General features: G+C 40.2%; 49 protein-coding genes and 1 tRNA gene (1 of these 50 running past the window's edge). 27 read left to right on the plus strand and 23 right to left on the minus strand.

Features of this window, described 5'->3' with window-relative positions; genetic code table 11:
- The 6 genes from ACI2IW_RS11410 to ACI2IW_RS11435 form a co-directional block, all read left to right on the plus strand.
- Positions 1–1794 carry the 3' portion of a copper-transporting P-type ATPase gene (locus tag ACI2IW_RS11410; RefSeq protein ID WP_404693712.1) on the plus strand. Its footprint begins 825 nt before the window's first position, so only the last 1794 of its 2619 coding nucleotides appear in the window; its start codon lies beyond the left edge, outside the window; its stop codon occupies positions 1792–1794.
- Positions 1795–1874: 80 nt separating this feature from the next.
- Complete coding sequence (gene tatA / locus ACI2IW_RS11415) at positions 1875–2159, plus strand: Sec-independent protein translocase subunit TatA (RefSeq protein ID WP_011959992.1); 285 nt, start codon at positions 1875–1877, stop codon at positions 2157–2159.
- Between the two features lie 55 nt (positions 2160–2214).
- Positions 2215–2601, plus strand: a complete 387-nt coding sequence (gene tatB, locus ACI2IW_RS11420; protein WP_036599454.1) for a Sec-independent protein translocase protein TatB — start codon at positions 2215–2217, stop codon at positions 2599–2601.
- The gene (tatC, locus tag ACI2IW_RS11425) at positions 2598–3467 is read left to right on the plus strand and encodes a twin-arginine translocase subunit TatC (protein WP_068037325.1); all 870 of its coding nucleotides are present in this window, start codon (positions 2598–2600) and stop codon (positions 3465–3467) included. Before tatB ends, tatC begins: the two co-directional genes overlap by 4 nt.
- 90 nt (positions 3468–3557) lie before the next feature.
- A complete protein-coding gene (locus ACI2IW_RS11430; RefSeq protein ID WP_404693713.1) occupies positions 3558–4847 on the plus strand; it encodes a hypothetical protein in 1290 nt (429 codons plus the stop codon).
- Positions 4848–5189: 342 nt separating this feature from the next.
- Positions 5190–5612, plus strand: coding sequence for an ion channel (locus ACI2IW_RS11435; protein WP_371532716.1), 423 nt, complete (start codon positions 5190–5192; stop codon positions 5610–5612).
- A 120-nt stretch (positions 5613–5732) separates the two neighbouring features.
- On the opposite strand, the gene ACI2IW_RS11440 is transcribed toward ACI2IW_RS11435, so the two are convergent.
- Complete coding sequence (locus ACI2IW_RS11440; RefSeq protein WP_290176787.1) at positions 5733–6230, minus strand: hypothetical protein; 498 nt, start codon at positions 6228–6230, stop codon at positions 5733–5735.
- A gap of 264 nt (positions 6231–6494) precedes the next feature.
- Here ACI2IW_RS11440 and ACI2IW_RS11445 point away from each other — a divergent pair, with 264 nt between their 5' ends.
- Complete coding sequence (locus ACI2IW_RS11445; protein ID WP_290176786.1) at positions 6495–6884, plus strand: DUF6122 family protein; 390 nt, start codon at positions 6495–6497, stop codon at positions 6882–6884.
- A gap of 209 nt (positions 6885–7093) precedes the next feature.
- Here ACI2IW_RS11445 and ACI2IW_RS11450 read toward each other — a convergent pair whose 3' ends face one another.
- The 5 genes from ACI2IW_RS11450 to ACI2IW_RS11470 all read right to left on the minus strand — a co-directional run bounded on the left by ACI2IW_RS11450 (position 7094) and on the right by ACI2IW_RS11470 (position 14798).
- Positions 7094–7687 (minus strand): hypothetical protein, encoded by a 594-nt coding sequence (locus ACI2IW_RS11450; protein WP_057758583.1) that lies wholly within the window; start codon positions 7685–7687, stop codon positions 7094–7096.
- Positions 7684–10749, minus strand: a complete 3066-nt coding sequence (locus ACI2IW_RS11455; protein WP_102078716.1) for a site-specific integrase — start codon at positions 10747–10749, stop codon at positions 7684–7686. Before ACI2IW_RS11455 ends, ACI2IW_RS11450 begins: the two co-directional genes overlap by 4 nt.
- Positions 10749–13286: a hypothetical protein gene (locus tag ACI2IW_RS11460; RefSeq protein ID WP_057758587.1), complete on the minus strand. Its 2538-nt coding sequence runs from the start codon at positions 13284–13286 to the stop codon at positions 10749–10751. The genes ACI2IW_RS11455 and ACI2IW_RS11460 overlap by 1 nt, the downstream gene beginning before the upstream one ends.
- Before the next feature lie 118 nt (positions 13287–13404).
- Positions 13405–14580, minus strand: coding sequence for a site-specific integrase (locus ACI2IW_RS11465; RefSeq protein WP_057758589.1), 1176 nt, complete (start codon positions 14578–14580; stop codon positions 13405–13407).
- A 2-nt stretch (positions 14581–14582) separates the two neighbouring features.
- Complete coding sequence (locus ACI2IW_RS11470) at positions 14583–14798, minus strand: hypothetical protein (protein ID WP_021813684.1); 216 nt, start codon at positions 14796–14798, stop codon at positions 14583–14585.
- 136 nt (positions 14799–14934) lie between these two features.
- Between ACI2IW_RS11470 and ACI2IW_RS11475 the strand changes: the two genes are divergently transcribed.
- Positions 14935–15144, plus strand: a complete 210-nt coding sequence (locus ACI2IW_RS11475) for a helix-turn-helix transcriptional regulator (RefSeq protein WP_057762347.1) — start codon at positions 14935–14937, stop codon at positions 15142–15144.
- A 225-nt stretch (positions 15145–15369) separates the two neighbouring features.
- A complete protein-coding gene (locus ACI2IW_RS11480) occupies positions 15370–15648 on the plus strand; it encodes a hypothetical protein (protein ID WP_057758591.1) in 279 nt (92 codons plus the stop codon).
- 447 nt (positions 15649–16095) lie between these two features.
- Here ACI2IW_RS11480 and ACI2IW_RS11485 read toward each other — a convergent pair whose 3' ends face one another.
- Both ACI2IW_RS11485 and ACI2IW_RS11490 read right to left on the minus strand, forming a co-directional pair.
- Positions 16096–18204, minus strand: a complete 2109-nt coding sequence (locus ACI2IW_RS11485) for a hypothetical protein (RefSeq protein WP_404693714.1) — start codon at positions 18202–18204, stop codon at positions 16096–16098.
- Positions 18205–18467: 263 nt separating this feature from the next.
- On the minus strand, positions 18468–19382 hold the full coding sequence (locus ACI2IW_RS11490; RefSeq protein WP_404693715.1) for a hypothetical protein: 915 nt from the start codon (positions 19380–19382) through the stop codon (positions 18468–18470).
- Positions 19383–19913: 531 nt separating this feature from the next.
- Between ACI2IW_RS11490 and ACI2IW_RS11495 the strand changes: the two genes are divergently transcribed.
- The 5 genes from ACI2IW_RS11495 to ACI2IW_RS11515 are packed head-to-tail and all read left to right on the plus strand — an operon-like array spanning position 19914 to position 26612.
- Positions 19914–21218 (plus strand): phosphorylase, encoded by a 1305-nt coding sequence (locus ACI2IW_RS11495; protein WP_102078719.1) that lies wholly within the window; start codon positions 19914–19916, stop codon positions 21216–21218.
- A 17-nt stretch (positions 21219–21235) separates the two neighbouring features.
- The gene (locus ACI2IW_RS11500; RefSeq protein WP_102078720.1) at positions 21236–22366 is read left to right on the plus strand and encodes a GTPase-associated system all-helical protein GASH; all 1131 of its coding nucleotides are present in this window, start codon (positions 21236–21238) and stop codon (positions 22364–22366) included.
- A 2-nt stretch (positions 22367–22368) separates the two neighbouring features.
- On the plus strand, positions 22369–23346 hold the full coding sequence (locus tag ACI2IW_RS11505; protein WP_102083184.1) for a hypothetical protein: 978 nt from the start codon (positions 22369–22371) through the stop codon (positions 23344–23346).
- Positions 23339–24184 (plus strand): hypothetical protein, encoded by an 846-nt coding sequence (locus tag ACI2IW_RS11510; protein ID WP_102078927.1) that lies wholly within the window; start codon positions 23339–23341, stop codon positions 24182–24184. Before ACI2IW_RS11505 ends, ACI2IW_RS11510 begins: the two co-directional genes overlap by 8 nt.
- Positions 24177–26612 carry an effector-associated domain EAD1-containing protein gene (locus ACI2IW_RS11515; protein ID WP_102083185.1) on the plus strand — a complete coding sequence of 812 codons (2436 nt, stop codon included), beginning with the start codon at positions 24177–24179 and terminating at the stop codon, positions 26610–26612. Before ACI2IW_RS11510 ends, ACI2IW_RS11515 begins: the two co-directional genes overlap by 8 nt.
- A 407-nt stretch (positions 26613–27019) precedes the next feature.
- Here ACI2IW_RS11515 and ACI2IW_RS11520 read toward each other — a convergent pair whose 3' ends face one another.
- The 11 genes from ACI2IW_RS11520 to ACI2IW_RS11570 all read right to left on the minus strand — a co-directional run bounded on the left by ACI2IW_RS11520 (position 27020) and on the right by ACI2IW_RS11570 (position 34550).
- Complete coding sequence (locus ACI2IW_RS11520; protein WP_404693716.1) at positions 27020–27838, minus strand: tyrosine-type recombinase/integrase; 819 nt, start codon at positions 27836–27838, stop codon at positions 27020–27022.
- Between the two features lie 39 nt (positions 27839–27877).
- Positions 27878–28915 carry a zonular occludens toxin domain-containing protein gene (locus tag ACI2IW_RS11525; protein WP_404693717.1) on the minus strand — a complete coding sequence of 346 codons (1038 nt, stop codon included), beginning with the start codon at positions 28913–28915 and terminating at the stop codon, positions 27878–27880.
- 1 nt (position 28916) lies between these two features.
- Positions 28917–29201 (minus strand): DUF2523 family protein, encoded by a 285-nt coding sequence (locus ACI2IW_RS11530; protein ID WP_404693718.1) that lies wholly within the window; start codon positions 29199–29201, stop codon positions 28917–28919.
- Between the two features lie 136 nt (positions 29202–29337).
- Complete coding sequence (locus tag ACI2IW_RS11535) at positions 29338–30519, minus strand: virulence factor TspB C-terminal domain-related protein (RefSeq protein ID WP_404693719.1); 1182 nt, start codon at positions 30517–30519, stop codon at positions 29338–29340.
- Between the two features lie 150 nt (positions 30520–30669).
- On the minus strand, positions 30670–30906 hold the full coding sequence (locus tag ACI2IW_RS11540; RefSeq protein ID WP_404693720.1) for a major capsid protein: 237 nt from the start codon (positions 30904–30906) through the stop codon (positions 30670–30672).
- A 10-nt stretch (positions 30907–30916) separates the two neighbouring features.
- Entirely contained in the window at positions 30917–31099 is a 183-nt protein-coding gene (locus ACI2IW_RS11545) for a hypothetical protein (RefSeq protein WP_404693721.1), read from the minus strand.
- A gap of 11 nt (positions 31100–31110) precedes the next feature.
- Complete coding sequence (locus ACI2IW_RS11550; protein ID WP_404693722.1) at positions 31111–31395, minus strand: hypothetical protein; 285 nt, start codon at positions 31393–31395, stop codon at positions 31111–31113.
- An 11-nt stretch (positions 31396–31406) separates the two neighbouring features.
- Positions 31407–32585 carry a replication initiation factor domain-containing protein gene (locus ACI2IW_RS11555; RefSeq protein WP_404693723.1) on the minus strand — a complete coding sequence of 393 codons (1179 nt, stop codon included), beginning with the start codon at positions 32583–32585 and terminating at the stop codon, positions 31407–31409.
- A 755-nt stretch (positions 32586–33340) separates the two neighbouring features.
- Entirely contained in the window at positions 33341–33583 is a 243-nt protein-coding gene (locus ACI2IW_RS11560) for a hypothetical protein (RefSeq protein WP_404693724.1), read from the minus strand.
- Between the two features lie 83 nt (positions 33584–33666).
- Positions 33667–33888: a hypothetical protein gene (locus tag ACI2IW_RS11565; RefSeq protein WP_404693725.1), complete on the minus strand. Its 222-nt coding sequence runs from the start codon at positions 33886–33888 to the stop codon at positions 33667–33669.
- A gap of 585 nt (positions 33889–34473) precedes the next feature.
- Positions 34474–34550, minus strand: a tRNA-Arg gene (locus tag ACI2IW_RS11570).
- A 348-nt stretch (positions 34551–34898) separates the two neighbouring features.
- Between ACI2IW_RS11570 and ACI2IW_RS11575 the strand changes: the two genes are divergently transcribed.
- The 4 genes from ACI2IW_RS11575 to queF all read left to right on the plus strand — a co-directional run bounded on the left by ACI2IW_RS11575 (position 34899) and on the right by queF (position 38594).
- Positions 34899–35555, plus strand: coding sequence for a cytochrome c5 family protein (locus ACI2IW_RS11575; RefSeq protein ID WP_101204943.1), 657 nt, complete (start codon positions 34899–34901; stop codon positions 35553–35555).
- Between the two features lie 317 nt (positions 35556–35872).
- Positions 35873–36835, plus strand: coding sequence for an ABC transporter ATP-binding protein (locus ACI2IW_RS11580; protein WP_404693726.1), 963 nt, complete (start codon positions 35873–35875; stop codon positions 36833–36835).
- Between the two features lie 29 nt (positions 36836–36864).
- Entirely contained in the window at positions 36865–37638 is a 774-nt protein-coding gene (locus ACI2IW_RS11585) for an ABC transporter permease (RefSeq protein ID WP_404693737.1), read from the plus strand.
- A gap of 68 nt (positions 37639–37706) precedes the next feature.
- Positions 37707–38594 carry an NADPH-dependent 7-cyano-7-deazaguanine reductase QueF gene (gene queF, locus ACI2IW_RS11590; RefSeq protein ID WP_404693727.1) on the plus strand — a complete coding sequence of 296 codons (888 nt, stop codon included), beginning with the start codon at positions 37707–37709 and terminating at the stop codon, positions 38592–38594.
- 106 nt (positions 38595–38700) lie between these two features.
- On the opposite strand, the gene ACI2IW_RS11595 is transcribed toward queF, so the two are convergent.
- Positions 38701–40419, minus strand: a complete 1719-nt coding sequence (locus tag ACI2IW_RS11595) for a proline--tRNA ligase (RefSeq protein WP_102093514.1) — start codon at positions 40417–40419, stop codon at positions 38701–38703.
- A 593-nt stretch (positions 40420–41012) separates the two neighbouring features.
- Between ACI2IW_RS11595 and ACI2IW_RS11600 the strand changes: the two genes are divergently transcribed.
- Entirely contained in the window at positions 41013–41753 is a 741-nt protein-coding gene (locus ACI2IW_RS11600) for a DUF4230 domain-containing protein (protein WP_404693728.1), read from the plus strand.
- 21 nt (positions 41754–41774) lie between these two features.
- Here the strand turns inward: ACI2IW_RS11600 and ACI2IW_RS11605 are convergent, their stop codons facing one another.
- Entirely contained in the window at positions 41775–43403 is a 1629-nt protein-coding gene (locus ACI2IW_RS11605; protein ID WP_404693729.1) for a cryptochrome/photolyase family protein, read from the minus strand.
- Between the two features lie 171 nt (positions 43404–43574).
- On the opposite strand from ACI2IW_RS11605, the gene ACI2IW_RS11610 reads away from it, so the two are divergent.
- From ACI2IW_RS11610 to ACI2IW_RS11645, 8 genes are all read left to right on the plus strand, one after another.
- Entirely contained in the window at positions 43575–44276 is a 702-nt protein-coding gene (locus ACI2IW_RS11610) for a phosphoribosylanthranilate isomerase (RefSeq protein WP_404693738.1), read from the plus strand.
- Between the two features lie 150 nt (positions 44277–44426).
- Positions 44427–45701 (plus strand): tryptophan synthase subunit beta, encoded by a 1275-nt coding sequence (gene trpB, locus ACI2IW_RS11615; RefSeq protein ID WP_404693730.1) that lies wholly within the window; start codon positions 44427–44429, stop codon positions 45699–45701.
- A 159-nt stretch (positions 45702–45860) separates the two neighbouring features.
- Entirely contained in the window at positions 45861–46619 is a 759-nt protein-coding gene (locus tag ACI2IW_RS11620) for a hypothetical protein (RefSeq protein ID WP_404693731.1), read from the plus strand.
- Between the two features lie 56 nt (positions 46620–46675).
- Positions 46676–47500, plus strand: a complete 825-nt coding sequence (gene trpA / locus ACI2IW_RS11625) for a tryptophan synthase subunit alpha (RefSeq protein WP_290178717.1) — start codon at positions 46676–46678, stop codon at positions 47498–47500.
- A gap of 398 nt (positions 47501–47898) precedes the next feature.
- On the plus strand, positions 47899–48846 hold the full coding sequence (gene accD, locus ACI2IW_RS11630; protein ID WP_185156610.1) for an acetyl-CoA carboxylase, carboxyltransferase subunit beta: 948 nt from the start codon (positions 47899–47901) through the stop codon (positions 48844–48846).
- Positions 48847–49046: 200 nt separating this feature from the next.
- Positions 49047–50405, plus strand: a complete 1359-nt coding sequence (locus ACI2IW_RS11635; protein WP_404693732.1) for a bifunctional folylpolyglutamate synthase/dihydrofolate synthase — start codon at positions 49047–49049, stop codon at positions 50403–50405.
- A 258-nt stretch (positions 50406–50663) separates the two neighbouring features.
- Entirely contained in the window at positions 50664–51869 is a 1206-nt protein-coding gene (locus ACI2IW_RS11640; protein ID WP_404693733.1) for a LysM peptidoglycan-binding domain-containing protein, read from the plus strand.
- A gap of 251 nt (positions 51870–52120) precedes the next feature.
- Positions 52121–52702 (plus strand): DUF2726 domain-containing protein, encoded by a 582-nt coding sequence (locus ACI2IW_RS11645; RefSeq protein WP_404693734.1) that lies wholly within the window; start codon positions 52121–52123, stop codon positions 52700–52702.
- 135 nt (positions 52703–52837) lie between these two features.
- Here the strand turns inward: ACI2IW_RS11645 and ACI2IW_RS11650 are convergent, their stop codons facing one another.
- Positions 52838–53815: a DUF1853 family protein gene (locus tag ACI2IW_RS11650; protein WP_404693735.1), complete on the minus strand. Its 978-nt coding sequence runs from the start codon at positions 53813–53815 to the stop codon at positions 52838–52840.
- A 102-nt stretch (positions 53816–53917) separates the two neighbouring features.
- Positions 53918–54085 (minus strand): hypothetical protein, encoded by a 168-nt coding sequence (locus ACI2IW_RS11655; protein WP_404693736.1) that lies wholly within the window; start codon positions 54083–54085, stop codon positions 53918–53920.
- Positions 54086–54439: the final 354 nt, after the last annotated feature.

Genomic DNA, 54439 nt, shown 5'->3' on the forward strand with positions numbered 1-54439 from the left:
ATAAAAAGCCGCAATCTAAATATGTTTACCTTGATTGCGATAGGCGTAGGCGCTGCTTATATTTTTAGTATTGTCGCGACCTTTTTTCCCGATATTTTCCCAGACAGTTTCAGAGATGCCTCTGGTCAAGTCGGAGTCTACTATGAAGCGGCAGCGGTCATTGTGACCTTGGTGCTACTGGGTCAAGTATTAGAGCTCAAAGCTAGAAGTCAAACTTCAGGTGCGATTAGAGCTTTGCTTGAGCTCGCACCACCAACCGCAAGACGTGTCGATGAAAACGGTGAAGAAGTCGAAGTCTCGCTTGATGAGGTCGTCACTGGCGATAAGCTACGGGTTAAACCAGGTGAGAAACTACCCGTAGATGGTACAGTGATCGATGGTAATAGTAGTGTTGATGAATCAATGGTGACGGGTGAGCCAATCCCTGTATCAAAAGTAGCAGGAGATACAGTGACTGGTGGTACGGTAAATGGCACCGGAACGCTATTAGTCGAAGCGGTCAATGTTGGAGCAGATTCAGTATTATCTAAAATTGTACAAATGGTTGCTGAAGCCCAGCGTAGCCGCGCGCCTATCCAGCGCTTGGTAGATCAAGTGGCGGGTTGGTTCGTACCTATTGTTATTGTCACCTCTATCATAACCTTTATTGTCTGGGCGATATTCGGCCCTGAGCCCGCTATGACCTATGCTTTGGTTAACGCGATTGCGGTACTGATTATTGCTTGTCCTTGTGCCCTTGGTCTAGCGACGCCGATGTCCATTATGGTTGGTACCGGCAAAGGCGCGCAAAACGGCGTCCTCATCAAAAATGCTGAAGCGTTAGAGAGTATGGAAAAAGTCGATACCATTGTCGTCGACAAGACCGGAACACTGACCGCTGGTAAGCCCGAGCTTACCGCAATTGATGCGCAGGTAGGTCAAGATGAAGACGAGTTCCTCGCATTGGTAGCCTCAGTAGAAAGCGCTAGCGAGCATCCTTTAGCAGAAGCTATCGTTAGAGCAGCTCAAGAAAGATCACTCATTATTCCTAAAGCTACTGACTTTAATTCGACTACTGGCGAAGGCGTACAAGCCGTGGTCGATGGTAAGAAAGTCGCTATTGGTAACTCTAAGCTTATGGAAAGCCTAAATAGTTTTGATAATGAGCTGTCCACTAAAGCTGATGTCCGTAGAAAAGACGGTGAAACGGTAATGTTTGTGGCTATAGACGGTAAAGCTGCTGGTATTATTTCAGTTGCTGACCCTATTAAACCAAGCACTAAAGAGGCTATTTCACTGCTTCATGACGCAGGTTTAAAAGTTGTGATGCTAACCGGTGACAACGAAAAAACCGCGCAGGCAGTCGCCAATAAACTAGGTATTGATGAAGTTCATGCGGATGTCTCACCAGAGGATAAAAACCGTATCGTCAAAGAAATGCAAGACAGCGGTAAATTGGTCGCTATGGCGGGTGATGGTATCAACGACGCACCAGCGCTAGCGCAAGCTAATGTTGGTATCGCTATGGGAACCGGTACCGATGTGGCGATGGAGAGTGCGGGCATTACCCTGCTAAAAGGTGATTTAATGGGCATTGCCAAAGCTTATAAGCTTAGCCGCGCCACCATGCGCAATATCAGACAGAATCTGTTTTTTGCCTTTATCTACAATGCACTTGGTGTTCCTATTGCCGCAGGTGTGCTCTATCCCATATTTGGGCTTCTGCTCAGTCCGATGATAGCAGCGGCAGCGATGAGCTTGTCGTCATTCTCGGTGATTGCTAACGCGCTGCGATTGCGCCGTTTGAAACTATAATTCTGGTACGGTAAAAAGTGTTCTAAAGCACACTGACACATACTGGTCTAAACAAGATCACAAAATATAAGGATACCGTTATGGGCAGCTTTTCTATTACACATTGGCTGATTTTATTGGTCGTAGTGGTGGTCGTATTTGGTACTGCCAAGCTTAAAAATGCAGGTAAAGATTTAGGCGGTGCGGTGAAGGGTTTTAAAGAAGCGGTCAAAGATGAAGAACCCGAGAATGCTCGCAAAAATCATGTGCTTAGCCATGAAAATAGTACGCCAGCTGCAAGTAATGATTTAAATACGCGTGTAGGTAATCAGGCTGATGATATGGAAATCAGCCCTATTTCCACTGATGACCAGCCTAAAGTATGAAGCGCGCCGCTTATAAATAGCGGCACTAAGTAGTCTATTAATATATGTGACTGTTATGTTTGATATTGGGTTTTCCGAATTACTCTTGTTTGGCGTCATTGCTTTAATCGTATTGGGCCCAGAAAAACTGCCGCAAGCCGCACGTACCGCTGGGCAATGGTATGCCAAACTGCGCCGTACAGTATCCACTCTACAATCTGAAATAGAAGCTGAGCTTGATCTAGCTGAAACACGTCAACAAATGCAAAATGAACTTGCGAAAATCCGTCAGACCGAGTCGGATATGAAGCGCGAATTAGCAGAAATGCGTGGCAGTATGCAAAAGTTTGAGCAGTCACAGAACCAAAGCCTAGACGCTTCACATCAGTCAATCACCCCTTATGATAAAGACCATCAACAGAATACTACCTCCTCGTTCATTAAACAGGAGGCGGATCAGTGAGCCTATTTAAACGGCAAAAAAGTCGACAAGAAAAAATAACAGATATAGAGTTTGAGGCGCCAACAGATACAACACAGAATAGTGAGTCTGGAGATACGTTAGGTACGCTTGGCGATATGCCTATTACCGGACATTTAATCGAGCTGCGTACGCACTTAATAAGAATATGCGTGGTCGTCTTAATTATATTCTTAGTATTGGTGGGATTTTCACGCGAGCTTTATAATCTTTTATCAGACCCATTAGTGGCGCAGTTACCCATCAATTCGACCATGATTGCCACTGATATAACGTCAAACTTTATGGCACCCATTCGCTTAACGATATTCGTCGCCGCATTTTTAGCAATGCCTTATATCCTGTATCAAATTTGGTCATTTGTAGCTTCCGGCTTATATAAAAAAGAGAAGAAAATTGCCATTCCTGTACTGCTATCTTCGATATTTCTATTTTATGCTGGTGTTGCTTTTTCCTACTTTGTGGTACTCAAAGGGGTATTGAAATTTTTTATTATGTTCGCTCCGCAGAACGTTATACCAATGACCGATATTGACAGTTATCTGAGCTTTGCCCTCAAGCTATTTATGGTGTTTGGACTGACTTTTGAGATTCCAGTGGTTACCTTATTGCTGATAATGGCCGGAATCGTTTCTACTCAAAGTTTAGAAGATAAGCGTCGTTATATCATAGTCGGCTGTTTTGGGATCGCCGCGGTAGTGACACCGCCTGATGGTGTATCAATGCTGTTGTTGGCGATTCCTATGTGGCTATTATTTGAGCTGGGTTTACTCTTAGCAAAGATATTAATTAAAAATGAACGAAATAATGATTTAGTCTCAGGGAATGAAACATTAGAAAGTAGCTAGCACTACTTAAACACGCCAAGAACCTTTTTTACTTTTTACTTTTTACTAGAGTATGTCAGCGTGAGTACTCTACTTAGCGACGGACTCTAAATGGAACACCCAACTAATAACAACGAAAAAAATGACGGTCTTGCAAATCGACTTAACCAAGAGTGCTACTGCATTACCCTTGATCGTAAAGCGCTTAATACAAGCCTTCAAGATCAATTGGTAGAAACTAGAAACAATCCAATAGGAGCGAACGAGCTTAATAAGCTTTTTTCAGCAACACCCGTGTTCGTTCCCAAAACAGAGATAGAGGCGATGGAGCGAATCGTCAGGGCTATCGAGTCAGCTGCCGAACTGCCATTGTATCAAGAGCAAGTGCTGTCGTGGGCACCAGAAATAGCTGCTTTCGATCCAGGGCCAATAGGAGCCTTTATGGGTTATGACTTTCACTTAGGTAGCGATAGCCCTCAACTTATTGAGATCAATACTAACGCTGGAGGCGCATTTTTAAACGTAGCACTTGCCCGCGCACAAAAACAATGCTGCCACCCTTCCGAGCAAAGTGCTGATACTACTAAAATGCTTGATGGCTTTGAAGAAGCCGTCACTAACATGTTCATACAAGAGTGGCAGCGACAATCGGCTACTGCCATGCCTAATCGCATAGCTATTATCGATAATGATCCCAAAAGTCAGTTCATGTATTTAGAGTTTCAGCTGGCTTGCCGACTACTTCAAGCTAAGGGCATTGATACCGTTATACTTGATCCGTCTGAAATTAACTATGTTGATGGCAAGCTGACAGCGCATGGTAAGCCCATTGATATGATCTATAATCGGTTGGTCGACTTTGCATTTGAAAACCCTAACCACGCCGTGCTTAAAAGTGCCTATCTAGAGGGTGCGGTAGTAGTAACGCCTAATCCTCATGTCCATGCTATATTTGCGAATAAGCGCAACTTAGCCTTACTATCCGATCCGCAAACTTTGCAGTCGTGGGGACTAGATAATGATGATGCAAAATGTCTAGAAAGGGCAGTGCCAACTACCAAAATGGTTATAAAAGAGGATGCAGCAGAGTTATGGCGTACTCGGGGACAATTGTTTTTTAAGCCAGTTGCTGGATATGGAAGCAAAGGCGTCTATCGCGGTAGCAAGCTCACTCGACGCGTTTTTGAGAACATTCTGGATGAGGATTATATTGCACAGACCTTTATACCTGCTACAGAGCGATCAATAAAAATCGATGATGTTGTGACGACCAAAAAAGTAGATATACGTCTTTATACCTATGCAGGACAGCTGTTACTAACTGCTGGGCGTATCTATCAAGGTCAAGCGACTAATTTTCGCACACCAGGGGGTGGATTTGCGCCTGTTTTCCAAGTGTGATCATTTGGGTTTGGCTTTTAAGCAGTGTTTACTATTTGGATTATTCTAAGTACTAATGCAATAATCAAAATATCATGCTGAACTGGAAAAATGATGATTCAACTCTTTATTCATTACTTTCTGCATCAAAATAATTGGCTTAGGATTACTATATCCGATACTGAATAAAAGGGATACGTTATCTTATGAGGCGAAACGGGCATAAGTTTTTCTGGCTTATTGTGCTTACACCGATAGGAAGAAACAACTACAGTTGATAGATAGAGCGTGGTAATCTGTGCCGTTCCTTCGACTATAACATGACTTTCTTGAAGAGGGTAAAAAGTGGTTCTGGCAATCATAATGGCAGCGATTCTGATCGCTGTCTGCACGACAATACATTACGGCGCGTTAAAGTTCTCGTCACAGTTTGTGACGCCGTCTCGCCGTCTAGGACACTGTCTTGGGGTCGCAGTCGGCTCAATCGTACTTGCCCATACGTTCGAGGCGTTGCTCTACGCTGCTGGCTTCTGGTTTGCTGTGCACGACCTTGAGGTCGGTAACCTCGTATCGTCCTCATCTAGCGATGGTAGCTCTCTTAATTTTATGGACTACTTTTACTTTTCGCTAGTCAACTTCACAACGCTTGGGCGAGGCGATCTCATGCCCAACGGACATCTACGATTCATGACTGCTATGGAGGCTTTCCACGGTTTCCTATTGATTACAGTATCCGGAACCTTTGTTCTTCAGATCATGAGTGGTAAAAAACCCCTTTCAAATTAGCTAAACGCCCTCTCAACGATATATCGAGCAGAGTTTCATACCTCAGGTCAGGTCAGGTCAGGACATGGATGTTGACTGTTCCGGAAGCGCTTTGAGAGAATGTGGTTGTCTTTACTCGATCTACTCGCGTTCGGTACGCTTCGAAACCAGCCACCCAAGGAACATCCATTTGACAGCGTAGATTAATATTATCGGAATGACCATCCACTGAAAGAGCGGCAACGCACCTATGCTTAGTAACGGAACATCAGGCATCAGACCACTATAATTCCACCTTTGGCCAGCTCCAGTTGCCCAGTATTCAAAGAGTATTGTCACAATCAGGCCAACGCCAAGGTATATCGATAAAGTCGACAGAAGCCACTGCTTTGAAATCCAGAACCAGTCTTTTACAAACAACGCCCCAAGCACGTAGGCGCCAAAGGCAATATTGGCATCACCGAAGGTCGCACGTGTACAAAGCCAGACCACCTCCCAGTGGCTCGCTTCTGCCATGCCTGAGAAGAACGGTACCTGTGCCATCTCCCAAAAAAAATGGAGAAAGAAACTTACGCTCCACACCATCAGGGCAAGCACAGCTAACGCTGCTGCTCGGCACGATTGGTTTACAAGAGTCATAATTCCTCCAAAAATAGCCATAGCAATAAATACAGTTGCATGTTTACTCGTTCCTCATTACCAGACCGAGTTACCGTTTACTGGCGTCTCTCAACGGTAGATTAGCATGTTACCTGCTGCGCGTGTTTATCACGGTCAGATGACCAACTTCCGTATGCCAGGTGGTGGATTCGCGCCTGTCTTTCAGGTGTGAAGGTATACCTCAGATCGTGTATGATACTCTTAGAACACTTTCTAAAACACCCTCTTAAATCGGAAAAAGCGATGACTCAAACCGTTATCCATTATTTTCTACACTTTGGTATGCCGTTTATCATCGCCTATATGTTTTTTCGTAGTGACTATAAGCGAGTTTATTTGATCCTATTAGCAACCATGCTAGTTGATTTAGATCATCTGCTAGCGACACCTATCTTTTCGCCCAATCGTTGTAGTATTAATTTCCATCCGCTACATACTTATTATGCGATGGCAGTATATGCGGGCATGTTGTTTTTACCAAAGCCCTATAAGGTAATTGGTTTAGGGTTATTACTACATATGTTGACTGATTTAAATGACTGCATAATGACCTATATTAATTGTCCACAGTGTTTGAGTCAGGCTCCTGCCCGTGAGTTGGTAGCGTGGTTAGGCAGAGCTATTAAGTTTTAATACGGTTGTGACTACATCCCTTTGTATCTCTCTCATAAATCATCTCTTTAATGACTCCTAGAAGTAGATATATCGCTATCCAATCCTGAATAAGTCCTCGCATTAGATCGCTTGTGTTCCAATTCGAGGATTAAGGTTGTCTAGCTTGTTACTCTAAGCTTAGTGAGATAGCTCTGTTTCTAATCAGGCATAGCGGAAAGAATTAACCGCTACTTCTTTAGTTTAGTATGACTATTCAATGTGCCACGTGTTGTATCAAGCAGATCGGCGACGTTATTTAATAAAATGTAATCTTTTGGGGTTTTTGATTCCCTATTGAATATTTCACTCCATATCTGACTTTTATACTCTTGCATTATTGTTTTAAGGCTTGGATACATAAGCCCAGGTTTAGCTAACGAGAGTATTGATATTGCTCGGATAAAGTCCATGTATATAAAGTCAATCACATCCTGATCAAATTCTTTCTTAACTTGTTTCTTATGCTCAGGCTTAGAGTCTTTTTTAGAGGTTTTATAACTTAAGAAAATAGTATTGTTGTTATTAATATCTTTGAGGTTAAATACAGGTGAAAAACAACCACCAATGAGTAAATACTCATTCACATCCTTATTTACTAACGATACATTATGAATAGGTAAACTGTTATAACAATCAAACTTAGTCTGCATAGATTTAATATAGGCTTCTTGACCACCACTTAAGTAGGCTTTCACTATTAGCTTAGTTAGTTGGCTAGCCAACGGATGAAGACTAATTTTAGTGCTACTATTAATGCTGATAGACTTTGCTGACAGATTCATGGCTTGTGATCTCCTAAATTAATTCTTTGCCCTATCATAATGAAAGCGTAATGACAGAAAATTTGTAAAGTTCTAACGGTCCATTGCTTGATTGGGAGATTTGATTTCTCTCTATTATTAAGCCTAGTCTGCTCAGTTTGGCTAGATAGTGATAATTCAGCACGGATCTGCTTTTTGTATATCTTGCCGTTTAATTTATCAGCTACATTGCACTTTTTTATTTGAGATGAGGCAAGTAATTTCATCACAGGCTTCCATTGCTCTTTATCATCATCGCTAGCTTGTGCATAATGGTATATTTTTAAATTAATATTTTTTTTAAAGACTAGTTGTCCTAATACTTGTATATAGCTATATAGATCTAATGCTTGATCAAAACTAATATGATTTTTATGGTATTGGGAGTTCATAAGCGTATGCGCTATAAACTGAAGCATAGATTCTCGTCTTTTTTCTATCTTATATAAGTCACGAAATTTATTGGTCATCTGCATGAGTATGTTGTTATCTTCGACATACCTGTCGAATACCGGTAATAAGCTCATATTATCATCAGGCGCGAATAATCTTGAATTACCATGTATGGTTTTAAAAGAAGGGTGATCTTGCAACTGCTGAGCGTTATTAAGCCATATTTCAAAAGTATTTTGATCAAGCTTATAAATATCCATTTTTTCCTTGAAATCTTCTTCCTTATCATGTACCTCAAGAGTCTGACGGACTTCATCGAATGAATATCTTTTTGGCTTTGTAGATGTTTTATCTTCTGTCTTTAGTAGTTCACTATGTTTTGGTTTAGGCAGTGGTTTAAGTTTGAGCTTGTTAAGCAAATAATAATTAATTGCAGTAGGTGTAGCACCTAACAGCTTTTCCCTACGTCTCGGAACGCTTAGTAATTTATAGTGTTTAGCCGTCAACTGGTAATCCATGTGCCAAAGTAGCAATCCAATCTGAATGTCAGTCAAATGCACATAAGAGTCAAAAGTAGTGCTAGGACTGGCATGTCCAGCTACTCCAGCTAAGGCATATATTTTTTTGTATTGTAGGGATGTCTCAATATAAGCCAATATTTTACAAGACTTGTCTTCGTCATAAGGTAATAAGTCTTTTAAAGTTTGAGAGCATTGATGCCCATTAAAAGCATTAGCTTTATCATACAAAAATGACATTAATTGAAAATTAGTTAAGAAGCTATGTCTTAAATGATGGGTCGTGAGATGAGAAAGTCCTGTTGTAGTTTTAATTAACTGAGATATGGTTTTTGATAAATCACTGGCACGATAAGCCATACCAGCTTGATTAGCGATTAAGGTATCCCCTTTACTTTTACTACGCCTAAGCTCGACTCTCTTGAAAAACGACATTTCTGAATTTGTTAAAAGTTGTTCTAACAATGTCCGTCTTAAGGCAGAACCCGTTTTATTATTACCATATTTATTATTACGCACTTCTAGATAAGCTGAAGTTATAGCCACATCTTTTAATCTAATCTTAACTATTTCACCTATCCTGAGTCCACAGCGCTGCCCTAAAATCAAAGCGAGCTTCACCGCTTCTATTTCATCCTTAGTCATTTCAAGATTGTCAGCATTATTAAGAATAGCCTGAAACATGGTTTCTGAAAGATAGCCTGTCCTATGATGCGCTCGCTTGGTAGATGAAAAAGGTGCAATAGGTTCAATGCCATGATGATTAACTAAATATGCATGTATCTCATCAATATTAGTGGCAATAGCATTTTGAGCGTCTTTAGACTTACCAAGTTCGATAAGTTCGCTATAAAGTTGAATATAATCCTCTTCAGTATGATCCTCAAATGCAACACCTTGAGTTAATGATAACCAGCGATTCGTAATACCACCGCTATGAGTCCGCATGCTGCTTACCTTTTTACTAGTCACTGTTTTCGTCAGTAACCAACCTACGATTGCAAGCTCACTCAAAGGAGCGTTGTTCGTTAATAAACGTTCATATAGCTGCTTGAGACCAATTGTGAATCTAGCCATTGAGGTTTTTCCATCTTTAGTCGTTTTCAATAGCTTTGCAATCTCAACGGTAATGGTAGGATTGCCTTTTTTAGGTTCCACTGCGACATCTTTGTGACACTCAATGTTAATAGCTATCTTAGTAGTGGGCTTATGAGATATGCTAAAGATTAAAGACTGCCAGTTAGCTATTGACAGGCCATATGTCGTCTCCAAACCAAGTAGTAGATACCAAGTATGTTCTGGCAGATCTAAAAATAGATAATCTTCTAAAACATAGACCGCACCTATCAAAAACTCTTCTAAAGTCATAGATAGGTGATTTTGGCTAAGAGATTTTGTCATCTTTAACATTTGATAAAGATTTTGAACATCAGTACTAGACTTTAATTTTCTAGTTTCATTCCCTTTGACATAGAGCTTGATCAAATAGCTCGTTAATGGCGATAAAAAGACTTTTACCTCATGCACCGCTTTTGAATTGCTATAAGTATTAGTATGATAGCTATCGTCGTCAATAATGAGAGTTACTACAGGCAGTTCAAATATGCTTTCTATAGTTAATGATTTGTCACTGATGCAAGATATAATCGTTTGCAATACTGGCTTTCTCAATATAGCACTGTGGAAAATCAGTGATAGCATCAAATCTGTGATAGTAATCTCGTAAGCTTTGCTAGCTATACTATCCATCCAATATAAATAAAAATCTAATATTTGCTTTTTTTCAGAAAAGGTCACTTTATTTCTAAAGGACTTTGGACGGTATGAGGTAACGATAAGCTTTGGAAAGCCAATAGCAATGTCCTTATCTTCAATATAGTTTTGACAGCAGTTTACTGCTTCGTTATATCCTTCTACATAACTAAGATAGCCCTGAAAGTGTTTGTTTTCTGATAATCTCTTATCAAGCTGCTCCCACATAGCATTAAATATTGTTTGAGGATCACTTGAGGCAATAATTTGGTCAAAATCTATAGACTCTTTGACCAGTCGTTTGGATAAGTTTTTACGCTTCGAGGTTTCCTTATGTCTATTTTCTGAACGCTGGTCAATAGCTGATTTACGCTGAGCCATTATCTAGTCTCCAAACTTATGACTTTAAAGCCGTTATATTTAATTATTCCATTAAGCTCATCAGAGAATCGGCGCAACTCGCTCCTTCTAAGTCCACTGTGCTTATCGTAGTAGTCAAAACCAAGCTCATCAGCGTGACCCATCCAAGCGCCAATTACATCGTGACCGAAGCTATTAGATAATGATGAGTTAGGCTTAGCAGAAAAGATTCCAACTTCTAGGCTTTTATAAGATCGTATAAAGTGACGATGCCAGTTTGATGGGAGATCTAAAATTTTAGACAGTCTTCCGTGAATAAATGTTTTGGTAAGACTAACTTCAGTAATAGTGTTAGTTTTTTCATCCAGCTTTAGATAAGTAATAAGGCCAATATTACTGTCAAGAATATCTGAGTAAATATCACCTAGACTATTACCCAGACTATTTAAAATAAAGGCATTACTCTTTAAATACTTGATGTACTGCTCAATCTGTTGATTTGCTATATCAGGTAGATAAATATATCTGCCTCGAGTATGTTGACGGTTTTCCTTGTCGCTAATAAAATATTTTTTAGTTCTAACATCTATATCTACAAGCCTACCAAAAGGTTCACGTACGGGACGATAACCGCTTGAGACCGAGAGCAGAACATATAAATAATCAGTAAAAATATTATGTAGGTCAACTATAGATCTAGGATTGAGAGTTTTTTTATCCCAAAGGGCAGAATTGATCTGAGTGATTAAATCGCTAACTATAGATGTTAAGCGGCTTTCTCTTATGGCTAAAACACTACCTATTTGTTTATCCCAATATCCTGTAACTCTTTCGTCAGGTAATTCAAAAAATTGATATTCTTCATTACATTTGGATTCATCGCTGACTGTATTAAATGCTATATCATACAAATGATCATTAAAATCATATTGGCATAAGAATAAATCTAGCTGGCTAACATTAAAGTAAGGAAGTGCTGAAGAATGGTGTATTGGTTTGCTAATTAGAACATTAACTAAAGCTTGATCTCGACCACTCTGTATGAGGTAGTGTTCTAAATAGTTCTTAACTTTATTAAAAGTTAATCTAGTTTTGCTCTTCTTATTTATAGCCTTTAGAGCCTCACTGGCCTTTTGTTTGACCTCCTCCAAAACCTTTGTGCTTATGTTACGTAAAAGATGAGAATATATATTGCCAACTGCAATAGGGTAGAAAAGATTGAGAGTAGATGTATTATCTGCGCATAGTTTAGAATCCCAGTTTTCTTGAACTTTACTACGAGTAGGTGCAAACTCTAGTGGATACCGATAGCATAAATAACTCTCCCTCAAATCTTCTGAGATAAGTAGTTCAGATCTACCTGTCAATAAAATTATTAGTAGATATAAAGAAGTTTGATGGTCTAGATCATATTCAATGTTTAAAGTACCTTGTTCATCATTGTTGTCAGCATTTATACTTCTGATATCTAAACTCATCAGACTATTGAGTAAATATGTGACTAAAATCTGTACTTCATCAGCATGTGCAACATTTACATCAGTTACCTGACTTAAAGTCCGTTGATGTCTACAGTTAACTTGTTGTTCAGCTCTGATTTTATCTAGATAGTAGTTTGTAGGTTGCTCGAAATTAACCTGCTCAAACGATTGCTCTTCATCGTCTTGGCGTTCTTGGTCTTCAAATCCATTTGCTTCGCTAGCATTTTCTGATATGTAGGTGAGATCGCTAACAGTATTGCCAGTGATATCATCTTTATCCTGTAAGATACTTATAATCTTATGAGTCTCAGTCGTCACGCGAGTAATGCCGGAGTCATTTTTGAAATAGTTTTCGATTGGTAAGATATATTCGTAAAGGTATTTAGCTATACGTTCATTGATTTCAAATTGAGCTTCAACAGATGATAGAGATGTCTCTTTACTTAATAATCTATTCTTGTACTTCTGTATTTCAAAATCAAAAGTTAGGGGCCGCTCATCAAGCCATCTAGTGTAGCTATCGTTTTGTTGAGCATTAATAAGAAACTCCTCAATATCCTTTAGGCTTTTCAATTCTGTTACATCAGGTAAAAACGGAACTAAAAATTCACGAGTTTTGTTCGTTAAAAATCTGCATTCATCGAGCGTAGTTTCAATTCGACTATCATAGTCAGTTAACTCAACCATCCTTAAACATAGAAAAAAGTAGACAGCACGGATAGTATTTATTTTAGACGAGTCTGCTCGATGGATTAAAAAGGTAATTAGATAGAGATCTTTTAAATGCAGATGAGGCTTTCTAATATTTTCTAAAAATACTTTATGAGCAATTCCATTTTCGTATATCTGTAATTCATGCGTCTTCGTCAAATTACTATTCACATCTAATGTTTTTATCCATTCAGACAATGTTCGATACTCATCTTTCAATTCTGATCTAAATTGCTCAGGTAAGGTATCTTTTAAAAATTTTAGCTCGATAAGTAATATTTCAAGATCATTGCCATTAGCGAAATCAAGGAGATTTAGCTTCAACCAATCCTTAATATTTGTAGAGTTACTATCTTTATTAGCCATTATGCTGCTACCGTTACAAGTCATTCAAATAACTGTAGCTTCATTAATGTAAAGCATCCAGCATTAAAATCGAAAAAAGACATCTATTTGGATGTCTTTTTGTTAAACATAGGTATTTTCATGGATTTTGTATTATACCTCGCTCTATCAGTAGCTTATCTAAAGCACTCCCATCCTGACGAGTTAGATTGGGCACATAACGTGAATACACTGTGAATAACATTGTAGTGCTGCTATGACCCATTTGCGCAGCAATCCATTCAGGAGACTCGCCTGCAGCAAGCCAAAGAGTGGCAGCCGTATGTCTACTTTGATAGGGATTACGTATATCAAGCTCCAGATATCGCAATAACGGATACCAAACTCTCTTTGTCACATTGCGATGACTCAAAGGAGTACCTGCTTTTGTACTAAACACAAACTCACTTCGATGTTTAGTGAAGCTCTGCTGCTCAATCAATGCATCGTAAACCAGTTGATTCATGTGGATAATACGATTAGAGCCGGAAGTTTTAGTGTCACCTATAACACCTCCAACAATTGCTTGATCAATAACGATTTGTCTACGTTCAAAGTCAATATTTTTCCACGGTAAACCGTCAATTTCACCTGTACGCATGCCTGTAAAAAACCGTACTGTGAAATATGGCTTATAGTCTACTCTGACGTTGTCAATGATGAGCATGACTTCCTCTAAGGTAAAAGGACTAACATTACTTTTAGGTACACTTAGTGGCTTTATATTCTTCCAAGGGTTCTCAAAATCAAAACGCTCAGATGCTTCGGTAATCACCATACGTAATGGCGTCATAATGTGGTTGATTCGAGATGCTGATAAAAGTCGTCCACTATTTCCTTCCTTGACTAGATTACCCCGAAAAGCCATTATTTTAGCTTTGTTTATGGTATTTAGTGGCACATTGCCAAAATGGGGAAGTAGATAAATCTTAAGTATGTTTTCTACATTAGTTATCTGAGAGCACCGCCATTCCGGTTTTTTTTCCTCTAACCAAACTCTGCTAAAGCAATCAAATCCTGAGCTTGAGTCCTTATGGCTATTCGTTGATCTCATGAGCTCTAAGCTTTGAAACTGCTCAAGCTTTTTACTCTGTGGAAAATAGTTTTCATATCGAAAACTACCTAATTGAATCTCTGCTTGCATTTTACTAACGAAATTTTCTAGACGCTTTCGATTAGGCTTAGTGTCTGCCAGTAAGGTTTGCTCTCTACAACGTTGGCCTATGTATCGAAAATCTACATATAGGTTGCCATTACGGCTATTGATACTCGCCATGATTACGCTCCCGCTGCAAATGGAATGTTATCGTCGTAGCCTGTCAGCATTAACTCTTCAATCTTTTGCCATATGAAAAGAATTTTTCTACCTCCAAATGGTTTGATGTAATGAACGCCCTCAATGAATACCGCATCCTTAAGTTGATTGCGTATTGTCTTGCTGTCATATTTAATACGTTGTGACAGCTCTTCGGTTGTTAAATAGGTATAACTCATAGTAAAATCCTTACTAAAGATTAAAGTGTTATTATCTAATAGCTTTATGACCTGCTATAGAACATAATTTACACTAAAAATCATCTTTTGCAAGACATTTTTATCTACAGTAGGTTATTTTATTATGGGGGAGGTTATGGTGAAATGTAATTTATCTAGAATTATGGGCGAAAAAAGACTTAAGATTGCCGATGTGTCTAGAGATACAGATGTCAACAGAGGCACAATCACACGTATGTATAACGAAGAAGCGACCAGAGTGGATCTAGAGGTAGTAGAAAAGCTATGCTTATATTTAGATATTGAAGTGGGCGACCTTTATGAGCTAGTTAAGGAAGAAGAATAAACTTTCCTCCTTTTAAAATTCAAGATAGTGCTGCGCTTATCAGTTATTACACCAAATAATACGCAGCAATATAGTTTCTCAAATGAGTTAAATGTTCTATTAAGTAATAAAAAGCTCTATAGAAGGTCATTTTGATTTGCATCAGCTCAAAATGTATGTATAATTCAATCTGTAGGAAGTCATTACGACTAACAGAAAGAAATATTAATCTACAGGAGGTTATACATGAACACATTTATTAAGTCACCGCATGCTTCAATCTGGTTAAGCGCCGAAGCGATATCGCTATCTACCAAGCTTATGGTAAACCTGCAAATACAACAGGGCTCGCAGTTAGCAAGAATGCTAGGCGTTAACCCCCTTTTCTACAATGATGAAGCGGTTAGGATATGGGTTCAACGTGAGCTCAATGAGGGGTTAGCGCTAAATCATTATGCATTAACGAATCTTGAGACCAAATTTTTGGACATTATGAATCACTACGATATTCCTTATTCGTTGTGATCAACGTTAACTATTTGGTTTGGAGATAACCATGAGCTTAAAACTTATTTTTAGCGCCAATGCAGATCAGTCCGACATACAACTATGTGAAGACTATTGGGCATACGGGCATAATGGACGGTATGTAGAGCATATAGAAACGCTCTGTAGACAGTATAGTGTTGATTATCATATTTTGTTTGGTGTATTAGCGGAGTGCCAAGCTTACTTAGATGATGTGCACTGTGAGTACTGTGGACGGCCTTATCAACTTGATGTACCAGCGGATATACCTTATATCAGAAAACAATCATCTTGGTTCTGCGAATCATGTATTAGTTTTTCTGGCGGGCAGCTTACAGTTGGTAGGTGAGATTTAAGAGCAGTAATAATAACCAAATAGTCTATCGGTTATTTGGTTATTATTATGTCATAAGATAAAGAAGTTTCTATTTAGAGCGATCTAGCTTATTTTGACTCTAATACCTTCTGAAAAGGTGGATTAACTATACCTTCTGGTACTAGAATATTATCTTCAGGGTGTATAGCTATTTTTTCAATATCATTAATACCGATTTCCCAAGCTTGCTTGACATGAATTTCTTTTATACTGATAGCGGAATCAAACTCAACTTCTGGATATTGATTTCCTTTGATCATATAGGCTGGCGCTAATCTAAAGCTTTTGAACTTATTGTACGATTCTTCAAACTGCATCCAACTTGAGTCATTATTAGGTTCCATTGTTTGGATTCTAGCTATCATAGTAAATAACTTTGCATTACTTCCTGTTTTAATATTTTCTGATAAAACTACACGGTAGTGAGCAGGGTTTTCTCTATCAATTCCCCTTATAACTGATACACGAAATCTTTTACCTATGTCTACATGTGTCAATTGTTTCAGTAAGTGCTCAAATATACTCAAGCCCTTCTTTTTATCTTTAAAGAGTAGGAACATGTAAGGGGGTTCATCAGGTGATCCCATGTAACCAACTCCCTCCCATCTTGTTGAGTCCCACAAGTCTGATCTGATTAGCTTTGTTACTACAATGTCTTTATGAGTATGTTTCTCCATATCGAATACAGGTATGTTTTCATGATCACCTAGCTCTATGGGTTCAATATCTATACTATCTTGTTTGGGTGCATCAACATCCCACGAGATGTTTCTCAGCAGTGGGAAATGTGTACCTTGAGTCAATTTTTTAAGTAAATCGTTATGTGAATTCTTACCTAGAATATTATAAATAGCTCCTAAACAGGTTTCAAACATCATTGATCGCGCAAAAATTTTATCTTCTGTAATTAGCTTCTCAAGAGTCATTTTAGAGTCTTTGATTAAAAAACAGCTATCAACAAAATCTGCAATAAAGAACATAAACCATTCACCTATAATAGGTTTGTTATTTTGGTTTAGATCTTCCCATAAGAAAGGGTGGCACAATATTTCGAATACTGTTCCTCTATCATTAACAATATATTCATGAGAAATTAAGTTTTCAGAATCTTCAAAAGAGACTATATCAATATTTACGATAGGTATTTTTGCAATAATATTATCTATCAGAGCAGTAGCTAAGAAGCTTTCAAGACTAGTTAAAATCGCCTCTGTCAATTCAATAAACGGTGTCTTATTAGGGAAGGATAATTTAATTTCACAACCTAATATTTTGGTACTATAAGTATTGTATTGAGGTAATGAAGGTAGCACTTTTGAAGTAGGGTGTTCTGTATCGTAATTTCTAAGGTCCAGCATTAACTTCAGTACACCTTCATCGTTACTACTTTCTAAAAGTTCCCGTACTTTATCTTTATATCCCAAAGTATATAATAAGGTTATCTGCGAATAAAATAGACCTAGCTCTTCTAAATTATCAACTAAATACTCGAACTCTTGAATTTCTTTTAAGTTACAACTAAGTATTAAATTAGCCATGCAGCCATCAAAATTAATAATCTTATCTTCATCTATAAACCTATCATTAATAACTTGCGAGCTCCATAATCCAGTTTTTAACCATGTTAATGATTGAGCAATACGGCCAAGAGTAAGTTCGTTCCAAGCTAGTGAGAAGTATGCTTCTATAGCCAATGGAAGAATAACTTTATTTTTATGAAAGTAGTTTGTCAACAACGAAGCTGCGTTTAAAAGAGTTCCTCTTGCTGCCCAATGCAAATCGACTTGTGAATATATATCCGATAATGCCATATTGGCGTAAGTCATCTCTTCAAGTGCTTCTTCTTTATTTAAGCCTACTAAAGTCTTTCCAATCAATTGAATAGCTCTATAGTAGTTACCTCTCTCTGCCTGCTTAATACCACGCTCAAGAGCTATTTTACTAGTCTTTAAGTCACCATTACGTTTGATAGATTGTTCAGTTAGGTAGTCTTGTAGCGCCTGATAATTTGGGTAAGTATGAAATATATCGTCTAACTGATCAATATACCCATAAATATTTTCAAATGAAAAACCTATTAGATATTCACCTTGTTGGCATACTTTCTGGATTCTTTGAAAGATTTCTTCCATTTTATCTTTACTATCAAAGTTCAGAATAAGCTGTAGCTGAGTCAAAGCTATTTCTGCTTGTAAAGCGTTACTAGGTCGGCTTTTATCCAGAATGATTTCATTTAACTGAGAAACAGTATTGTTTGTAACATTATCAACTGCATAAGTACCTTGTCCTTCATGTCTATATCGATGACTAATCTGAATAACTAATAAAGTAACAAAGTCTGCCCAGAGAATAGAGTTACTGGATTCAGTGATTGTTTCGTACGCGCTCTTAAAGTTACTTTCGAAACTTTTAAAATCTTCATACTACTGGCATGAAGATTTTAAAAGTTACTTTCGAAACTTTTAAAATCTTCATGCCAGTAGTATGAAGCTCTAGCATAGTTGTAATAGGCATAAAATATTTGGTTTGTTGTACCATACCTTTGAGCTATTTTGACAGCTCGGTCATACAAACCTTGTGTCTCAAACACTGGATTTTCAAGTTGCTTACTCAACTCAGCAATATCTAAGAAAATATTAACTTGATTAAAAGTAATTTCATTAGGATTAATGTCACTATTGATTTGAAAAGTAAGTTTCTCAAGCCTTTGCTTCTTGCCATAGTCCTCAGGACTGAGGATAATTTCTCGTTTGAAATTAGTTGGAACCTGTAAAGTATCAATAGCAATATACTCAAGTTTATTTTTATAAGTCTCATCCAATAACCAGTTAATATCTAAGATGCAGACTTGAATACTGTATTGGTTTGAAAGCTCGTCTTCAAGCTTGCTTCTTTGATCAGCTTTAGCAAGCTGATTTGTAATACAAAAAACTTTAGTATAGCCTCGATTAGTTTCAACTATTTTCTCAACATCTTTTTTACATTTTGTTTTCCATGACTTTTGAGTGCTGACTGCGAATGCCCAACGTTCATTATTAGCATTACTATTTACACCTACATACCAAAGTAGTTTGTTCTGCTCTGAGACTGGAAAAGTCTGTGTGTCCGTTTTGCCATCGCCACCTGCTACAGGGCCAGTTTGCTCAAGCAAGTTTGGGCAAATAGTTTTTTGGCATATTTCTTTGACAAATGTTTCAAATGCGAGCTCTTTGCTCTTAGCATTTAGGTTAGATAAGTAGGTTTCAAGGTGTACTCTGTCAAGCTGACTACTAATCATTTTTTCAGAAGAAGAGAATTGTTCGGGACGTCTGTTTTTGAGAAACTGCTTCGGAGTAGGTAAGGCTTTAATATCCATATGATTTTTCCTGAAGACGATGAATACGTTATACGACTATTTGTGAATCTATATGATAGCAACTGCAATAGGCAAGCCAAGCGGTCACAAGCTATATTGAACACCTGCTATTCACTAAATCTGTTCAATATAGGTGTATCGACTAACTTACTTCTTTGTTTTCAGCCATAGATGGCTGACATGTTAAGTACTTAAGATGCTGAATGGTAATTTGTCATATGAAAGGCTCACTCTCTCCAGATATCGACTGATAATGCAATGTCTTATTAATTTGCTCTGGTAGAGCTACTTTAAGCTACTTCAGATATTTTTCAGCGTTGATTTGGCTAGTTGCGATATTACCTGTCATATACAAATGCTCTGTAACTATCAATTTTTGTGAAGTATTGGTATATTCCATAAATATAAATATTTGATTAGTATGACTGCTGCTGTCAAACCGCCTTCTCATGTTGATGCGGACAAACACACTACCGTATTTTGAAGTAGTGTTAAACTATAAAAATTTGAAAGTTACAATTAGGATCTAAAATGTACTCAACTCCCTCTAATACCGATATTTTGATAATGTGTGCATTAAAAGATGAATATGACCAACTCATTGAGGTAAATAGTGGAATATCTAAAAACTGGCAAGAATTTAATGTCAGTGATAGAAACGCTTCTAAAGCTGAATTTGTAACCGATTCGGGCACTACTATTACTATTGTTGCAACATGGGTAGCATCTATGGGAAGAGAAAGTGTACAAGCTGTTGTTGGACGCTTAATAAGTGAGTTAAACCCTAAATGTCTTGCTATGAGTGGTATATGTGCTGGCAGAAGAGGTAAAACTCAACTTGGAGATGTTATCTTTGCAGATCGTTTATGGTCTTATGATGTTGGTAAGCGAGTTGTAGAGAATGGTATCGAAGTCTTTCAAGGCGATACGTTGCAGTACAAACCAAGTGAAACAATAGTTCAAAACATGCAACGTACAAGTACGTTATATAAAAATCAGAGTATGGCATGGATGGAATTAAAGCCTCAGTATTCTTTAGAAGCGCAAGAAAACTGGGTATTGAGTCAATTAATAGATAATAAGAAACCAGTTGAACAAGATAATTTTGATGAAAAGTGTCCAGATTGGAGCGATGTTATCTTGAGACTTAGAAAAAGAGGTTATATCGAGAAACCAGTTAAGTTAACCGAAGCGGGTATAGAATATATTCAAGATTTATTATTACTCAACCCGAGAGGACTACCAGCAGAACCAGAGTTTTCTGTCCATGTTGCACCTATCGCAACAGGAGCAACTGTTACTGAAGATGAGCAAATATATAATAAGCTTTCAAGTTATATGAGAAAAGTGCTAGGACTAGACATGGAAGGAAGTGGGTTAGCTGCATCAGCTGATAGCTACGATATGCCATTTATATTTGCAAAAGGAGTATCAGATTTTGCAGATCCTTATAAAGATGATCGTTACCGTACTTTTGCAGCACGTGCTTCAGCTGAGTTGCTTATTCTCTTATTAAGGAATAGTGAGTCTTTATTTACTCGTAAAGAAGATAAGTTACCAGAAATTGAAAGCGATAATATGGACAGTGATGACATAGTGCGTCTGCTTGCAGAGTTGTATCCAGACTTTGACGAAACTCAAGTCTTATGGGAAAGAGCAGGAGGTAAGCTGAGTGATTTAGAAAATAAGTCACGCCCATATACCCGCTGGCATACCATATGGAAAAAAGTAAACCAAGGCTCAGAAGTAACACCGAAAGCGCTTTTACAAATCATTCAAAAAGATAATCCTCAATGCATAGCTATAAAATCTTTATTAAAAGCTTACCACTCATAAAATTTGGAGTACAGTAAATGTCAAGAGTATTGGATGGAGTCAATAGTTTAGGTTTAATTGAAAAGCTAGATGGCGATGATAGGCGTTTTGATAATATGGTTGAGGCAACTACCTTACTAGTAGAAAGGTTGAAAGAAGATGAGCCATTGCTTACCTCATTTGTATTAACCAGTATAAACCAAACGCCTAATAGCGATGATATAGCAATAAAAATTGCAGATGAATGTTTTACAGAAGTATGGAGGTCGGCCAGGTCAATCTACATAGACACCCCATTCTTACTTTATCGCTCTATGCTTCTAGATGCTTGTCAACAATTAGCATTAGATAATCAAAGGTATGCTTATATACTGTGGAATACAATTGCTGATATGCTACCCTTCAAACGGTTCGCAGAAGAAAAAGAAGTCTTTGAAAGTATATTTTCACAATGGTCTAAAGAAAGTGAGGAATATTCAAGTTTCGATCTTCTAGAGAACGGAAAAGGGAATAAAATACCATTTCCAAGAAAGCTTCCTACATTTGAACTAAGTACTGAGCTTGAAGGCATCCAGGACTTTCAAACCATGTATACTAAATTATCTGAAGATTTTACGACCCGAGAAAGTCTTTATCAAAGCCAGTATCAAAAATTTGAACAATACAGAAATAGTATAAATGAAAATATTAGGTCTAATGAAAATTTAAAGTTAGACACCATTTGGTGGAGTAAGGCTTTATACTCTCCTTCCTTAAATCAAAGCTATAGAGAGTTTGAAGGTAAAATTGCCTTAATAGTCATGGTGAGTGATTTACTGTCTCTAATGGAAAATGCGCCACCAGCAAGTATTTCTTATTTAATCTTTGAAACAGTTGCCGACTTACCTAATATAGATATTGAAGAAAAGTTTTCTTTAGAAAAGATATGGGAATTTTATTCAAAAAATAAAGATAGTGTCCCGAAAGAGACTATTCGGCAACTAACAATTGGTTATAAAGACAATTGGTCACTGAAGGACTTTGTTAGTTACGCTTTTTCTGATGATTCTTTCGATACAGATACCGCTATATCTAAACTGAGTATCTCCAAAGATACAGAAATTAGTCTTCCTAAATTGGCTCAAGCTATTTTTCGAGAACAATCTGCTGAAAATCAAGTAGAGACATGAGTATGAGTGATAGTGAAATAACCGTAGGTGGTGTTTGTTCTAGAGAGGGAAAAGATTGTTATGTCGGTGATGGCGGAGCTTGTAGTGAGGGTAAGGATTATCCTAATGAATGCCAATATTTTGAAGTTAAATTAAAAGAAACTACAGAAAATCCTGAATTAAAGCAATATAGGATATGGTGGTCGGGTAATAACTTAGGAATACAAGACTTAAGCCAAATTCGGGCACGAGGCGAAAGCCGTTTTATTGGTGTGTTTGGTTCGCATGACACGGGAAAAACCACATTCTTACTGATTGCTTATCTAAATTATATACGCCAAGGACTTAAATTAAGTTATAAATTTGCTGGTTCTAAAAGCTTGGTAGCATGGGAGAACCTGTCATCTTATTCAAGACTCGATACAACTAAGTCCACTTTCCCACCTCATACTTCTCGACAATCAGAGAGGGTTCCAGGGTTACTACACCTGGCATTAAGAGATAATGAAAGCAATTTGATCGACTTGTTACTTACTGATGCTCCTGGCGAATGGTTCACTACATGGTCATTAAACTCAGATGATCCTAATGCGGGTGGTGCGCAATGGATGGCTACGAACTCAGACATGTTTATCATAACAGCTGATTGTAATAAGTTTGCAGGAGAAAATAGAGGAAAGGCACGAAAAGAGTTATTTATGTTATTTGAAAGACTCATTCCATTTACCAAAAAAAAACCTACAGCTTTAATTTGGACTAAGTCCGATGAGTTAGTAGAAAACCCGATTTCAGACAGAATGAAAAAACAAATTACTGATAAGCTTTTATTTAATATTCCACATGCCAAACAATATAAAGTAACCATAGAAAACCCAGATTCAGTTACTAATGTTATACATGATTTATTACTAGAGAATGAGTCATTCAGACAACCGATAATAGTTTCTGACCCTATTGTGAGCAACTCACCTTTTATGTGCTACCGAGGAAGTCATGTCTAAGAAAAATATATTGGTTATTGGTCGAGCTAACAGTGGTAAAACACACTTTTTTGGACAACTTTATGGTCGTCTTAAAGAGCCTCGAAGCTCACTAAATATCAATGGAACACCAGCAAATTTAGAAATGCTTGGTGAGGTTTTTGAAGCACTAAGCGAAGGTAAAGCTTCTGCTCATACTGTGGCTGAGACTTGGAATAGCCTAAAAATACCATTAATAGATGAAAATGGTAAAGAGTTTGATATAAATTGGCCTGAATACGCAGGTGAGCAATGGGATACTATTTTCTCTACACGCTCGTTAGATGAGAAATGGAAAAGCCAATTAGATGATAGTGATAAATGGCTTATCGTGATTAGGGTGGAAAGCGAACCTACATTCCCAGATTTCCTTGAAAAATTGGCCAATAATGAAAAACCAGAAAAGAAGCATGAATCACCTAATTCCACAAATTGGGACGCAAATCCTTACTGGGTAGAAAAGTTACAGATACTATTACAATTATCAAAAACGCAAATAGCTAACAAAGTTCAAAGCCCTAAGGTAGCCGTTTTGCTTTCCTGTTACGATGAAGTAAATACTGAAAATGCCACTCCACATATGATTTTAGAGCAACGACTACCAATGTTAGCTTCGTATTTGGTCTCTAACTGGGACGAGGATAAATTAAGTATATGGGGGCTTTCTGCATTAGGAAAGGAATTAACAGAAGCGTCAAAAGATGAAGATTTTATTGATGAAGGTCCAGAGAACCAGGGCTGGGTTATATCGCCAAATGAGACTATTGAGCAGAAAAATATCGACCTAACTTTACCTATTAAATGGTTGCTTAATGACTGACTCTGATTTAGCTTTTCCTATTTATGCCACCTATGGTGATAAAGACAATAAGCATCAACTTATCCATACTACTAATTCCGAAGTAGAGCTTCCAAGTCAACTGCTATCTATTACTGATAAACCAGCAGGTTATTTGCCAGCGAATGTAGTTTGGTATCCAGTTCTTGGATGTGAGGTCTTTAACGATTATTGGTGCTTATGGTGTACGTATCCTGATTTTGGAGCTTTTAGAGGAGGAATGGTTAGAAGTAAGGTTGCCTTGTTACCTGTTAATCAAGCGATAGAATTAAACGATTTGACAGATATTTTAATATCAATTATGAATTCTGAAAAATTACCAGAAATTACTAATGAGCAGTTAAAAAACGTATTTGACTCATTAGTAATAGCAACTCACCCTGTCTTAATCTTAGAAAATCTAGCTTCTTTTGCCACTATCATTATGGAGCTTTGGAGAAGTTTATGGCCAAAAGCTAGGAAAAGGCTAATATGTAACGTGAAATGGAGTCCTTCTCAAATCTTAGCCGATGAGAGCGAATTCAATATTGTCGCATCTATAGCATCTAATAAGCTTCGATGGATTGAACCTTATACTGCTATTAGTAGTACTGGCAACAACAATGAGGTTAGCGATACTAGAGCGGTAAAATTTCTTTTAGACCATCAGGATACTATTCTTGAAAATCTCTTAGAGAACACATCATTAGCCATAGAAAAACCTCCGTTACAAAGACTGAGAAAGTTATCAAGAACTGTGGAGTTGATAGACACGTTTAATACAGAACCTTCAGCGTCTCTTGCAATTAACCTTATTAGAAATAGCTTATCATTTGAAGATACTGAAGGTGACTTAGATATATATGTAAACAAAGCACTCATATATCTTGCAGAGAACCTAACAAGTTTAAGCTTTATGGAAGTAGAAAAAATACAAAATATCGTATTTAAAAAGAATCACAACTATAACTTACTATGTCTTTCGTTAGCGAGTTACATCGAAAATAAATTTACTTTATTGAAAGATGAAGATAAAAATAGGTTGATAGCCGACAGTATAAGGAAGAATAGGTGGTGGTATATAGCCCTAAAGAAAGGTATTAGTCAGGGGGTTGATACATTGACGCCTAGTTGGCTTCAACAAGCTAAACAGCTGATTATAGATGAAGAATTGTTTGCCATAGCGAGTGATGTTATTTCAGACTCAAAAGATATTGAAAAGGGCATCTTAGAATTGACTCTTGAAAATGAGCCTAATGATAATGATATCGAAAGGCTAAAGGAATTTGCTAGGTCAAAAAACTGGGCAAAACTATATGCCTGGTGCTTATTTAGATTAGATCAACCTATAATGGCTCTGAATAAAATCTTAGATTTTGAGCATCCTGAGGTAGTTGGCTTTGATTACTTGATTGAGTTATATAACGAAAATGAACTATTAAGTACTTTTAGGGTCATCGATGATACGAGAGTAATTACAAACATTGAGAATACAGATACACTCGTTGAAAATTTACTACCCTATCTAGAACTAGATAAGAAGTTTGATAGATATTTGCTTTCACAGGGCTATCGCAGTAAGTTATCAATACCATCCAAAATTATCATCAACGATGGAATAGACAGTATTTTACGTAGTGCTACTAATGGTCATGAAACATATGGATTGATTGAAATACTAGCAGAGAAAAGCTTTGAAGAAAATCTTGCTGAGCGAGCACTGTTGCAGTTAACTGAAGGTTTTTCTTGGGATAAATTAAGTAAATCGGATACGCAGGTACTGATTAATACGGTAAGTAAATATGTCGTTGAAAACGGCATCAGTAACGTAACTGATAAAATCATTCAAGAAAATATAAAGGAGAAGTTCCTAAAATCAGAGATAGCGCCTAAGGTAATGGATTTATTAATAGGATGGAATGTTCATGTGAATGAATCTGAAGTAATTAATATTTTAGGTCAATATACTGACAACAACTGGAGACAGTATGGTAAAAATTTAGGAGAGTTCATAAACTCAAGTAAATGGATATCAATAACTAAGGCTTTATATACATTGTATGGAAATAAGAAGGTTGTTAATAATGCGCTGAAATATTGCTACAGTCTATTACCAAAAAAACAAAAGTGGGCCTATTCATTTAAATCTAAGATAAACCTTGATGAATTGCCAGATGATTATCTTATTAGTAGATTAGTTGACGAAGCCAGTTCCTTATATAGTTCAGAAGAATTAGAATTCCTGTGGGAGAAAGCAGGTGGCAAACTCAAAGATTTAAACTCCAATGGAAACCTTGGCAAACAATGGACTAAAGCGATTAAAAAAGCAAAAAAAGGTAACATAGAAGGAGGCGTGCTTACTTTGATTGATATCATGCTAGAAAGGTATCCATATAATACTGAATTAAATGAGCTGAAGACCTTTTTTTAAGCAAAAGTTATATGAGTTGTTTTATCAAATCATCGTTTCTATCGTTGGAGTGATAGAAGTTCCTGTGTTTCTCAACCTTGGTCACAAAATGGTCACCGTTTGGTCACTGATAACTTGGTCACTGATTTTTAAGAGAGAGAATGTATGTACGCAAACTTATAGCTAATACAGGATTAAAGAGAATGTGACTTCATGAGAGTTTAGAAAGATAAAATAGCCAGGCATTGTGAATAAAGGGCTTGATCTAAAATTCAGACACAAAAAAACCCCAAACAATCTAATGCCTGAGGCGAAATTTGAACAAAGCTTAAGCTATAAATAGTGGTGCGCTCGGCGGGAATCGAACCCACGACCCTCGGCTTCGGAGGTCGTGAGAATTGCAAAAATAATTTGTAACTTTATGTTAATTATTCTATCAATGAAACAGCGTCAATATACTGAGCGTAATCTAAATGTGCATAACGCATGGTCGATTCAATATCACCATGACCCAGTAAATCTTTAATGGTATAGATACCTACTCCTTTCTGAATGAGCCATGACGCATAAGTATGGCGCAAATCATACATAGTACAATTCACATTAGCCCTTTTTTTACACCTTGCAAATGATTTTGTAAAAGTGGTGTATGGCTTACCTGTTTTTGAATTCATAAATACAAAGTCACCTTGTCGCTGCTTACTCTCCAATAGGGCGTAAGCAGTATCATTAAGATATTTATACAAAGTTTTTTTGCTTTTGCTGTAGTGATTACGGACTATGAATTGTCTTTTTTCAAGATGGACGTTAGACCATTCTAGGGTTAATAATTCAATGGGACGGCAGCCAGTCATTGTTAATAAGACAATGAAGTCATGCAATTCATGATGACCAGTAATTAAGGTTGCAGACAAAAGCCGTTCATATTCTGAACGGCTTAAATAGTTTGGTATGTGATCAGATTCTGTGAACTTCACTTTCTCAAAAGGGTTATTCAATGTTATTTCATAATCTGACATAACACAGTTAATTGCAGCACGAGCAAATGATAATTCTCTATTGATGGTCGCATTGGAGACATGGACACGCCTTGACTTTGCATATTGTTTAACATGGATTTTACGAAGCTCTTTAAGATGGAAGGCATCAAAATAGCCTAAGCTATCTGCTCTATACTGATAACGATGCTTACCAGTGAGGCCATAATCTTGATAATAGGAAATCACTTCGGATAGTTTATAAAACATAATTTTCACTCTTTTCAGGCGAAATTGCCCGAGTGAAATTTAGTTGACTTTTGAGAGCATACCCGCATTGTTTAGAAGGTACATACAGTCATTATTTGATACAGAGTTCAAGCGATTACCATTCATATTGAAGGCAACGCAAGCGTTGCCTTTCATCATGGCATTGACAGGCGCAAGCAAGGGATTTTCATAAAAACCACCAGTGACAGGATTAAAGATAGGGCTATCATTTTTACTGCTACCGTTAACGGTAACAGGTTTTACATTGTCGCTATTGGAGGATTGAGTGGGCGTTAATGTTGTGGGGGTTTGCTGATTGCCACCGACAACAACAGGTGTTACATTGTCCGATATTATGCCTTTTTTGGGTGTACCAAGTTTTTCATCAATCTTGGCTTGTTGTTCAGCAGCAGCCTTTTCAGGGTTAATGAATTTATCTGTTTCTGATGACATGGCAAATTTCATTATTAAACCGATAATAACGATCAGTGCGCCCACCATGATAAACAGTTTTTTAGGTAGCTTTAACTTAACGGTATGCTCGACAGCAGAGTTATAGTATTTATATAAGTCTTTGCGATAGTTAAAGATATAGTTATTTTCTGCTCTATCTTTTGCGGTACGTCCGTCAGGTGTTTTTTCAACTTGTCGCCAAAAGTAACAGCTGGCCAAATTTGCCCCATAAGGGCGTACAAGGTGTATATGCTCATTGGTTACGTCTAAAACGTCATTATGAAGCAGTCTAGGCATCTGAGTAATAAACCATATATCACGGTTGCCGTGTCTGTGAATGGTCAAGTCTCTTACAATCTGTTCTTTAGAAGCCCCACGATTGGCAGCAAAGACATTACGAAGCTGGGCTTCGTCATAAATTATGGTACTACCTTCTGGCGTGTCTCTCCAGTCGTCAGGACTAGGCAATACGCCATCAATTTTTAAGCCGTTAATGTCAGAGTAGAAATTGCGCTTTTTATCAATGTCTTTTTCTTTTTCGCTTGCTTCAATAGCTGCGACTAAATCAGAGACGGCTTTCAATGTCTTACCAGTTCCAGGCCGACCAGTATAGAGACGGATCACTTTAAACCCCTTTTTTAATCAGTGAGAGTTTCATGCTGTTCATAGTGACGCGAGCTATTAATGCTCCAATGACAACAGATAGCGCAATATCAAAACCTGATAAGTGCAAGAAAGAAGCAACCACAGCATCAAAACCTTGCATTTGCTGTAATGCCTGATTGATGTATCTTTCCAATACGGTTTTCATGACAACAGCAGAAGCAAGACCAAGACCAGCACCTAAAAGGGCAGTTTTAACAGAGCCTTGAAGTAAGAAACCACCTACTATGTATAATAGTTTGCCCATCGTTATAACTCCTATTTAAAGGGCTTCATGCTGCGCGTACGTCCGTCCGTGGGGCGGGCGTCGCGCATCACAAAGCCCTTTTAATATTATTATTCGTTTAAGGTACTTTAAAAAATCAGTGCATAAAAACAAAGGCCTAGCCATTAGTGCCACGACTATAACCAGCAATAATATAAGCAGCAGTTAAGTAACCAGCCCCGACTATAAAAGGCTTTAGTGCAGCCATAACAGTACAAATAGGGGCATAATCGAAAGAGAAAGGCACTGTATTACCCATGATAGACAACGATGCGCTATAGTTTGGAGGGCAAGAACCAGAAAACGTTATATAGTTTTTATCTGTTTCAAAGTCATCAATAGGGGCATCAACAACAACGTCAGTCGATTCGGTTGGCGTTTCAGGAGAAGATTGAACAAAGTCAGATAGTCCAGTTATAGAGCTCATGATTCCAGCAAGCATAGCTTTCAATGCGTTAATAGCTGCAATGATAGAACTGGGATCAAAAGGAACGGCTGGATCAGTGGGCGAAGGTGGATTTTCAGGATCAGTAGTATCAGGTGGATTTTCTGTACCAACATCAGGCTCGGAAGCAGCATCAAGGGCGGCGTCATGTTCACCAGCAGCAAAACCCTCTAAAGCGGTAGCTTTTACAGCGTCTTGACTAGCAGGTTCACCACTAGCAGCATTACTGATTACTTGCGCGGCAACCGTGTCTATGGGGAGAAAACCATCACCGTCATCATCATAAGGGGCACTAGGGTCTTTAGAATCAATAATAACTACACCCGTATAATTAGACGCACCAGCAGAATCTTTGCAATAAACAGCTTGACTAGGAGCAACATAATCTAAGGTATAACCGCTACTAGAGCATAGAACATTTGCGGCAGCAATAGCAGTAGAAAAATTGCCAAGATAAGATGCACTAGCAACTTGCCATGACTCGTTAGGGGAAGGAACAGGAAAACCGCCAGCATCAGAAGGGGAATTATAGGAAATACCATTATTGGCAGGGTCAAGAACCCAATCAACACCCTCACCAAGCAACTGAGGAACAGCGATTAAGAGAGCAGCAGCACCACCGCCTTTAATAAGAAATTTACCGACTTTTGAGGCACTAGGAGCAACAGTAACAGCGGATTTTAAAGCACCATTTGCACCGTTTTTAATAGCGTTAATTGTAGTAGTAGCACCTGCAATTACTGTATCAGTAGCAGTCCAACCGCCCAAGGAGGTGGTAGCGTAAGCAGCAGCAGGAGCAATGACTAATATTGCAGATAAGCCAAAGATGAAGAAACGCTTAATATATGCTTTCATTTTAGAATCAGCCAACAAGCAGCAACAAAGACCAAAGCAGGAATAATATTAACTAACATAATCTTTACACCCCTAAATCATTTTAGTTAATAGAATGGGAGCGAGTAACCGCCCCCACTGGTACAAATGGTAAAACTAGATAGTGATTGCTTACACAACACCGCGAATGACTTTCCAGCCACGGATAGCAACACGTACGCCAAGATAGGCAGCACCAACAACACCAACGGGAACAATTAGACCAGTAAGAGACGCTGCAACGTCTGTTACGTCAATGGCTAAAGGTTCAGCAAATGAAGCAGCAGAGAGAGCCATAACACCAGCAGCAGTGGCAATTTTCGCTACGAAACCAACTTTCTTTTCTTTTACAGCAGGTAAATTAGTCATAATGACACCTTTATTTAATTAAGCCTGAAATGGCTCTAAAACCCCACGCAGTTGCAATGATTAGCACAACGATGACAGCTAAACTATTCCATTCATCTATTGTGAAATCGGGCAGTATAGGCGCAGGAGAATCTATAACTACCCATTCCATGCACGTTTGGCTTGCTTCGTCTAAAGTTTGACAAGCGTACATAGGAAATCCTTTTATTTGTTAACGATTGGCTGAACGTCAGTAACGATCATTTTTGTGTTTTTGCCTGATGTAACAATCTCCATTTCAATGTTTGCTTGAATTGGAAATTTAAGCATTTTGATTTTTTCAAAATTGTCAGACAGACCCCAATTGTATTCAGCACCAGCAAAGCCGACCATTTCGCCTGAATCAGAGTTCATTTTTGTTTGAACATAGATTTTGGTACTGTCATAGGGACGGCCTTCCATTTCGCCTTTTGAGCGTTTAGCACCAGTGATAATGACTTGTTGTAACATGGGTTATACTCCTAGAATGGTATAGCGCACTTTTGATGATTGTCCGACCACGGCGCATAACTTGGCGGATTTTTGATAAACTTTTCATGGACTCTTAAACGTTTTGGATAGAAGTCCTTTTTGTCTGTTTGGAGAAGGTCAAGAATCATGCTGTCATCACTTACTATGTTGCCGTTGCTGTCTTTTTTAACGAACAGTTCACGATATGCAGCAATATAACGACCAGCTTGACGCTTCCATATTTCTATAGATTTATTAAGGCTTATTTCGGCTTCCTTTTGTGTGCAAGGGATACGGCTAACAGTGTCAAATATGTCGCCTTTTGCGTGTTCGACAAGCTCCAAGCAGTAAGGATATGCACCAGCGAAATATTGAGTAGGGCTGATTAGCATTTCAAAGGGCAGGTGTCTGCCAGCAGTGCCAAATTCGACTTCACTTCTAAACCAAGGACTATCAACATCACCGAACTTTTTGCCTTTTTCATAGCCACGGTATAATTTGCCGTTTTCGCGTTTGCCTATTTGGAGAGTGCGACCAGCACCAGTGGGGCGCTTCCAGTCTCCTAAATGCTGAACAGTTGGCAGCTTGTTGGTAAGGGCAAACATGCCTTGACTGTCAGCAGTGTCGGCTATTTCAGGCGATGAGTAAGAGCCTTCAAAGTCGTCATGAGCTAAGTCAATCCGTGTTAATTTTGGGTTGATAGTGTTTGGATCTCTTAAAAAGTTATATAGGTTATGTTCCCAATAGTTATCAGCGTATTGGCAGCCCACACCAGTGACCATGATTAGCACTGTGTTAGATTGCCCACCAATGCCAATAGTTCCGAGCTTTGCATCATTGCTTCCAATGGTGAAGCCGTATTTATAAAAGTGAATGCCTTTACCGTTATAGGTGACGTTTGAGAAGTCAGAGCCGAAAATGTCAGATAGGACAGTTGATATCTCAAAGATAAATTCTTTGATTAATTCCAGTTTTTCAGATTCTGGCATTTCTGTATCATTAAGAACGCCTTCCATTTCGCCGTAGGTTTCAACGTGAGTGACGAAGTTGACAGCATCAATGATTACTTGTTCTTGGCCTACTGGCATACGTATAGGGATTAATTCAACGCCCTTAGAGGTGCGAACAGTAAGTTCTTGCTTAGATGCAATGGCAGAAATCTGTTTTCTATAATCAAGTGTCGTTTTCATGTCAAATATCCGTCTCGTTACCCCCGTGTTACAAATGGGGGTTTTTTCGTTCCCACGATTTATACGTCTAGTGTTGCACAGTGGTTTCCCTCATCGCTCCGCCACTGCCTTCAATCGACTCTCCGGTATTTCTGCCAGTTTGCAATACACTACCAGTCACTACGTCAAGTCGCCTTTCATTCCTTGCTTGTTGGTTGCGCTACCAGTCTGGTGATAACCGTGTTGATAACCGTGGTGATAACCGTGTTGATAACTGTACTTAAAAGCCTTCAACAACAAGCCTTCCTTTGTCTTTCTTTTGGTTCTACTGCTAAAGTCTCGCTACACTACATTGCGCCACTTAATGTGACTGCTTCGCGGTTGCTTGCCTCACTGCGTCATCAATTGGCGCGCGCTCCTTTCCACAAGTTCCAATACGCGCGCGCCTTCATTCTTCCTTGCTTGCCTTCGTTCCCTTGTCACTGTCAGCATTGGCGCTTTACTCATTTCTTTTCACATCAACGTTTCTTGTCTCACGTCAGTGCAGAGTCGGAACACTTGCCAGAATACGTTACGTCCAGTTATCAACAAGGTGTATCAACAAGGTATATCAACAAGGTGTATCAACAGGCTGGAGACTTACCAAGTCGCTGCGTCATACGGTCTTGTTTCCTTCGTTCCTTATCGTTCCTTTTAACTTCTAGAAAAACCCTCAATTCTCATTACGTTGTGTGCTCACGCTTTCGGGGAACAGGCTAATAATGAATACACGATTTTCATTTATCGAAAAAAGTTCTGATGCTTTCGTTTTCAGTGCGGATAATGTCTAAATATGCTGAAATCATGACAGCAGATAATTTATTATCAGCAGCAACATATTCGAGATACTCCAAACTTTCCTCTCCAATGTCGGCAACATTACCAGTGGCAATAACAGAGCTTGCACGCTCAGAGATTAAACGAGCGGTAAAGTTGATAGCTGCTTGTTGAAACTCTATTTCAGTTGGATAAAAAATCATGAGCTACCGCCCTTCGGTTGCTGGGTCAATCATTAATAAGTGATAACGAAAAAGACTGTTATCACTGATTAATAATTCGACCTTTAAAGTAAAGCCTTAACGTTGCTATTGGAGGAAGCAACACGACGATGACGACGAATTAAAATAAAGCGAGCAATTACAGAGAAAATAAAGTAGTGAAGGAACATTAAAAGGTAGAAGGTAAAGAGAGCAAAGATAATTAGTGATAGCTGATTTTCTTGTATGGCTCGAACCATTGGATCAGAAACCAAGATATTCATGTCATAGAAATGTTGATAGTTCATAACAAAGACTCCCTAAAACGACATATCTGATTTAAAACCACAATGGCTACAGATGAAGTCACCAATAACCCAAGGTTGGCCACATTGACATTTTGGTTCAGAAAAAAAGGAGTCCCCGTCCACTTCTGCCTTATCCGTATCAGGGATATGCTCGGAAGTTTCTGGAGGACAGGGACAAAGGGTTAAGACCTCAACAGGACTATCAGAGATAGGCTGGACGGACTCAGAAAGACTTTTATATAATTGATACATAGTTGACACTCCAGAATAGTGTAAGATTGAATTAACAAATATATGATTAATTGGAACAACTCAGATAATATTGGAATTATTCAGATTAAGCAAGCATAGGAGAACACCATGAAATTAGAAATACTCATAGCACGAGCTAAATTTTATGAGAAAACACAAAAGGCAATAGCTAAAAAATTAGCTATATCTGAAACTAAATTTAGCGACTGGAAGAAAGGAAAGACAAAACCAACACCTTTTGAGATATTCCAGATAGCAGAACTAGCAAGGGTTGAGCCTGAAAATGCATTTTACGAAGTGATGACAGAGGTAGATAAAGATAATGCGGATTATTGGTGCGCTCGGCGGGAATCGAACCCACGACCCTCGGCTTCGGAGACCGATACTCTATCCAACTGAGCTACGAGCGCATATGATAACGATATGTCTGACTGTCACGCTTAGATGCGCATGATAATTAGCATAAGGTGTCTAGAAATAAAGACCGCTTAGTCTAACAAATAAAAAGCATAAAGCCAATAAATGACAGTCGCGATTGAGGTTTTTTAAGAAAAAACAGCCAAGTCATTAAACAAGCATGGCAATTTACCTGCCTTTTCCCTTATAATGTTGGGGAGAATTCATATTTATAATCACCGATTGCAAGTGCGCTGGCACGCGGGATGGCTGTCTGCTATTGAAGACTTAGAGGTCGTCAAAGGAGGACAGAATGTCCGAGCCGTGCTAGTCCTTGTATACGTAATAAGAGAACGTGACGAATGAGAAAAGTAGTTATGTTATCGGCAGCTGCCATTCTAGGAATCGCTAGTATCGCGGTGAGCCAAGCTGAAGATGTTGTAGACACTCCTGTAACTGCGTCAGACGTAGCAGAAGGCCAAGAGGTCGTAGAAGCTGCTCCTGAAACGCTAGGTGACGATACCCAAGCTGCTGCAGATACGACAGATGGTGCTGCGCCCACTGACGAAGCCGCTCCAGCAGAAGGCGAAGAAACTGCCGCTGCAGCGCCTGCCGCTGATGAAGAGCCAATTCCACAAGATACGCCGCAAGTACAGAAGCTAATTGCTTTGTATCCTAATCTGATTGCGCGTATCCAGCCTGTTGCCAATATCTGTTTTGAAGATGGTGAAGCTTGTGATGTAACGGCACGCTCATCTGGCCCAGCTGCTGGCGACGGTCCTCGTGACGGTAAAGCGGTATATAATGCTGTATGTCATACTTGCCATACTGCAGGCTTGCTAGGCTCTCCTATTTTTGGTGATGCTGGCGCTTGGGGCCCACGTATCGCAAAGGGTAAAGATACGCTATATACCCATGCTATCAACGGTTTCAATGCGATGCCTGCTAAAGGTGGCGCTGATATTCCTGATGAAGAAGTTCAAAATGCCGTAGATTATATGGTCGCAGAAGCAAGCTAATCTTTATTGATTATCTTCCAAGCTTTTACGATAGTTATCTATAAAGCGCCTATTTCAGTGATGAGATAGGCGCTTTTTCATGATGAGTATTATTAATATGGTACTTCGAATATAAGGCAGTTGAAATTCGTCATGAGTAGCCTCATTTTATGAGATTAGTTCGTTTATTACCGTACATTGTCACCTTTAGATAGTAGAGTGTGTTGAACATTCTTATACGGCTCTTGCCTATATACTAATGATAGTCGAATGTTCAACACGGCCTATTATTCTAAAATCGCATTTTGTATAAATTGATAACAAATAAAGAGGTCTTCATGTCTGATGCACCAGCACTCTCCATAAAAAACCTATCCAAGACCTACGACAATGGGTTTTCGGCATTAAAAGGGGTTGATTTAACGGTACCACAAGGTGGATTCTTTGCATTACTTGGGCCAAACGGCGCAGGTAAATCTACTATGATTGGCATTATTAGCTCATTGTTTAAGCCAACCACCGGTAGCGTCCATATTTTCGGCACAGATCTATTAGAGAACCCTTCGATTGCCAAGCAATACCTTGGTGTTGTACCGCAAGAATTTAACTTTAATATGTTCGAAAAAGTCGAAGATATCTTGATTACGCAAGCGGGTTATTTTGGTATTCCGGCAAAAGAAGCCAAACCACGAGCAAAGAGACTGTTAACCGCGCTAGGATTATGGGATAAACGCGACAGTAAATCACGTGAGCTATCTGGTGGTATGAAACGCCGTTTGATGATTGCCCGTGCATTAATTCATAAGCCAAAGCTATTGATTCTGGATGAGCCAACGGCGGGTGTCGATATCGAGCTTCGTCGCTCGATGTGGGAATTTATGCAGCAGATTAATATTGAGGAGAACACCACTATTATTCTGACGACTCATTATCTCGAAGAAGCTGAGCAATTATGTAAACGCATTGCGATCTTGGATCACGGCGAGATTCGTATTAATACAGAAATGAAAGAGCTACTGGCGCAGTTGTCGGTAGAGACGTTTGTATTTGATTTGGATACGCCGCTCACTGAGCAGTTGGCTCTGACAGGAGTCACCGGGGTCTCGCAACCAGATGAGCAAACGCTAGAAGTTACCTTGACAGAAGGCGAGTCATTAAATGGTGTCTTTGATCAGTTATCCGATAAAGGCATCAAAGTCGGCAGTATGCGTAATAAAGCCAACCGTCTAGAAGAGTTGTTTATGCGTTTGGTCGACAAAAATATTGAAAGTGCAAATAGTATGAAGGAGGCGGGACTATGAGACAGGAGATGGTCGATCATAATAAAACGATGTCACTGAGTAAAAAGTGGGTTGCGTTTCGTACTATCTGGTTCAAAGAAGTGCGCCGTATCCTGCGCATCTGGCCGCAGACATTACTACCACCAGTCATCACGATGAGCTTGTACTTCGTTATCTTTGGTAAAATGATTGGTTCGCGTGTGGGTGAGATGGGCGGTGTGCCATACATGCAGTTTATTGTGCCTGGTTTGATCATGATGTCGATTATTACCAACAGTTATTCTAACGTGGTCTCAAGCTTCTTTAGTGCTAAGTTCACGTCTAGTATCGAAGAGCTTCTAGTATCGCCAGTATCCAAGCATGCTATTTTAATGGGTTATATCAGTGGTGGTATCTTCCGTGGACTGGCTATCGGTGTGATTGTCTCGATAGTGGCGCTGTTCTTTACTGATCTGGGTATTGAGCATTTATTTGTCACTGTATTTACAGTACTTGGCACGTCTATCTTGTTTTCATTAGGCGGCTTTATCAATGCGGTATTTGCACGCTCGTTTGATGATATCTCTATTATCCCAAGCTTTGTACTGACGCCATTGACCTATCTTGGCGGTGTGTTTTATTCGATGGAGAATTTATCGCCATTTTGGCAGAATATCTCGCTACTGAATCCTATCGTTTATATGGTTAACTCTTTCCGTTACGGTATTCTTGGCTACTCTGATGTCAATGTTTGGTATTCGATGGCGGCTATTTTTGTGTTCTGTGCGATATTTTATACCATCGCTTATCGCTTGCTCAGTAACGGTTCGCGCGTGCGTTTATAGTGTGTATTATTCGCTAAGCATATTATTATTTAGAGCAAATTTTAAACGGTTTAACATTAGGAAGACAGATGAGTATTCACGGTATCTTGGGCGAGCAAACCACAGACTATCCAACTGAGTATAGCCCAGAGACGCTATATCCGATTGCGCGTAGCATGGGACGTGATGCGATTGGTTGGCAAGACGACAAGTTAGCCGTCGGTATCGATTGGTGGCAGGCCTTTGAGATATCTTGGTTAAATCCGCAAGGTATCTCGCAAGTGGCGATTGCACGCTTTAGTATTCCTGCTAGCTCACCATTTATCGTGGAGTCAAAATCGCTTAAGCTATATTTGAATAGTATTAATTTTACCGAGTTTGCCAGTTGGAATGACGTACAAGTATTGATTGCGAAAGACTTGTCAGATTGTTTGCAAACAGATGTACAGGTAGCGTTATTTGGTTTAAACGATGACATAAATGGTAACGAAACAGCGTTATTGATTGCTCAGCCTGAGGGTGTTTGTATTGATGAGGCACTAGCAGGCAATACGGACAAAGTTGCGTTAACTGAACATCCTGATGCGTCATTGCTAAGTGCTAGCGAAGAAATAGAGGCGAGTAGTGACAGCATGGTAAATGATGGTACGCAGCAGTATACCTTTTATTCCAATCTACTGCGTAGTAATTGTCCAGTGACCAATCAACCAGATTGGGGTACGTTGGCCGTATCGATTACGACTGATAAGCCTTTTAATAATGCAAATATGCTGCGTTATATATTGAGCTTCCGTCAGCACAATGGCTTCCATGAGCAGTGTGTCGAGCAGATATTTGCTGACTTGAGCCAGTACTATCAGCCAAGCGAGCTAATGGTACGGGCGTGGTATACGCGCCGCGGTGGTATCGATATCAATCCTTGCCGTGTTAGTGATATCAGTCTATTGCCTACGCCAAGCCGTTTAATCCGCCAGTAAGTTCTCCATAAAAATACAATGTTAAGTAGTTTTTAAGCCAATAAAAAAGCGCCTATCTCATCATGTGAGATAGGCGCTTTTTGTTATATAGTCTTTAATTACAAGACTATTTACCGCTTACTTTTGCCATAACTTCTTCACGGCTTAGCATTTGTTTTTCGGCTTCACGGCGATTGACGTACTCATACTTGTCTTCCGCCAAGTTGCGATCAGAGACGACGATACGATGCGGTATACCAATCAACTCAAGATCAGCAAACTTAACGCCTGGGCGCTCGTTACGATCGTCTAATAGCACGTTGATGCCTTGAGCTTTCAACTCTTCATACAGGGCGGTTGCCGTCTGCATGACCGTCTCTTCTTTAGACTTCATCGGGATGATGGCGACTTCAAAAGGAGCGATTGAATCATCAACCGTTGGTGTTTTTGGCCACATGATGCCGTTTTCATCATTGTTCTGCTCGATAGCAGCGGCAATGATACGGCTAACGCCAATACCATAACAGCCCATCATCAAGGTGACAGGTTTGCCATCTTCGCCAGAAACTGTACAGTTCATCGCTTGTGAGTATTTATCACCCAGCTGGAAGATATGACCGACTTCGATACCGCGTTTGATTTTTAGGCTGCCTTTACCATCAGGAGACGGGTCGCCTTCTTGTACATTGCGAACATCAACGATGCGAGTAATACGAGTATCACGTGCCCAGTTCATACCGATAGTATGTTTGTTCACTTCGTTCGCACCGCAAACAAAATCTGATAACGCCGCTGCTGAACGATCAACAAACACAGGCATATCTAAATTAACACCGATATAACCTTTATGTAGGCCTGCCGCTTTTAGTTCTTCGTCAGATGCTAATGTCAATGGTACATTGGCTTCTTCGATTTTCTCAGCTTTGATAGTGTTGAGCTGGTGGTCGCCGCGCAATACGATAGCAATCAGCTGCGGCTCATCGTTCTCAGTATGACCATGAACGATCAAGGTTTTAACCGTCGTTTCTAACGGGATGTCCAAGTGTTCAGCAACCATTTTACAGCTGGTCATGCCTTCGGTCAGAACGTCTTCACGCTCCATTTTTGGTGGTTGACGCTCAGCGGTGCTGACAGATTCTGCTAGCTCTACGTTGGCTGCATAGTCAGATGAGTCCGAAAACGCAATATCGTCTTCGCCGCTATCTGCCAATACATGGAACTCATGTGAAGCAAAACCACCGATAGAGCCTGTATCTGCTTGTACCGCACGGAAATCTAAGCCCAAGCGGGTAAAGATGCGTGTATAAGCGTCATACATATCATGGTAAGTCTTGGCCAATGAGGCTTGATCCACATGGAAAGAGTAAGCATCTTTCATGGTGAATTCACGGGCGCGCATCACACCGAAGCGTGGACGAATCTCATCACGGAATTTACCTTGAATCTGAAAGAAAGTAATCGGTAGTTGTTTATAACTACGTAGCTCACCTTGTGCTAGATTGGTGATGACTTCTTCGTGCGTGGGACCAAGTACAAAGTCGCGATCATGACGGTCTTTGAAGCGTAATAGCTCAGGACCATAATCATCAAAACGTCCGGTCGTTTGCCAAAGCTCAGCAGGCTGAGTCATCGGCATTAGCACTTCTTGTGCACCGACGTTTTGCATCTCTTCACGAACAATACGTTCGACCTTTTGCAAGACGCGCAGACCCATAGGCAACCAAATATACAATCCAGAAGCAATCTTACGGATAAGACCAGCACGCACCATCAATTGGCTTGAGGCGATGTCGGCATCACTTGGGGTTTCTTTTAGTGTGGCAAATAAAAATTGACTGGCTTTCATAAATAAAGCGTAACCTTATCAACGATAAAAAAATAAGAAATAGTAGGATGTTGAGCGTATGGCTAATCGTTTCATTGCCGCCGCAAGCTTACCTTTATCACTTAGCAATAATCTAGGGTATTTCCTAGTTACCAACCTGCTTATATACAAAGCACATCAGTAAAAACCACTCTCATAAAAGAGAGGCAAATTTGATTTGATGTATCAATATGCCAAAAATGCAATATATTCAGGTCAAAACCCTGATAAATGCTTTAAGACTGACATTTTATTCATACAATCTGACTATGTTAGGTAAAGTTCGCCTAAGACGCAATGACTTTTTGTCTTTTCAGACCGAACGTGACGCAAAGGCTTCAATAAGGGATAAATAATTGAGCTATTCATATGATTTTATAGCGAAAGCACTGCTTATTTTAGAGACAGTTTATTAAGATGATTGCGTAGAGGTTTATGCATAAAGTTATGTAGAGGAATGGTAGCCATTACTTGAAGTTACTGCACAATAGTCGCATTTATAGAATAAGCATCTGTTCCGTTTTTACAACGCTTTTAGCCTTACCAAACGATGCAACATTATAAAGGTAGCTTCTATGGATAATCCTGATATGAATAACGCTAAAGCCACTCAAAAGCCTGAGAAACGTCCTATTGCGACAATGTCGTGGGTGATATTACTCATTGGCTTAGTAGCGATTGTCTTTGCTATTTATAGCGCGCAAAACAAACCAGAAGAAGCGCCAATAGAAACTATTACTCGCGAAGGGGTGGTTACGCAAATTCAGCAGTTAAATCGCTTACATACCGTCGCATTCAGTGTCGATACAGTGATTACGAGCGAGCGACCCGGGAGCTGGATGAAACTATGGCAGGATGAGCAAAAAGCATTGTTTATCGCTCATGGTCGCGTAGAGGCAGGCGTTGATCTGAGTGCTTTGACACCTGAGATGGTACAAGTGGTGCAACCTGCTCAAGCTAATGCAGACGAAGAGCAAGTAGCTGACCCTAACTCACCAGCTGCTACTATGCCGCAAATCAATATTACTTTGCCGCCTACAGAGATATTTTCAGTATATCTAGATGATATTGAGATTTATGATTGGCAGGCAGGGGCTTTTGGTATGATGCAAGTTGATCCTAAGATATTGGCACAAGCACAGACCATGGCAAAAAAAGAAGTGCTTGAGCGTGCCTGCCGAGGTGATGTTATGAATATGGCACTGCAAAATGCGCAAACGCAGTTGCAGCAGCTATTTGCACTCACAGGAGCGGTAGTGACGGTTACCACTCAGGGTGCAGGCGCGTGTCAATTGCCAGTCACTACCAATGGCTAGTCTGCTAGTTATTTTCTAAAATTAAGCCTCTTTTTTAAACTCAGCAATAGCTAGCTTGCGTGCCGATTTATGCTCGACCATTGGCGCAGGATAGTCGACATCGGCAAACTTACCACCTTTTGCCAGCTCTTTACGCATCTTATCTTCGTTGTGCAAGATACTGTTAGGAATGTCCTTTAACTCTGGTAGCCAAGTTTTAATAAACAGAGCTTTAGGATCATGCGTATTGGCTTGGCTAAAGGGGTTCATAATACGGAAGTAGGGCGCTGAGTCAGTACCTGTCGACGCGCTCCATTGCCAGCCGCCGTTATTGGAGGCAAAATCGCCATCTATCAGTTGCTGCATAAAGTAGCGCTCACCCAAGCGCCAATCAATCAGCAAGTCTTTGGTCAAAAACATCGCTGTTACCATGCGCAGACGATTATGCATAAACCCTGTCGCATTTAAACAGCGCATTGCTGCATCTACGAGCGGCACGCCTGTCATGCCTGTGCACCATGTCTCAAAATCATCGTTGTCATATGACCAATTAACCTTATTATCGGTATCTTCTTTATAAGCCTTATGACGAATCAGGTTTGGTTTTTCTACTAGCACATGGCGATAAAAGTCTCGCCACGCAAGCTCACTTATCCAGCGATTGATGTCTTCGTTATCGCCGTCATTGCCGTGTAGCTTCTCTTGTGCTTTGATCGCCTGTAGATAGCAGAATCTAGGACTGATAGAGCCTATGGTGAGGTAAGCCGATAGCTGACTGGTTGCGTGCAAGTGGGGGACATCACGGCTTACATCGTAATCATTGATATCATCATCGACGAATGCTTCTAGACGCTGGCAAGCGGCAGACTCACCTGCAGGATAAGCATCTCTTGCTTGGTCAAGCTGAGCTATTATATCGATATGTTGCAAGGAGTCGTTCTTCTCTAATGTCTGCTGATAGTCACTGAGCATTTTCTCACTTAGTGATTTGATATCGTCGATTGTATTGGCAAACGTTTGCGATGATGGTAGTTTGATTTTATAATCGCTATCCATTGCGGATGCTTCATGCATTTGGATGGTGCTGACGTCCAACGTATGTCGCCATTTTTTATAAAATGGGGTGAAGACCTTATACATACTATCGCTATCATTGGTCGTAATGCTTTGCGGTGGCAAAATGCATTGGTCATGCCAGCGGACGAACTCGATATCGTCTTTTGCAAGCTGCTCACTCAATGCCTCATCACGATCAATCTCATTACCTTCGTACTCGTTATTGGCCATGATGCAGCTGATTTCATTGTCATTGCATAAGGTCATGAGCGCATCTATACAGTCAGCAAAGCTTGGACAGAGCTGTACTGTTAAAGTGATGTTCAGTTTTGATTGCAATTCCTTTGCTAAAATAGGTAGCGTGCGAGCAATGTGATCGACTTGTACAAGAGACGTATCGTGCGCTTGCCACTGCTCAGACGTCAAAAAGAATACGGCAGACACTGAGGCGTTGTCTTCCTTTGCACGTTCACAAAGCGCTGCTAAAGCGGTATTGTCATGGATACGTAGGTCACGACGAAACCACATCAAGTAATGCGGTGGATTTTTGCTAGTAGCATTGTCGTCAGTATCAGTATCAGTATTATTAGCAGCTGTCTGTGCAGTCTTAGACATTAAAGTATCCCTATATTAATCAATCGCAATCATAAACAAAACTAAGGATAAAAGTATGCTAGGATAAGTTTTTGGATGCAATGGCTTTGCCGTTTGGTTAACAAAACCTCATCACATCTAACGATTTATCTTTAGCTTGAACCTATCTGATGCCGCTATAATCGGTGTCATATTCAGTACCATGAAACGCAAGGTCACAAAATGCACGTTAAGTTTTGCGGGTTTACTCAGCTTAGTGATATACAGACTGCGGCACAGCTAGGTGCAGATGCAGTGGGTTTGGTGTTTTATCCACCAAGTCCACGTGCAGTCACGATAGAGCAAGCGCAAATCCTGAGCGCTGCTGTACCTGCTTTTGTCAGCGTGGTGGCCTTGGTAGTTAATATGCCCAAAGATGAGCTGATTAAGTTAGCAAACAACGTCTCTTTTGATGTTATCCAGTTCCATGGTGATGAAACGCCTGAGCAGTGCCAACAGCTGGCAGGTATGGTCAATAAGCGCTGGATCAAAGCATTGCGTATCAATACAGAGCAAGACACCCTCGATAGCGTTCGTGCCCAAATTGCTCAATTTGCGACTGCAGGTGCCAGTAGTATTTTACTTGATGCCTATCATCAAGATGCATACGGCGGTACAGGGCAGCGTTTTGACTGGAGTCTCATTCCTCATGACAGTGCACTGCCGATCATATTGGCAGGTGGTCTCGATGCCGATAATGTTGCCGCTACGTTAGATTTGCCTATCTATGGCGTCGATGTGAGCGGTGGTATTGAAGTTGATAAAGGTAAAAAGGACGCTGCCAAAATGCGTGCCTTTATGAAAGCAGTCAAGCGCGATCGATGGCAAAACGCTACGGTCACTGGCGTTATCTAAGTGGGTTTGTATCAGGCTATTTTTCATACATAATCTGCTTAGTTGATCGTTATTCCGATTTTTCTGCTTAAATCTTATTAGATTATTGTCCCTTTTATTATTTTCTCTCTATTTATCTAAAAAATACCACTTATTACAGTAGGAATTATCATGAGTCATGTCGAGAACAAAGATTTATCTGCTACCGCACAGTCTGTAAACACTTTTACCAATCCTGAAAATGTACAGGACTTCAACCAGTATCCTGATGCGCGCGGTCATTTTGGTGTACATGGGGGGCGTTTTGTCTCTGAGACGCTAATGGCTGCTCTAGAAGAGCTAGAAACGCTTTATACCAAAGTCAAAGCAGACCCAGCATTCTGGGAAGAGTATCACAATGATTTGGTCAATTATGTCGGTCGTCCAACGCCGCTGTATCATGCTAAGCGTTTGAGCGATGAGATTGGCGGTGCGCAAATTTATTTCAAACGTGAAGATCTAAACCATACAGGCGCGCATAAAGTAAATAACACTATCGGACAAGCACTGCTTGCCAAAATGTGTGGCAAAAAACGTATCATCGCTGAGACTGGCGCAGGACAGCATGGTGTCGCGACGGCAACGATTGCTGCACGCTTAGGGCTAGAGTGTATCGTCTACATGGGTGCGGACGATGTCGAGCGCCAAAAGATGAACGTCTATCGTATGCGTCTGCTTGGCGCAACAGTAGTGCCAGTGACCTCTGGCTCACGTACGCTCAAAGACGCCATGAACGAAGCGATGCGCGACTGGGTCACTAACGTTGATAGCACGTATTACATCATTGGTACGGTTGCAGGTCCCCATCCTTATCCGCTATTGGTTCGTGACTTCCAAGCGATCATTGGTAAAGAAGCGCGCATTCAGCATTTAGAAAAAACAGGCAAAATGCCTGATGCCTTGGTTGCGTGTGTCGGTGGTGGCTCAAATGCGATAGGTTTGTTCTTTGATTTCCTAAACGATACTGACGTTAAAATGTACGGTGTTGAGGCAACAGGCGATGGTATCGAAACAGGTCGCCATTCAGCGCCACTAGCAGCTGGTCGTATCGGTGTACTGCACGGTAACCGTACTTACCTGATGGCAGATGATGATGGTCAGATTCAAGAGACACATTCTATCTCAGCAGGTCTTGATTATCCTGGTGTTGGTCCGGAGCATAGCTTCTTAAAAGACATGAAGCGTGTTGAATATGTTGGCTGTACGGATAAAGAAGCGTTAGAAGGCTTCCATGAGGCAACTCGTAAAGAAGGTATTATCCCTGCGCTTGAAACTGCTCATGCTGTCGCTTATGCATTGAAACTAGCTAAAACCATGACGCCTGATCAGACGATTATCGTTAATATGTCAGGCCGCGGTGACAAGGATCTGCATTCAGTGATGAAAGCAGAAGGGATTGAGATGTAGTAAGAATAGAGTAGTTTAGATGGTTGTATAAGAAAGTTTAGCAGCGTATTAAATCGATTAGGTATCATAAATCTCAATACGCTAATTGATAACTACTCTATAGAGTAGAGTAGTTATCAATATTGCTAGCTATTTTTTAATTATCGATAGTATACCTTCATGAGTTTGAACCGCTTAATACCGAGTAAGCCTAGCCAGTTGGGCAAGTATCCAGACCAAGCAGTGCTAACAGCGCCAGTCACAATAAGTGTGGGTGTGCCTACTGAAAGTGTCAGTTTTTGGCAGAGTTATGGTTTCTTTATAGTTGTCACTGTATGGTCAGTGATTTATGTCTTTATGGCCGTTTGGGAGTTTTCGACAGGTTATACGGTTACGACAATTGATGAAATTTTAAGAAATATTCTTGGGCTTTGGTCTCTTTTAGCTATACCCATGTTGTTTTTATTTCTGATGATATATTGGTTGCATCGTGCCCAAAAAGGTTTTGTCGTTCCAAATCCATGGATTGCTAGAAAATGGACTTGGAAGCATATCCCCATACTTATAATCAATAAAGATAATATCCAATTGACGTCTCAGTTTTATATAGCTAATAAAAATTTTCAGCACGATAAAGTTATAAATTATGATGACGTTGAAGCATTTTATCTTAACCGAATTCAAGGAAGCACTATTGGTTTTTGGATAGATTACACAGAAATATATAGTAGAAAGATGAAAAACCGAGGGAACAGGGTGCAAGGTCTAATATTTAATAAAAATATTCCACTGTGCGAGAGGTACAATGTTTTAAACGGTCTATACTACATAGAGCAGCGTGAAATTCTAAATATTATGAATACTTTTCATAAGCAAAGAACTGATGATATTAAATATTTGTCGCAAGATAACCATGATAATTTAATGGATATTGGCTAGTAACAATAAACTTATATAAGCTAAAAATTTATTTAACAAAATTATAAGAGAACACTATGACCAGAATTGAAAGTACCTTTGAAACCTTAAAATCACAAAATAAAAAAGCCTTGATTCCTTATGTCATGGCAGGCGATCCTAATCCGACCACTACGGTAGGTCTGTTGCACGACTTAGTGAAACACGGCGCCGATATGATCGAAGTCGGTTTACCATTCTCTGATCCAATGGCCGATGGCCCAACTGTAGCGTTGGCTGGTGAGCGTGCATTAGCAGCAGGTACGAGTACTCGTGATGCATTAAAGATGGTTGCAGAGTTCCGTCAAACAGATACGCAAACGCCAATTATCCTAATGGGTTATCTCAATCCTGTTGAAATCATCGGTTATGACAACTTTGTGGCGCTATGTGAGCAGTCAGGTGTTGATGGTTTATTGATGGTAGATTTGCCACCAGCAGAGGCGGGTAGCTTTACGCAGCATTTGACTGATCATTCGATGAATGAGATTTTCTTGCTATCGCCAACGACGTTGCCTGAGCGCCGTGAGCAAGTATTGACTCATTGTGGTGGCTATATTTATTATGTATCACTAAAAGGTGTGACTGGTTCAGCCACACTGGATACTGATGACGTTGCCACGCAAGTTAAAGCAATCAAAGCAGAAACAGACCTACCAGTATGCGTCGGCTTTGGTATCCGTGATGGTGCTTCTGCAAAAGCGATCGGTACTCATGCAGATGGCGTTATCGTCGGTAGTGCCTTGGTACAGAATTTTGCCGATATTGATGCCAACGATACCGCTGCAGTTGCAAATGCACAGCAGAACATCATGGCAAAAATGGATGAGCTACGTGAAGCGTTAGACAGCTTAAGCGCTTAATAGCTATTGCTTTCATATTGTTGTTACTTGAAGAAGTAGTTATTTGAAGAAATAGTTATTTGAAACGGCAAAATCAAATTGAAGCTAATGTTTACCTTAAGACTTTACTTAAAAGCTTTACGTGAAGACAATACTAAATGACTTTGCTAAAATTAGTTTACGAGTGTAAACTAACATCACTATTATATGGTGTCTGATAGCAGTGGTTTATTCGTCATTTTGATTGGCAAATACATTATCTATCAACAAGCGCATAATCAAATTACCGACATACGAGATTTATTTATCAGTATGTCGCATGACTGCTCATGTTATGACTGTGTTAGACGTTTTGTTTAGACAACCATTAAACTCTCAATGACAAGCGAATGAGCAAACTTGTCAATAAGCCTTTTATGATGGCAAATAATATGACTGATACAATAACAAAACCCGATAACAATACCACTAAAGCCGCGCCAAACAGCAATACGGATAGGCAGTCATGGTTTAACCGTCCTATCCCAGGTATCAAGCAGCATTTGACTGCGCCACTGTCTGCGGTAGAGACTGAACCGTCAACTAAGTGTAGCAATTGTCATTCGATGATTACCAACACAGCACTGATTTTTAACTGTTATGTGTGTCCACACTGCGATCATCATTTACCGATGAGTGCTCGTGAGCGCTTGAATTGGTTGCTTGACCAAGTAGATGGCGAGACAGGTCAAGAGTTCACGGCAAAAGATCCATTGAGCTTTGTGGACAGTAAGCCCTATCCTGCACGTATGAGCGAAGCACAAGAAAAGACAGGTGAGTCTGAAGCGCTGGTTGCTATGTATGGCAAACTGCGTAACCTTGATATCGTCGCCTGTGCTTTTGACTTCCGCTTTATGGGCGGGTCAATGGGTTCAGTCGTTGGCGATCGTTTCGTTCAAGCAGCTGAAAAAGCGCTAGAGCAAAAAGTACCTTTGGTTTGCTTTGCTGCCTCTGGTGGTGCACGTATGCAAGAAGGCCTGCTATCGTTGATGCAAATGGCACGCACGGCAGCAGCGATTGAGCGTCTAAGAATCGCTGGGATTCCTTATATTGTGGTATTGACCAATCCTGTTTATGGCGGCGTGACCGCATCCCTTGCGATGCTTGGTGATATTCATTTAGCAGAGCCAAAAGCGATGATAGGATTTGCGGGCAAGCGTGTAATCGAGCAGACTGTACGCGAGACGCTAGAAGAGCCATTCCAGCGCGCTGAGTTCTTATTAGAGCATGGTGTGGTGGATGAAGTAGTACATCGTCATCAGCTAATCGATACGATTTATCGTCTGCTTGCAAAACTATGCCGCGTACCAAATGTAGATGCTCAGTAAAATGAGATGCTCGATAAGGTAAATGACTCAGTATAATGAATCATTTATTGAGTGCATAATGACTTAGCTGCGTGCTAACATCTACTGCATATGCAAGACCCTCTAATAGCATTTATCGTCATTGCACGGTAAGTGCTATTTTTGGTTTTAGCTAGCACATATATTTTTATCTCTTATTAAATTTTATATAGGTTTTATCCATGTCTGACCTTCGCAGCCCCAACGCCCATAGTCCTAATGAAAGTGCTAGCCTAACTGAATGGCTCGATTATATGCAGCAGATTCATGTATCTGCAATCGATATGGGATTGTCACGTGTATTGCCTGTTGCAGAAGCGTTAGGTGTGGTGCAGTCAGCTAAAGATGACGCTTATGTATTTACTGTGGCAGGTACCAATGGCAAAGGCTCTACAACTGCTGTCATTGCCGAAATGTGTAAAGCCGCAGGGTACAAGACGGCGCTATATCAGTCGCCACATCTTAGCGCCTTCAATGAGCGTGTACGTATCAATGGCGAGATGGTCAGCGACCAGACGCTGATTGAGGCCTTTAGCAAAGTAGAGGCAGCGCGTTTACAGTGTGAGTTGACGTTGTCTTTCTTTGAGATGACTACACTAGCGGCGCTATTGATATTCGCTGAGGCAGACTGTGACGTGTGGGTATTAGAAGTAGGGTTAGGTGGCCGCCTAGATGTGGTCAATATTATTGATCCTGACATGGCAGTCATTACCAATATCGGCATCGATCATGTTGACTGGTTGGGTGACAATGTCGAGGATATTGGCCGCGAAAAAGCAGGTATCTTGCGCAACGGCATTCCTCTGATTTATGGTGCTACTGAGATGCCAGCCAGCGTGCAAAAATCCATCGATACCCAGCAGGCAACTTGCTATCAAATAGGACAAGATTTTAGCTACCGCGATATTGATTCAACGACTTGGCAATACAGTAATGCGGCGGTTACCTTGCAGTTACCACGTCCTGCGTTATCGTTAACTAACACGACCAATGCATTATCAGCAGTATTAGCAAGTCCATTAGATGTGGGTATCAATGCGATTGAGCAAGCACTACAAACTGTCAAACTGGCAGGTCGCTTCGATTATCGTGAGAACCATAGCCGCCATTGGTTATTTGATGTGGCGCATAATGAGCAAGGCGTTGAGTTCTTATTAGCCCAGCTATCACCGTTTTGGCAGCAGCATGTAGCCAAGCAAAGTAATCAAGATAGCTCAGCGGATATCCCTACACCAAAGATAAAAATGCTATTTTCTATGTTAGGTGATAAAGATATTGATAAGGTTGTGCAGCGCTTAACCCAAGCAGGCTTACCGATTAGTGACTGGTTTATCGCTGAGATTGATTATCCTCGTGCCGCGACTACTGAGCAGCTGCAAGGTGTATTGGTTAAATATGTCGATAGCACCAATATATATGCGTTTGATGGTCTGCATATAGCTACCCATGCAGTGATAGAGGCGAGCCAGCCGCAAGACCTTATCGTCGTATGTGGCTCGTTTCATACGATCGGGGAAGCGTTAAGTGCCCTTAGCGTATGATAATTTAAGTTAAAATAGTGCCTGTTTAATGTTAATCTTAGTCATAGCCTGATGGCAGACAGCATGAAAAATATGCTTTATAATCAAAATGATTTGCCAGACCAGTAGAAGATGGTCGGCACAAATTTTGAACCCTGATGGCATTAACTGACAGTAACTGGCGGTAAGAGATCATGATTAAAGCGATTGGATATACTGCTTTGAGATAGTCGCTGCACCGCTCAATCAACCTTATTACCAACTAAGAGACGTAAACGGATGAACTTTTCGAGACAAGCCTTATTGGGCATTGGGATGATTATCGGCGGTAGCGTGATGCTATATGCCATGGTGCAGCAGATTGGCGATAGTGACCAACCAGAGCCAATGTCAGCGATGGTTGACAAATCAAGCTCGGAGCAAGAGTCTCCGCAGCCGCTCACCACTGATATCGAGACAGAAAAACGTATCCTTGCGCAAAAGCAAAAAGAACGTGCAGCCCGTGTCGCAGAGCAAGAAAAACGTGCAAAAGAGTTTTTGACAGAGCAGGAGATTGCTGAAGCAGAAGCATTGGCTAAGGCACGTGCTGAGAGCCAGCAATATGTTGATAATAGTGCGCCAGCTACTGATGAAACTACCAATACAGAGGCTACAAAAGACGTTACTACAGATCTGACCGTTCAGCCTCGTACTGAGAGTCAGTCTACTACTGATACTACAAAGTCTAGCGAAGCCGAGAAGCAAAAAGCGGCTCAAGAGCAACAAGAAGCTCAAAGGCAAGCGGCTATAAAAGAGCAAGCGGCTGCAAAAAAACTTGCCGAGAGCAAAAAACAAGCGGAGGCAGAGAAAATAGCCGAAGCAAAAAAGCAGGCTGAAGCCCAAGCAGCGGCTGAGAGAAAAAGAGAAGCAGCGGAAGCGGCTAAAAACGAGCCACCGAAATCGCCTTCTGAATACCAGATTAAGAAAGGTGATGGACTGATCAAACTGGCAAGACAATACAATATGCCTGTAGAAGTATTGGCTCAAGCCAACAACCTATCGCCATCGGCAGCGCTACAATTGGGTCAAAGTATCACCATCCCATCGAGCAAACAGGTACAACGTTTAGAGCGTGAAGCGGCTGCCGCTGAACAAGCGCGTGAGAAGAAGCGCCAGCAAGAAGAAGCGCTGGCGAAGAAATCTGCCGATGCAAAACGTGAAGCGCAGCAAAAACTGAGTGAAGCGCGTAAAGAAGTCAAAGAAACAGACGCTAAAGGTAGCTTTGGGGTACAAGTGGCTCTAGCAAATGACCAAGCCAAAGCCGATGAGTTAGCGAAAAAGTTCCGAGCAGCAGGTTATCAAGTCAAGACCAGTGCGACCAGTCGCGGTGTCCGTGTTGTGGTTGGGCCTGAACGTGGTAAAGTCGCAGCATTGGCACTAAAAGATAAAATCAATAGTGACCCTAAAGTAAATACGACCAGCGCTTGGGTGCTTTACTGGCGTTAAGCTAAAGCGTTTCTAACGGTCTCGATTTGGCTTTTATCTACTTTATATAAAAACACGACAAATACTGTCGTGTTTTTTGTTTTATAGATTGCTGATTGGCGTAGCCTTAGTTAAGATGAGCGCCATTTTTATAATCCGTTGTTGTATAACCTGTCAGCCTATATAGGTTGCCTTGTCGTGGTCGGTGCATTGTTCATTGCTATTAATAATGACAAGTAGCCCATCACTCTCATATTGTATAAGGTAGAACCATGTCGTTTGGTGTTATATTTTTAATATTGGCCGTTGGGTTTTTGGGTCTGATTACGTTACCGAAGCTATTAGCAAAGCGCCCTGTCGTTGAGCCTGATCCAAAACCTGTGCGCGGTGATGAGTTGGCTATTTGGCCATTTGCGCCGATGCCAATTATGACCGATACGGAAGTGATATTTTTTAATAAGTTAAAAAATGCGCTGCCGGAGTATCATATATTTGTCCAAGTACAGATGTCACGGATCATTGAAGCCAATAGTAGTGAGACATCAGAGCGTAGCTTTTGGTTTAATCGTATTTGCCGCCAGAGCGTTGACTATGTGATTGTGGATGTCGATGCTCAGACCACATTGGTGGCTATCGAGCTTGATGACTGGACGCATAGTAGCAAAGCCCGCCAAAAAGCGGATGACAAAAAAGACAAAGCGCTTGCCAGTGCAGGTATTGCGATGGTGCGCTTCCATGCTGAGCGTATGCCGAGTGCCGATATGCTTAGATATGAGCTAATGCAAGTGATTGAGAGTTATAGTCAGTTCAATATAATTTCGATACAAGGAAACCGAGTGCAAGTTATACATTAATATGCTTAGCGAGGATGACGCTGTAGCGGATTTATATAGACTTGACTATATTAAGCATTATGTGAAAGCTGTCCGATTGTTAAGGCTAAAACATTATCCAAGCAGTTTTATTTTAAAAGTTTAGGTTAGCTGAATTTACTCATTGTGCTGGTCTGATTGCCTTGGATAAATGACGATTGGTCGATTACCTTCAAAATATAAACCTGTTTTAGGTAGCTCGCTATCTGACCAAACTATCGGCAGATGGAGACTATCATAAGCATTTCGCTCATCATAAAAGTCGCGCTTGGTGAACCATTCAATATAATGCGCGGCTCGTAAAGCTGTATTGTCAATCGTTGCAAGACCTGCCATGTCTCTTTTATCACACCATTCATGCATCGGAAAGCTCGGCGTTAGCCAATATGGCCAGTCATAATCACCGCAACCAGCTGTGTTAATCGGCAAAAAGAATCGCCCTTTGATCACACCATAACGCTTATCAATTTTTACCTGTTCATGATTTTCTGTATCTACCCACACCGCTTGGAACTGCTTGGTTTGCATGTGTGTCATTTTGCGCTGTAGATTATCATTGGAATTAATCCCAACCCAGTTCATAGGTTCAAAAGGTGCTGACCCCATAAAAAACTTAATCGCTAGCTCCCAATGTTCAACCAGCTGTTCTGCATGGTTATACAAAATCAAATCCAGCTCACCAGTCGTCTGCTTGCCATTATAGAGCTGCACATTGCTAGCCAGTGTCTCATACGGATGTAGCTTGCACGCAAATCCATCCTCTAACCAAAATGACAGTAAGCCTTCAAAATGAAATCCCAGTCGATTGGGGCTAGGGCGTTTGAGTAAATAACGGGTCAGCTCTTGATAGGCGGCAGTGGTGTCTAGCTCTGCTAATCGCTTCTCATACGCCTCAAGTTGCGTCTGCCAAAATTGTGCGCTATGTACGTCAACCGTATGGGTGTTTTGACGCGGTGCAAAGTCTAGCCACTGCGTCAAAACATTAGGGCATGCCAACACATAAGCCAAATCGCGCACATAGGGTCGGCGGTAACGTTCCCAAGGGGCATTATCTATGAGGCGGGTAGATGTGGGCTGATTGACAGGCTCGGACATAGGATAAACCAGTGTAAAGGTGTAGCATTTACACTAACGGCTCGCTCTATAAAAGTCTATAGGACACGAGTATCCGCTAGGGCAGTGCTCAGTTTGTTGGCGCTAAAATATAATATTAATGTGATAAATATGAAAGCTGATATCAGGCGGTGACAGCAGGTAGGCTAATAGGATACTGAGTACTATTTTAAGTAGAGAGAGTTGCCATTCAGGCTGATATTGAGATGACTTTTCTTGTGGCTTAGTTGGGATGTGAACTTTCTGTTTCATGTGTCTAGCTCCATATTTACCGTAACTTGATTGCTGCGGCTTATGGTTGCTAGTTTATGAAGTAAGGTCGTTCGATAGTTCTATATAGAAAATGGCAAAGTTCTATAGAACTTCATCAGCTTTCTTTAGCCATTTTGCAATGAAGTCTTTACCTAAAGTTAAACCTAAACCCTCGGCTTTAGCTATGATTTCTTTGTTGATATTACCGTGAGGGTTTTCTAAGTCTTGTTTGTCATAACTTGCAAGTTTAAGCAAAGTAGCTATAGTCAGTCCAAAATAGAAAAGGTACAATGCTTTTAAACCAAGCAAAGAGAAATATAAAAGATGACCTACTCAGCAGATTTTCGAGCACAA

Source organism: Psychrobacter sp. NPDC078501 (genome assembly GCF_044900935.1).
In the GTDB taxonomy this organism is placed as follows: domain Bacteria; phylum Pseudomonadota; class Gammaproteobacteria; order Pseudomonadales; family Moraxellaceae; genus Psychrobacter.

Coding starts and splice junctions, on each gene's coding strand:
- ACI2IW_RS11600 (WP_404693728.1), top strand. CDS start 41,013: ATGGATAATCCTGATATGAATAACGCTAAAGCCACTCAAAAGCCTGAG.
- ACI2IW_RS11585 (WP_404693737.1), top strand. CDS start 36,865: ATGTCACTGAGTAAAAAGTGGGTTGCGTTTCGTACTATCTGGTTCAAA.
- ACI2IW_RS11470 (WP_021813684.1), bottom strand. CDS start 14,798: ATGAGTTATACCTATTTAACAACCGAAGAGCTGTCACAACGTATTAAA.
- ACI2IW_RS11545 (WP_404693721.1), bottom strand. CDS start 31,099: ATGTACGCTTGTCAAACTTTAGACGAAGCAAGCCAAACGTGCATGGAA.
- ACI2IW_RS11580 (WP_404693726.1), top strand. CDS start 35,873: ATGTCTGATGCACCAGCACTCTCCATAAAAAACCTATCCAAGACCTAC.
- ACI2IW_RS11540 (WP_404693720.1), bottom strand. CDS start 30,906: ATGACTAATTTACCTGCTGTAAAAGAAAAGAAAGTTGGTTTCGTAGCG.
- ACI2IW_RS11480 (WP_057758591.1), top strand. CDS start 15,370: ATGAACACATTTATTAAGTCACCGCATGCTTCAATCTGGTTAAGCGCC.
- ACI2IW_RS11575 (WP_101204943.1), top strand. CDS start 34,899: ATGAGAAAAGTAGTTATGTTATCGGCAGCTGCCATTCTAGGAATCGCT.
- trpB (WP_404693730.1), top strand. CDS start 44,427: ATGAGTCATGTCGAGAACAAAGATTTATCTGCTACCGCACAGTCTGTA.
- ACI2IW_RS11520 (WP_404693716.1), bottom strand. CDS start 27,838: ATGTTTTATAAACTATCCGAAGTGATTTCCTATTATCAAGATTATGGC.
- ACI2IW_RS11435 (WP_371532716.1), top strand. CDS start 5,190: ATGGCAGCGATTCTGATCGCTGTCTGCACGACAATACATTACGGCGCG.
- ACI2IW_RS11465 (WP_057758589.1), bottom strand. CDS start 14,580: ATGGCGAGTATCAATAGCCGTAATGGCAACCTATATGTAGATTTTCGA.
- ACI2IW_RS11475 (WP_057762347.1), top strand. CDS start 14,935: ATGGTGAAATGTAATTTATCTAGAATTATGGGCGAAAAAAGACTTAAG.
- ACI2IW_RS11430 (WP_404693713.1), top strand. CDS start 3,558: ATGGAACACCCAACTAATAACAACGAAAAAAATGACGGTCTTGCAAAT.
- ACI2IW_RS11495 (WP_102078719.1), top strand. CDS start 19,914: ATGTACTCAACTCCCTCTAATACCGATATTTTGATAATGTGTGCATTA.
- ACI2IW_RS11555 (WP_404693723.1), bottom strand. CDS start 32,585: ATGAAAACGACACTTGATTATAGAAAACAGATTTCTGCCATTGCATCT.
- ACI2IW_RS11450 (WP_057758583.1), bottom strand. CDS start 7,687: ATGAATCTGTCAGCAAAGTCTATCAGCATTAATAGTAGCACTAAAATT.
- tatA (WP_011959992.1), top strand. CDS start 1,875: ATGGGCAGCTTTTCTATTACACATTGGCTGATTTTATTGGTCGTAGTG.
- ACI2IW_RS11530 (WP_404693718.1), bottom strand. CDS start 29,201: ATGGGCAAACTATTATACATAGTAGGTGGTTTCTTACTTCAAGGCTCT.
- ACI2IW_RS11565 (WP_404693725.1), bottom strand. CDS start 33,888: ATGAACTATCAACATTTCTATGACATGAATATCTTGGTTTCTGATCCA.
- ACI2IW_RS11445 (WP_290176786.1), top strand. CDS start 6,495: ATGACTCAAACCGTTATCCATTATTTTCTACACTTTGGTATGCCGTTT.
- ACI2IW_RS11490 (WP_404693715.1), bottom strand. CDS start 19,382: ATGGATATTAAAGCCTTACCTACTCCGAAGCAGTTTCTCAAAAACAGA.
- ACI2IW_RS11605 (WP_404693729.1), bottom strand. CDS start 43,403: ATGTCTAAGACTGCACAGACAGCTGCTAATAATACTGATACTGATACT.
- ACI2IW_RS11560 (WP_404693724.1), bottom strand. CDS start 33,583: ATGATTTTTTATCCAACTGAAATAGAGTTTCAACAAGCAGCTATCAAC.
- ACI2IW_RS11640 (WP_404693733.1), top strand. CDS start 50,664: ATGAACTTTTCGAGACAAGCCTTATTGGGCATTGGGATGATTATCGGC.
- ACI2IW_RS11500 (WP_102078720.1), top strand. CDS start 21,236: ATGTCAAGAGTATTGGATGGAGTCAATAGTTTAGGTTTAATTGAAAAG.
- ACI2IW_RS11535 (WP_404693719.1), bottom strand. CDS start 30,519: ATGAAAGCATATATTAAGCGTTTCTTCATCTTTGGCTTATCTGCAATA.
- accD (WP_185156610.1), top strand. CDS start 47,899: ATGGCAAATAATATGACTGATACAATAACAAAACCCGATAACAATACC.
- ACI2IW_RS11515 (WP_102083185.1), top strand. CDS start 24,177: ATGACTGACTCTGATTTAGCTTTTCCTATTTATGCCACCTATGGTGAT.
- ACI2IW_RS11550 (WP_404693722.1), bottom strand. CDS start 31,395: ATGTTACAACAAGTCATTATCACTGGTGCTAAACGCTCAAAAGGCGAA.
- ACI2IW_RS11650 (WP_404693735.1), bottom strand. CDS start 53,815: ATGTCCGAGCCTGTCAATCAGCCCACATCTACCCGCCTCATAGATAAT.
- ACI2IW_RS11440 (WP_290176787.1), bottom strand. CDS start 6,230: ATGACTCTTGTAAACCAATCGTGCCGAGCAGCAGCGTTAGCTGTGCTT.
- ACI2IW_RS11620 (WP_404693731.1), top strand. CDS start 45,861: ATGAGTTTGAACCGCTTAATACCGAGTAAGCCTAGCCAGTTGGGCAAG.
- trpA (WP_290178717.1), top strand. CDS start 46,676: ATGACCAGAATTGAAAGTACCTTTGAAACCTTAAAATCACAAAATAAA.
- ACI2IW_RS11510 (WP_102078927.1), top strand. CDS start 23,339: ATGTCTAAGAAAAATATATTGGTTATTGGTCGAGCTAACAGTGGTAAA.
- ACI2IW_RS11595 (WP_102093514.1), bottom strand. CDS start 40,419: ATGAAAGCCAGTCAATTTTTATTTGCCACACTAAAAGAAACCCCAAGT.
- tatB (WP_036599454.1), top strand. CDS start 2,215: ATGTTTGATATTGGGTTTTCCGAATTACTCTTGTTTGGCGTCATTGCT.
- ACI2IW_RS11460 (WP_057758587.1), bottom strand. CDS start 13,286: ATGGCTAATAAAGATAGTAACTCTACAAATATTAAGGATTGGTTGAAG.
- queF (WP_404693727.1), top strand. CDS start 37,707: ATGAGTATTCACGGTATCTTGGGCGAGCAAACCACAGACTATCCAACT.
- ACI2IW_RS11655 (WP_404693736.1), bottom strand. CDS start 54,085: ATGAAACAGAAAGTTCACATCCCAACTAAGCCACAAGAAAAGTCATCT.
- ACI2IW_RS11645 (WP_404693734.1), top strand. CDS start 52,121: ATGTCGTTTGGTGTTATATTTTTAATATTGGCCGTTGGGTTTTTGGGT.
- ACI2IW_RS11505 (WP_102083184.1), top strand. CDS start 22,369: ATGAGTGATAGTGAAATAACCGTAGGTGGTGTTTGTTCTAGAGAGGGA.
- ACI2IW_RS11455 (WP_102078716.1), bottom strand. CDS start 10,749: ATGGCTCAGCGTAAATCAGCTATTGACCAGCGTTCAGAAAATAGACAT.
- ACI2IW_RS11635 (WP_404693732.1), top strand. CDS start 49,047: ATGTCTGACCTTCGCAGCCCCAACGCCCATAGTCCTAATGAAAGTGCT.